The 57,671-nt window shown below is 52.9% G+C and carries 55 protein-coding genes and 3 pseudogenes (2 of these 58 only partly in view); 45 read left to right on the forward strand and 13 right to left on the reverse strand.

The features are described 5' to 3' along the window. The 19 genes and pseudogenes from U9M73_RS03995 to U9M73_RS04095 all read left to right on the forward strand — a co-directional run. Positions 1-203 carry the final stretch of an alpha/beta hydrolase gene (locus U9M73_RS03995; RefSeq protein WP_009222893.1) on the forward strand. The gene continues 442 nt to the left of window position 1, outside the view, so only the last 203 of its 645 coding nucleotides appear in the window; its start codon lies off the left edge, out of view; the stop codon is at positions 201-203. A 38-nt stretch (positions 204-241) separates the two neighbouring features. Then, positions 242-874, forward strand: coding sequence for an NUDIX hydrolase (locus U9M73_RS04000; RefSeq protein WP_009222894.1), 633 nt, complete (start codon positions 242-244; stop codon positions 872-874). Positions 875-978: 104 nt separating this feature from the next. After that, a complete protein-coding gene (locus U9M73_RS04005; RefSeq protein ID WP_009222895.1) occupies positions 979-1,233 on the forward strand; it encodes a hypothetical protein in 255 nt (84 codons plus the stop codon). 27 nt (positions 1,234-1,260) lie between these two features. Next, a complete protein-coding gene (locus U9M73_RS04010; protein WP_260071420.1) occupies positions 1,261-1,725 on the forward strand; it encodes a putative immunity protein in 465 nt (154 codons plus the stop codon). A gap of 40 nt (positions 1,726-1,765) precedes the next feature. Further along, positions 1,766-2,395 (forward strand): annotated as a pseudogene (locus tag U9M73_RS04015) (DUF4085 family protein). A 42-nt stretch (positions 2,396-2,437) separates the two neighbouring features. Further along, positions 2,438-2,887, forward strand: a complete 450-nt coding sequence (locus U9M73_RS04020; protein WP_036643904.1) for a GNAT family N-acetyltransferase — start codon at positions 2,438-2,440, stop codon at positions 2,885-2,887. 13 nt (positions 2,888-2,900) lie between these two features. Further along, positions 2,901-3,394 (forward strand): annotated as a pseudogene (locus tag U9M73_RS04025) (response regulator transcription factor). Next, positions 3,391-4,846: pseudogene (locus tag U9M73_RS04035) on the forward strand (sensor histidine kinase). Before U9M73_RS04025 ends, U9M73_RS04035 begins: the two co-directional pseudogenes overlap by 4 nt. Before the next feature lie 614 nt (positions 4,847-5,460). Next, positions 5,461-5,805, forward strand: a complete 345-nt coding sequence (locus U9M73_RS04045; protein ID WP_323076390.1) for a hypothetical protein — start codon at positions 5,461-5,463, stop codon at positions 5,803-5,805. Continuing rightward, positions 5,802-5,990 (forward strand): hypothetical protein, encoded by a 189-nt coding sequence (locus U9M73_RS04050; RefSeq protein WP_036643716.1) that lies wholly within the window; start codon positions 5,802-5,804, stop codon positions 5,988-5,990. The genes U9M73_RS04045 and U9M73_RS04050 overlap by 4 nt, the downstream gene beginning before the upstream one ends. Before the next feature lie 42 nt (positions 5,991-6,032). Then, positions 6,033-6,743, forward strand: a complete 711-nt coding sequence (locus tag U9M73_RS04055; protein WP_009222901.1) for a stalk domain-containing protein — start codon at positions 6,033-6,035, stop codon at positions 6,741-6,743. 222 nt (positions 6,744-6,965) lie between these two features. Continuing rightward, positions 6,966-7,421, forward strand: a complete 456-nt coding sequence (locus U9M73_RS04060; RefSeq protein ID WP_260071967.1) for a DinB family protein — start codon at positions 6,966-6,968, stop codon at positions 7,419-7,421. A 74-nt stretch (positions 7,422-7,495) separates the two neighbouring features. Continuing rightward, the gene (locus U9M73_RS04065; RefSeq protein WP_323076391.1) at positions 7,496-8,389 is read left to right on the forward strand and encodes a pentapeptide repeat-containing protein; all 894 of its coding nucleotides are present in this window, start codon (positions 7,496-7,498) and stop codon (positions 8,387-8,389) included. Further along, a complete protein-coding gene (locus tag U9M73_RS04070; RefSeq protein WP_260071966.1) occupies positions 8,386-9,300 on the forward strand; it encodes an AraC family transcriptional regulator in 915 nt (304 codons plus the stop codon). Before U9M73_RS04065 ends, U9M73_RS04070 begins: the two co-directional genes overlap by 4 nt. A gap of 48 nt (positions 9,301-9,348) precedes the next feature. Beyond that, positions 9,349-10,074 carry a YjjG family noncanonical pyrimidine nucleotidase gene (locus tag U9M73_RS04075; protein ID WP_260071965.1) on the forward strand — a complete coding sequence of 242 codons (726 nt, stop codon included), beginning with the start codon at positions 9,349-9,351 and terminating at the stop codon, positions 10,072-10,074. Between the two features lie 46 nt (positions 10,075-10,120). Then, positions 10,121-10,282: a hypothetical protein gene (locus tag U9M73_RS04080; protein WP_009222906.1), complete on the forward strand. Its 162-nt coding sequence runs from the start codon at positions 10,121-10,123 to the stop codon at positions 10,280-10,282. 33 nt (positions 10,283-10,315) lie between these two features. After that, the gene (locus U9M73_RS04085; protein ID WP_009222907.1) at positions 10,316-10,819 is read left to right on the forward strand and encodes a GNAT family N-acetyltransferase; all 504 of its coding nucleotides are present in this window, start codon (positions 10,316-10,318) and stop codon (positions 10,817-10,819) included. Between the two features lie 118 nt (positions 10,820-10,937). Further along, positions 10,938-11,444, forward strand: coding sequence for a cupin domain-containing protein (locus tag U9M73_RS04090; RefSeq protein ID WP_323076392.1), 507 nt, complete (start codon positions 10,938-10,940; stop codon positions 11,442-11,444). Positions 11,445-11,461: 17 nt separating this feature from the next. After that, the gene (locus tag U9M73_RS04095) at positions 11,462-11,968 is read left to right on the forward strand and encodes a GNAT family N-acetyltransferase (RefSeq protein WP_323076394.1); all 507 of its coding nucleotides are present in this window, start codon (positions 11,462-11,464) and stop codon (positions 11,966-11,968) included. A gap of 175 nt (positions 11,969-12,143) precedes the next feature. Here U9M73_RS04095 and U9M73_RS04100 read toward each other — a convergent pair whose 3' ends face one another. Further along, entirely contained in the window at positions 12,144-13,388 is a 1,245-nt protein-coding gene (locus U9M73_RS04100; protein ID WP_016310842.1) for an IS110 family RNA-guided transposase, read from the reverse strand. 405 nt (positions 13,389-13,793) lie between these two features. Between U9M73_RS04100 and U9M73_RS04105 the strand changes: the two genes are divergently transcribed. After that, positions 13,794-14,189, forward strand: coding sequence for a zinc ribbon domain-containing protein (locus tag U9M73_RS04105; RefSeq protein ID WP_083791395.1), 396 nt, complete (start codon positions 13,794-13,796; stop codon positions 14,187-14,189). A 2-nt stretch (positions 14,190-14,191) separates the two neighbouring features. Next, a complete protein-coding gene (locus U9M73_RS04110; protein ID WP_009222911.1) occupies positions 14,192-14,614 on the forward strand; it encodes an NUDIX hydrolase in 423 nt (140 codons plus the stop codon). 62 nt (positions 14,615-14,676) lie between these two features. On the opposite strand, the gene U9M73_RS04115 is transcribed toward U9M73_RS04110, so the two are convergent. Beyond that, positions 14,677-15,957, reverse strand: coding sequence for an APC family permease (locus U9M73_RS04115; RefSeq protein WP_009222912.1), 1,281 nt, complete (start codon positions 15,955-15,957; stop codon positions 14,677-14,679). Between the two features lie 116 nt (positions 15,958-16,073). Here U9M73_RS04115 and U9M73_RS04120 point away from each other — a divergent pair, with 116 nt between their 5' ends. From U9M73_RS04120 to U9M73_RS04170, 11 genes are all read left to right on the forward strand, one after another. After that, the gene (locus U9M73_RS04120) at positions 16,074-16,982 is read left to right on the forward strand and encodes a LysR family transcriptional regulator (RefSeq protein WP_260071866.1); all 909 of its coding nucleotides are present in this window, start codon (positions 16,074-16,076) and stop codon (positions 16,980-16,982) included. Between the two features lie 87 nt (positions 16,983-17,069). Then, positions 17,070-18,542 (forward strand): amino acid permease, encoded by a 1,473-nt coding sequence (locus U9M73_RS04125; protein WP_323076397.1) that lies wholly within the window; start codon positions 17,070-17,072, stop codon positions 18,540-18,542. A 175-nt stretch (positions 18,543-18,717) separates the two neighbouring features. Then, the gene (locus U9M73_RS04130) at positions 18,718-19,455 is read left to right on the forward strand and encodes a sulfite exporter TauE/SafE family protein (protein WP_323076398.1); all 738 of its coding nucleotides are present in this window, start codon (positions 18,718-18,720) and stop codon (positions 19,453-19,455) included. Between the two features lie 39 nt (positions 19,456-19,494). Next, positions 19,495-20,004 carry a GNAT family N-acetyltransferase gene (locus tag U9M73_RS04135; RefSeq protein ID WP_009222916.1) on the forward strand — a complete coding sequence of 170 codons (510 nt, stop codon included), beginning with the start codon at positions 19,495-19,497 and terminating at the stop codon, positions 20,002-20,004. Between the two features lie 12 nt (positions 20,005-20,016). Further along, the gene (locus tag U9M73_RS04140; protein WP_323076399.1) at positions 20,017-20,538 is read left to right on the forward strand and encodes an HXXEE domain-containing protein; all 522 of its coding nucleotides are present in this window, start codon (positions 20,017-20,019) and stop codon (positions 20,536-20,538) included. A gap of 594 nt (positions 20,539-21,132) precedes the next feature. Beyond that, positions 21,133-21,639 (forward strand): GNAT family N-acetyltransferase, encoded by a 507-nt coding sequence (locus tag U9M73_RS04145; RefSeq protein WP_009222918.1) that lies wholly within the window; start codon positions 21,133-21,135, stop codon positions 21,637-21,639. Between the two features lie 21 nt (positions 21,640-21,660). Next, a complete protein-coding gene (locus U9M73_RS04150) occupies positions 21,661-21,888 on the forward strand; it encodes a hypothetical protein (protein ID WP_323076400.1) in 228 nt (75 codons plus the stop codon). 27 nt (positions 21,889-21,915) lie between these two features. Beyond that, positions 21,916-22,707, forward strand: coding sequence for a lipid II flippase Amj family protein (locus U9M73_RS04155; protein WP_323076401.1), 792 nt, complete (start codon positions 21,916-21,918; stop codon positions 22,705-22,707). Between the two features lie 26 nt (positions 22,708-22,733). After that, a complete protein-coding gene (locus tag U9M73_RS04160; RefSeq protein ID WP_323076402.1) occupies positions 22,734-23,360 on the forward strand; it encodes an NUDIX hydrolase in 627 nt (208 codons plus the stop codon). A gap of 38 nt (positions 23,361-23,398) precedes the next feature. Beyond that, a complete protein-coding gene (locus U9M73_RS04165; RefSeq protein ID WP_009222922.1) occupies positions 23,399-23,713 on the forward strand; it encodes a hypothetical protein in 315 nt (104 codons plus the stop codon). A 124-nt stretch (positions 23,714-23,837) separates the two neighbouring features. After that, positions 23,838-26,636, forward strand: a complete 2,799-nt coding sequence (locus U9M73_RS04170) for a glycoside hydrolase family 3 N-terminal domain-containing protein (protein ID WP_323076403.1) — start codon at positions 23,838-23,840, stop codon at positions 26,634-26,636. 72 nt (positions 26,637-26,708) lie between these two features. Here the strand turns inward: U9M73_RS04170 and U9M73_RS04175 are convergent, their stop codons facing one another. From U9M73_RS04175 to U9M73_RS04185, 3 genes are all read right to left on the reverse strand, one after another. Continuing rightward, a complete protein-coding gene (locus U9M73_RS04175; RefSeq protein ID WP_009222924.1) occupies positions 26,709-27,674 on the reverse strand; it encodes an iron-hydroxamate ABC transporter substrate-binding protein in 966 nt (321 codons plus the stop codon). An 84-nt stretch (positions 27,675-27,758) separates the two neighbouring features. After that, entirely contained in the window at positions 27,759-28,610 is an 852-nt protein-coding gene (locus tag U9M73_RS04180; protein WP_323076404.1) for a helix-turn-helix transcriptional regulator, read from the reverse strand. A gap of 302 nt (positions 28,611-28,912) precedes the next feature. Further along, positions 28,913-30,157: an IS110 family RNA-guided transposase gene (locus tag U9M73_RS04185; protein WP_016310842.1), complete on the reverse strand. Its 1,245-nt coding sequence runs from the start codon at positions 30,155-30,157 to the stop codon at positions 28,913-28,915. A 405-nt stretch (positions 30,158-30,562) separates the two neighbouring features. Here U9M73_RS04185 and fabF point away from each other — a divergent pair, with 405 nt between their 5' ends. Both fabF and U9M73_RS04195 read left to right on the forward strand, forming a co-directional pair. Beyond that, positions 30,563-31,801: a beta-ketoacyl-ACP synthase II gene (gene fabF / locus U9M73_RS04190; protein WP_323076405.1), complete on the forward strand. Its 1,239-nt coding sequence runs from the start codon at positions 30,563-30,565 to the stop codon at positions 31,799-31,801. A 186-nt stretch (positions 31,802-31,987) separates the two neighbouring features. Continuing rightward, entirely contained in the window at positions 31,988-33,115 is a 1,128-nt protein-coding gene (locus U9M73_RS04195; protein WP_323076406.1) for a DUF4349 domain-containing protein, read from the forward strand. A gap of 297 nt (positions 33,116-33,412) precedes the next feature. Here the strand turns inward: U9M73_RS04195 and U9M73_RS04200 are convergent, their stop codons facing one another. After that, on the reverse strand, positions 33,413-34,294 hold the full coding sequence (locus U9M73_RS04200) for a LysR family transcriptional regulator (protein ID WP_260071719.1): 882 nt from the start codon (positions 34,292-34,294) through the stop codon (positions 33,413-33,415). A gap of 135 nt (positions 34,295-34,429) precedes the next feature. On the opposite strand from U9M73_RS04200, the gene U9M73_RS04205 reads away from it, so the two are divergent. Then, positions 34,430-35,842 carry an MFS transporter gene (locus tag U9M73_RS04205; protein ID WP_323076408.1) on the forward strand — a complete coding sequence of 471 codons (1,413 nt, stop codon included), beginning with the start codon at positions 34,430-34,432 and terminating at the stop codon, positions 35,840-35,842. 120 nt (positions 35,843-35,962) lie between these two features. Then, positions 35,963-38,155: an alpha-galactosidase gene (locus tag U9M73_RS04210; RefSeq protein WP_323076409.1), complete on the forward strand. Its 2,193-nt coding sequence runs from the start codon at positions 35,963-35,965 to the stop codon at positions 38,153-38,155. A gap of 255 nt (positions 38,156-38,410) precedes the next feature. Here the strand turns inward: U9M73_RS04210 and U9M73_RS04215 are convergent, their stop codons facing one another. Continuing rightward, positions 38,411-39,661 carry a methyl-accepting chemotaxis protein gene (locus U9M73_RS04215; RefSeq protein WP_036643720.1) on the reverse strand — a complete coding sequence of 417 codons (1,251 nt, stop codon included), beginning with the start codon at positions 39,659-39,661 and terminating at the stop codon, positions 38,411-38,413. Between the two features lie 249 nt (positions 39,662-39,910). Here U9M73_RS04215 and U9M73_RS04220 point away from each other — a divergent pair, with 249 nt between their 5' ends. Together U9M73_RS04220 and U9M73_RS04225 are read left to right on the forward strand one after the other, a co-directional pair. Next, entirely contained in the window at positions 39,911-40,363 is a 453-nt protein-coding gene (locus U9M73_RS04220) for a MarR family winged helix-turn-helix transcriptional regulator (RefSeq protein WP_260071716.1), read from the forward strand. Further along, on the forward strand, positions 40,353-41,873 hold the full coding sequence (locus U9M73_RS04225) for a DHA2 family efflux MFS transporter permease subunit (protein ID WP_009222933.1): 1,521 nt from the start codon (positions 40,353-40,355) through the stop codon (positions 41,871-41,873). Before U9M73_RS04220 ends, U9M73_RS04225 begins: the two co-directional genes overlap by 11 nt. 88 nt (positions 41,874-41,961) lie before the next feature. Here U9M73_RS04225 and U9M73_RS04230 read toward each other — a convergent pair whose 3' ends face one another. The 4 genes from U9M73_RS04230 to U9M73_RS04245 all read right to left on the reverse strand — a co-directional run bounded on the left by U9M73_RS04230 (position 41,962) and on the right by U9M73_RS04245 (position 47,640). Then, entirely contained in the window at positions 41,962-44,403 is a 2,442-nt protein-coding gene (locus tag U9M73_RS04230; protein WP_260071715.1) for a glycoside hydrolase family 94 protein, read from the reverse strand. Positions 44,404-44,505: 102 nt separating this feature from the next. After that, positions 44,506-45,558 carry a LacI family DNA-binding transcriptional regulator gene (locus tag U9M73_RS04235; RefSeq protein ID WP_323076410.1) on the reverse strand — a complete coding sequence of 351 codons (1,053 nt, stop codon included), beginning with the start codon at positions 45,556-45,558 and terminating at the stop codon, positions 44,506-44,508. A 100-nt stretch (positions 45,559-45,658) separates the two neighbouring features. Next, entirely contained in the window at positions 45,659-46,576 is a 918-nt protein-coding gene (locus U9M73_RS04240) for a type 2 periplasmic-binding domain-containing protein (RefSeq protein WP_323076411.1), read from the reverse strand. 176 nt (positions 46,577-46,752) lie between these two features. Next, on the reverse strand, positions 46,753-47,640 hold the full coding sequence (locus tag U9M73_RS04245; RefSeq protein ID WP_009222937.1) for a C40 family peptidase: 888 nt from the start codon (positions 47,638-47,640) through the stop codon (positions 46,753-46,755). Positions 47,641-47,745: 105 nt separating this feature from the next. Here U9M73_RS04245 and U9M73_RS04250 point away from each other — a divergent pair, with 105 nt between their 5' ends. Both U9M73_RS04250 and U9M73_RS04255 read left to right on the forward strand, forming a co-directional pair. Then, positions 47,746-49,008 carry an MFS transporter gene (locus U9M73_RS04250; RefSeq protein ID WP_260071712.1) on the forward strand — a complete coding sequence of 421 codons (1,263 nt, stop codon included), beginning with the start codon at positions 47,746-47,748 and terminating at the stop codon, positions 49,006-49,008. Between the two features lie 130 nt (positions 49,009-49,138). Next, complete coding sequence (locus tag U9M73_RS04255; protein WP_009222939.1) at positions 49,139-50,131, forward strand: aldose 1-epimerase; 993 nt, start codon at positions 49,139-49,141, stop codon at positions 50,129-50,131. Positions 50,132-50,230: 99 nt separating this feature from the next. Here the strand turns inward: U9M73_RS04255 and U9M73_RS04260 are convergent, their stop codons facing one another. Further along, the gene (locus U9M73_RS04260; protein ID WP_009222940.1) at positions 50,231-50,587 is read right to left on the reverse strand and encodes a LytTR family transcriptional regulator DNA-binding domain-containing protein; all 357 of its coding nucleotides are present in this window, start codon (positions 50,585-50,587) and stop codon (positions 50,231-50,233) included. A gap of 173 nt (positions 50,588-50,760) precedes the next feature. Here U9M73_RS04260 and U9M73_RS04265 point away from each other — a divergent pair, with 173 nt between their 5' ends. Then, positions 50,761-51,855 carry a lactonase family protein gene (locus U9M73_RS04265; protein ID WP_009222941.1) on the forward strand — a complete coding sequence of 365 codons (1,095 nt, stop codon included), beginning with the start codon at positions 50,761-50,763 and terminating at the stop codon, positions 51,853-51,855. Positions 51,856-51,943: 88 nt separating this feature from the next. Then, positions 51,944-53,020 carry an AI-2E family transporter gene (locus tag U9M73_RS04270; RefSeq protein ID WP_009222942.1) on the forward strand — a complete coding sequence of 359 codons (1,077 nt, stop codon included), beginning with the start codon at positions 51,944-51,946 and terminating at the stop codon, positions 53,018-53,020. A gap of 85 nt (positions 53,021-53,105) precedes the next feature. On the opposite strand, the gene U9M73_RS04275 is transcribed toward U9M73_RS04270, so the two are convergent. Further along, positions 53,106-53,648, reverse strand: a complete 543-nt coding sequence (locus tag U9M73_RS04275) for a hypothetical protein (RefSeq protein ID WP_009222943.1) — start codon at positions 53,646-53,648, stop codon at positions 53,106-53,108. A gap of 141 nt (positions 53,649-53,789) precedes the next feature. On the opposite strand from U9M73_RS04275, the gene U9M73_RS04280 reads away from it, so the two are divergent. From U9M73_RS04280 to bcbE, 3 genes are all read left to right on the forward strand, one after another. After that, positions 53,790-54,818: an FUSC family protein gene (locus tag U9M73_RS04280; protein ID WP_036643723.1), complete on the forward strand. Its 1,029-nt coding sequence runs from the start codon at positions 53,790-53,792 to the stop codon at positions 54,816-54,818. Between the two features lie 221 nt (positions 54,819-55,039). Continuing rightward, complete coding sequence (gene helD / locus U9M73_RS04285; protein ID WP_323076413.1) at positions 55,040-57,385, forward strand: RNA polymerase recycling motor HelD; 2,346 nt, start codon at positions 55,040-55,042, stop codon at positions 57,383-57,385. A gap of 81 nt (positions 57,386-57,466) precedes the next feature. Then, positions 57,467-57,671 carry the beginning of a bacillibactin exporter BcbE gene (bcbE, locus tag U9M73_RS04290; protein ID WP_323076414.1) on the forward strand. Its footprint extends 1,061 nt past the window's final position, so only the first 205 of its 1,266 coding nucleotides appear in the window; the start codon lies at positions 57,467-57,469; the stop codon falls past the right edge of the window.

The following is a 57,671-nucleotide window of genomic DNA, read 5'->3' on the forward strand; positions in this document are numbered from 1 at the left end:
TCGTATACGGTACGAAGGATGATGTGTTTCCACCCGGATTGGCAAGCCGTCTGAAGGCATCCGAACGGCTGAAGATTGTGCCGATCCCCGGCGCTAACCATGTCTTGGAAACGGAACGGGTGGAGGAAAGCTTGGAAATTTTACGAAAGCTCACCGTTTTATATAAGGAAGTACTGCTTGGTGGAGCGGAGGATCAGGACTAAAGAAGAACGGCTGACAACGAACCCACTTGGAGGACAGCATGAGCGAAACTGAAATGTTTGACATCTACACGAAGGATATGAAGAAGCTGGGTACAGCCTCTAGAGAAGAGGTCCATGCAAAAGGGTGGTGGCACCAAACCTTTCATTGCTGGATCATTAAACGGGATGCCCAGGGTGAGATTTATCTGTTATTTCAACGGCGTCATCCCAACAAAGACGTATTCCCGTTGCTATTGGATACTTCCTGCGCAGGTCATCTCCAAGCCGGAGAAGACGCAAAGGACGGTATCCGTGAATTGGAGGAGGAGCTTGGGTTAGCGGTGCCGGTCGAGGATCTGACTTATCTCGGCAGGGTAGCTCAAGAGCATTTTCCTTCACCCGATTTGATCGACCGTGAGGTCAACCATGTCTTTATCTACGAAAATGAAAAGCCCTTGCTCGATTACCGCATCCAGACCGAGGAACTGACCGGGTTGTATTGGGTGGGCATGCTGGCTTTTCAGGAGCTGCGCCGCGGGGAACGCGACGAGCTGACGTCAACGGGAGTTTACGTGGATGAAGCCAACGGGGTTCTGAAGGAAAAACAGGCCACGTGGCGGCTCACGGATTTTACGCCCAATTCGGACGAGTATTATCAAATGTTATTTGACCGGATTACCGCCTTATTCTGAACGCGGCGGGTTTTCTGCTGGGCGTCAGCATATATAAATGGTATAGAAGTGTGCGGCATGAGCTACAAGCAAGGAGGTGACTTCCGCTGAGCAAGGAAAAGAGCTTGCTATACGCTTTTCTGGTCGGCGTTGGTTTTTGTCTGGTTCCTTTTCCGGCGATGGATTTCTTTCTGCTTCGTCCCATCTTCGGGTTTATACGCGCTCTTGGCATGATTGTAACGATCTTCGCCGGGTTATTACTCTTAACGGAATGCTATACACACCTCAAAAGCTATTACGGAAATTTGATCCCAAACCTGGCCATTACCGCCGCTGTGATTCTTGCGCTCTTGCTTATTTTCTATTGGGGATTGTTCTAACTAGCTTCGTATCGGGGAAAGGGGAAAATCCACTTGGAATCCAGGAAGTTTGTTGATGTGAAAATCAAACGGGCCATCGCAGACCAAGCGGAGCAGATGGACCAGCGAACGCTGGCGTTATGGGCGGCGGAATGCGCGGAACGCGTGCTGCCTTGCTTCGAGGCGGCACGGCCGAAGGACCTGCGGCCGCGGCAGGCGATCGAAGCGGCGCGCGCTTGGGTGCGCGGCGAAGTCAGCATGGCCGCGGCGCGCGCGGCGGCGGTTGCGGCGCATAACGCGGCGCATGATGCCGGCCATGCCTCCGCCGGCGCTGCGGCGCGAGCCGCCGGCCACGCGGCGGCTACCGCGCATGTGGCGGGGCACGCGGCGCACAGCGCCACCTACGCCGCCAAGGCGATCGCCTATGCTGCGGACAACGCGGAAGCGGCCAAAGCAAGGGCCGAGCAGGAGCGGCAGTGGCAGCTCCGTCGGTTGCTGGAATTGGGGACATAAGCAATGACGGGGGCGTTGAGTTGAAGTATTTTATGAGCAAATGCAAATCCGGGGGTACCTGGTTTATCCGGAATCTGAGCAAGAGCTGGAGGCAGACAAAGCCTGGTATGTCGAGCAAGGCAGGGACTATGATAAAGAAGCCAAGGAGATGTATAAATGGTTCATTCAACCTCTGATGTTAAAGCATTTCCCTTCCAGCATTCATCCTCAGGTTCTTGATGGGAGCTTCATGAAGACAAGATGACCCAGTCCTGAATTGGCTGCCTGGATCAGGGAGTGGAAAGGCAACTGGGATGCAGAATGGAAACGGCGTTGCGACGAATACAGGGATAGATATGAACAGATCATGCAGAACCTTCCTGCAGACGCTCGGCAACTTTGGGAGAATGTCCGATTTCATGATGCCCGAATCCAGGTATTCACTCCGCGCGATGATGGTTCCGTTGAGATTGTACTTGATGAGGTTGGTAAAGAACAATTCACGCGTCTTATTTTTCAGAACGTGAAATCACTTCGTGTGGAAAAGCCTGAGCTTCTGCAGGGCAGCATGTGCTTGTATGAGGAAATCGATTGGACCGAACCCCATTGGTTTGAGTTCCGGCTGCTGCTCGAAGCTCCGAGGGAAATGCACGAGCTTTCGCTGGTTGCCGGCGGCGTGAACATAGAGTAGTTTATCATTTACGAAGGAGCTAAACCGATGAATCCTACATCATTGATCGTCCGTGAAGCGGAATCCGGTGACCTGGAGACCTTGGTACGGCTGTTTGACGAGTATCGCCAATTTTATGAACAAGCCTCGGATCTCGAAGGAGCCCGTAGTTTTCTGGCGGAAAGGGTAAGCCGGCGCGAATCCGTCGTCTTTCTGGCCATCGATTCGGTCAGCGGGAACGCGATTGGGTTTACGCAGCTGTACCCGTCTTTTTCCTCGATCTCGATGAAACGGGTGTGGATATTAAATGATTTGTACGTGCGGGAGGAATATCGGAACCAAGGTGCGGCGAAGCTGCTCTTGGAAGCAGCAAAATCCCACGCTCAGCGGACGGACGCAAAAGGCCTAGAGCTGTCAACAGCGATCACGAACGTCCGGGCTCAGCGATTGTATGAAACAAGCGGGTATGATCGGGATACGGAGTTTTATCATTATTTTTTGAGCTTGAAGTAAAGGGAGTTATCGCATGACCAAAGTGCTTGTAGTGGATGACGAGGCGAGTATTTCCGGAGCCGTGTCGTATGCGCTTCGGCGGGAAGGGTATACGGTGGAGATGGCAGCGTACGGGCAAGAGGCTTTGGACCAAGTTGAGGTGTTCAAACCGGACGTGATGGTGCTGGACGTGATGATGCAAGCTAAGCGGATACGAGGTTTGCCGCAAGCTGGAGGGGCGGCCATTGCGGCCAGCGATCCTTACGATCCATCTGCTCAACCGGACGGTTCATGCCGGAGATACCCTGATCGATTTGACGCCAAAGGAATTTGATTTGCTGGCGCTCTTGGCCGGTCATCCGGGACGGGTGTTTCTCGGGAAGCGCTGTTGGAGCAGGTGTGGGACATGGATTTCGCGGGCGGCACGACATGCACGTGCAACGGCTGCGCAAGAAGCTGGGCCAGTGGAACGATTGCATACAAACCGTATACGGCATCGGCTATAAAAGCGTGGAGCCTTCGCCATGAAACAGCGGGGCCTAGGGTTTGGTTTGAAATGTAGAGCTGCGCTGCTGCTGGCTTTCCTGCTTGCTGCTGTGATCGCTGTGCTTAGCCTGTTGGTATTGGCCGGGATCCGGGAGGACCAGCGCAAGCGCTTGGAGCAAATGCTGGCCGCAGAGGCGGAAACCGCGAATCTCCGGGTCCGTCAAGAAGCGCTGACGAGCGTATCACCGGCTCCGGACGCGTTTATGGAACTCAGCGGACAAGGCCTTGCCGTCAATTTAGGTGCCGAAAGCGGACTCCCGGTCACATGATATAAGTTGGACGGGACGCTTGCTGGCACCTCGTTGCCGTTTCAGCCGAAGGTGGACGTCCAGGACGCGCTGGTTTATACGGCCAAAGGACAGTCGGCGTATATCACGCAAGGGGATCAGCTATTGTATCTAGCACCGCTATATACGATGGATCAGCAGCCGGTAGGGACGGTCCAATTTCATGTGTCTCTTGCGGAGCAGCACGCTTTTTACGAAAGGATTCGGCGGCTGTTCTGGCTTGTAGGCGCGGCCGTACTGGTTGGGGGATTTCTGCTCGGCTACCTCTATGTCTGGCGGCAGGCCAATGTGATTACGCGGCTAAACCGCGCCGCCATGCGCATCGGGGAAGGGGAGTACCTTCGTGAGCCAACAGTTCGCCGGAAGGACGAGCTTGGCGAATTGGCGTTGGGGATTTTTGAAATGAGCGGAAAAATTGCCACGACCCACGCCCAGTTAACCGATGAGAAAAGCAAGCTGATCGAGGCCGTGACCCGATTGCAGGAGCTGGAGCAGCAGCAGAAGCTGTTTATCGGGAACATCAGCCATGAGCTGAAGACGCCGCTGACCTCGATCCTCGCCTATACGGATCTGTTGGACATGTATCGGGACGACCCGGCGCTGCTCGATGAGGCGTGCCGCCAGATCGGCATGGAGGCGGAACGATTGTACGCGCTGGTTGAGAAATCGCTGAAGCTCTCCTCCATGGACGTCTATGAATTCGAGACGCATGCGGCCTCGGTGGACCTGAAGCCCTTGCTGGAGGAGGCGGCGGCACGCCTGCAGGCGAGGGCAGAGCAGCAAGGCATCCAGATCGTCACCGACCTGCAGGACGGCAAGGTATGGGCCGATGCAGATAATGTGATGCATATGGTGATGGATCTGTTGGATAACGCGGTGAAATATAACCGGCCGGATGCAAATCACGGTCAGGGATACCGGTATCGGCATTCCGCCGGAGGCACAGGCCTGCATCTTTGATCCGTTCTACACCGTCAGCAGCGACCGGTCCAGAGCCCACGGCGGGACGGGCCTTGGGCTGTCGCTGGTGCGCAGCCTTGCGCAGAAGCAGCACGGCTCGGTGAACCTGGCGGCTTCCGGTCCCGAAGGATCCACGTTTGTGATCGAGCTGCCGCTTGAACGTCCGCAGCCTGAGAACGGTGGCTAAGCTGGCTCATTTCAGCCCAGACTTGAATAAGTCGGGGCTTTTTTTGCATCCAAATGCAAAAGTGCAGTTGATTTCTAGGATAACCGCTGGTTTTGAGCCGGTGAAATGCAAAAGTGCATTTGAAATGGGGCGATTTCGCTCCCAAAGGGCGTTTTGGGCCGAAATGAACTGCACTTTTACATCTAGAGGGGCATTTTTCCGTCTACAGCGGGAAATGAACTGCACTTTTGCAGTTGCGGGTGACGTTACAATGACAACCGACGATGCAATCGCAGGAGAGATACATTTACAACCGACATTGCAACCGCAGCCAACGGTACACTCGCAGTAGCCTACATTACAATCGCAACAGACGTTACAATCGCAGTCGATGTTACAAGAACGTTACAAGTCGGATATTTTTATGTGAAAGGTCTTCCCTATACTGAAGTCAACAGGGGGAACCGAATCAGCCGCCCCGAAACAACGGGGGTGAGCGGTATGGACGGCGACTCCTGTGGCAAAACGCAGGAGGTACCTGGAATGAAGCCCCCTATTGGCACCTATGCACTTCAACTTATGGCAGCAGCGCTTGTGTTGGTTATCGTGACGGCTTGCCAGAGGACGAGGTGAAGGTGGAAAAGACCCGACTGGTCAAACCCGGGACAGCGACGGAGGAAGCGCAATTCGCGTATGAGGTCTCGATCGTGAACCTGGTGACTGGCCAGACACGCCAGCCTGCGGGAGAGGAGAAACAGCAGATGGACGGCTACATGCTTGTGAAGGAGACCCCGTCTCCCGATGGCCAGTACCGTTTCATTCAGAAATGGAAGAATAAGTACACGGCCGACAACTTTGTAGAGAATCGCCAAACCGGGGAGATCATTCAAATTCAGGGGGATAACTACCTGGAGCTGGGCGGGTGGCTAAACGATGAAACGTACATTTTAGCTGCCGGATCGATGGAAGGCCGGGGATGAATGGCGTGTATATTTTTGACACCGGCTCCGGGCAAGTGTCCCCGCTCGCTCCTTATTACGCATCGGTCGATCCGCCTCCTCATGCGATCTATCCGTTCAGCTGGAGCCCATCGGGCAAACGGCTGGGCATTACGGTGGACGATCCGAAATCGCTGCTGGTCACTCAAGTGATCGATTTTAAGTAGAAAATTCAAATTCAAATTTATTAAGGGAGAGGAACTAACGATATGAACAACAACATGAAAAAATCAATTCTGGCTTTCGCCGTAGTAGGTATGACCTTATCCGGAGCTGCCGGAGTTTATGCCGGTACGAAATTGCAGAAAATCAACGCCTATCTGAACAACCAAATCAGCATCCAGGTCGATGGCAAAACCTATGCTCCAGTTGACGGGCAAGGCCGTCATTTAGCGCCGATTACCTATAACGGTATGACGTATTTGCCCGTTCGGGCGTTGGCAGACGTGCTGAAGGTCCCGGTAAATTATGATGCGAACAAACAACTGGTGCAGATCGGCAGCGAAACTTCGGAAACCCCAGGATCTGAGACCGGTTTAACTCCAGTGAAGTATACGAATGCCCAATTGGAAAAAATCAAAAAGGCGTTCGCCAAATTCGAATCCTTTGAAACGCCTTACGCGCCCCAGCAAATGGCCCAAGGAGATGCCTTCAAGATGGTGGGCGATTCGGATGACGGCGTGAATCTGATCTTTAATCATATGACGATTACAATTTCCCCGCGGGATTACGCCTATGGATATGAAGGGGAAACGGTCACCTTGTCCAACGGCACGAAAGCCAAATGGTACACACCATCCGACACGCCGATGCTGTCCTTCCAACTGGACGACCGGTTCGTTACATTGAGATCACCGGACGGGAAGTTAAGTTCGTCGCAACTGGAGGAGGTCGCCGTTACCGTTGCGAAGTTGAAATAAAGAGAGAGTAGTCAGAGAGAAGCGAAACAACGATAAACGATATGAAAAAGGTTAACCCATAAGGAATCACGGGAGGTCTGTCGGAGCAGGAATCTGTGTTGCTTCGGCAGGCTTTTTTATATTAGGCAAAAGTTAGGAAATCGGCATTTACTTCCAGTCTTGTTCTAGACTAAGATAGGATTATTGGGCAAATTGAAGGTGATCTGAGGAGGGGAAGCGTAGATGAGTAAAAGAATCGAACAGCTGGAGCTCTTGCTGGAGAAGCTTTCAACAACGGTTAACAGTATCGATGAGGCACCATTTCAGAAGAAACCGTTGCCGGAGAAGTGGTCGAAGCTGGAAATCCTCGGACACTTGTGTGATTCCGCAGCCAATAACCATGTGCGGTTTATGAGGATCCTGACCACGGATGAGCCGGTCACATTCGAAGGATACGTACAGGATGAATGGGTGAGACGTCACGGGTATCAGCATCATTATGGGCGTGAGGAGCTTCTCTTGGTGTGGAACCAACTCAACGGGTTAATCCTGAATGCGCTGCGCAGTTCTGCCGAGACGGATTGGGAGAAACGGTGTTTTTTTACGGATGGCATCTCGATGACTCTTGAGGAATTGCTTGAAGATTATATTCGGCATGCGCGTCATCATCTGGGGCAAATCAGCGATCCTAAGCGTTAAGAAATCCTATGATTTTCCCGGTTCCTTGTTTATATTAGAGACACAACGATGGCAAAAAGAGAGGGAATCTTACGATGTCTGAGAATTTATCGACCAAGGAACCAGCATATGGCCGACGTCGCTTCACGCTGCAGGCGGACTGTGAGCAATGCTTTGGCTTGTGTTGTGCGGCCCTGCCTTTTGCGGCTTCGGTGGACTTCGCTGCGGACAAAGCGGCTGGACAGCCCTGCGGCCATTTGCGGGATGACTTCCGCTGCGGGATTCACGGCAGTCTGCGGGAGCAGGGGTACCGGGGGTGTTCCGTTTATGACTGCTTTGGCGCAGGGCAACGAGTGTCTCAGGTGACTTTCGCCGGGTTAAGTTGGCGTCAGGTGCCCGGATCGGCAAAGCCGATGTTTGATGTGTTCCCGGTCATGTGGCAGCTGCATGAATTGCTCTGGTACTTGGATGAAGCGTTAAGTCTACCTCAGGTCAGTCATTTACATGAACGTTTGCGGATTCGTTATGACGAGACGGAACGGTTGACCTCCGCCAAGCTGGACGACTTGCTCAGCTATGATGTGGCAGCGCATCGCGCGAAGGTCAACGAGCTGCTGCTGGAGGTGAGCAAGCGCGTCCGCGCTGAAGCGCTGCGGAAGGCCGGAACTGCATCCGGACGCCGCAGAAGCTTTGGGCGTGGTGCCGACTTGATCAGCGCCAAGCTGCGGGGCGCCGATTTGCGCGGCATATATTTAAGAGGTGCTTACCTGATCGCCGCGGATCTGCGGGGAGCGGACCTTCGCGGCGCCGACATGATTGGCGCAGACCTGCGGGATGCCGATGTAAGGGGAGCTGATCTATCAGAGAGCCTGTTCCTGACGCAAGCTCAGATCAATGCCGCCAAAGGAGACGCGGCTACCAAGCTGCCTCCCCTCCTCAAACGGCCCTTCTATTGGGAAGGAGCTTCGGGGAGGAAAGAAGCGAGATGAACGATTACCAGGAAAGGGTCGACCAGGTCTGCAAATATATCGATGCGCATTTGCATCACAAGCTCAATTTGGATCAATTGGCAGAATTGTCCCACTTCTCCAAGTATCATTTCTCGCGGATTTTTGCCTCGGTGACGGGGGAGACGCCGTTTGCGTACATCACCAAGCAGCGCTTAGCCCGGGCCGCGGCTTACTTGCGGGAGACCAACCAATCCGTGCTGGAAATTGCGTTGGGATGCGGGTTTGAGTCTGCTTCGAGCTTTAATGCGGCGTTCAAGAAGCACTTTGGTCGTACACCAACCGAGATGCGAGAGCAAGCCCGGCAAGATCGCAATATTTCGCAAGCGGACCGCAATCGGCAGGAAGCCGGTGCCGCGCCAAACCCTTATCATCAAACTGTAAAAAACAATTTATTGAGGAGGGTTTGGCAAATGCAAGCCACGATTGTAGAGCTTCCTTTGATGGAAGTCGCGTATGTGAGACATGTCGGAAGTTATCTGGAAACCTATCAGGCATGGGCAAAGTTAGGCATGTGGGCGGCGCAGCATCAGCTGTTTCCGCCGGAGCAATCTTTTATCGGGATATCTCTGGATGATCCGGCGGTAACCGAAGAGGAGGAATGCCGATACGATGCCTGCGTCACCGTACCGGATACGCTAAGCCGTGCGGATGCGCCGCCGGAGATCGGCTTCCAAACGCTGCCGGGAGGGCTTTATGCCAAGTTTTATTTTTATGATACACCGGATAAGCTTGCGCTGCTGTACCAGAGCATATTCGGAAATTGGCTGCCGGACAGCGAATACGATCCGGATGATCGATACTGCCTGGAGTTTAGCATGAACGATCCGGCGCAGGACCCGCAAGGCAAGGCGAAGGTCGATTTATACATTCCGATCAAAGCAAGGGCATAAGACAAAGAGATATTTTAAGGTGATAGAGAACACAACAGGAGGAGCCCCATGTCTTATACGCATATTTTATTCGACGCGGATGATACGTTATTTGATTACCCGAAGGCGGAAAACCACGCCTTGAGCCGGACGCTCACGGAGGCGGGAATCCCTTGCACCGACGAAGTGATGAAGGCGTACCAGACCATTAACCAGCAACTGTGGCGCGATTTGGAGCAAGGACTGGTGAAGCAGGCCGCTTTGCGGACAGAACGGTTCGCCAGACTGGTGCAGGAGCTCGGATTAACTCCCTGGACCCAGGTAGAGGAGATCAGTGAGCGTTATTTGGAACTGCTAGGGGAGGGAACCTTCCTGCTCGAAGGCGCTTATGAGCTCTGCCGCGATTTAAACGAAGCCGGGTTTCATCTGGCGATTATCACCAACGGCATCAAAAAGGTGCAGGCAAACCGAATTGCCGGATCGGCATTGGCGAAGATGTTCGAGGCCGTCATCGTTTCTGAAGACACGGGGTATTCGAAGCCGCATCCGGGGATTTTTGACTATGCGTTTGAAGCATTGGGGCTTCGGCCATCGGACAAAAGCCGGGTCTTAATCGTCGGTGATTCGTTGACTTCTGACATGAAGGGCGGTTTGAATTACGGGATCGATACTTGCTGGTATAACCCGTATCACCGCCCGAATACGCTTAATTTGCGGCCAACTTACGAGATTCGCCGCTTGGCCGAAGTCAAGACGTTGGTCGGAGTTGGGGGAAGTCCTTCGGTGGACCACTGAAAACAACCATCTGATCGTTTATCATTAGGGTGAGGAGTTGATAGGTATGGCCAGTGCAGGGATCATTGGGGTGCTTCCCGCCCTCCTATTCTTGTTCTATCTCGTTATCGCCGGCTTAGGTTTATATGCCTTGATTCTGTTTATTAAACTGGCCCGTCGGGGGATCGAAGCCCTGGATATTTATCTCCGGGACAACAGAGGAAGGTAACTCGAAATCGCGAAACCAAGGAGGGGCTAGTGCGTGGACGTTCGAATCGCACCCATTTTACCGTCTCAAAGCTCGCTGTTTTTTAATTTATTTCAGCTGTACTTGCATGATTTATCGGCGTTTACCGGCGAGGAACCGGGGGAAGACGGGCGATTTGATCTGGCGAACACTTACCTTTACTTGGAGCGGGAAGAACTGCATCCTTATTTCATCTATTGTTCGGGGAAAGTAGCCGGCTTCATTCTGGTTTGCGCCCCACCGTTTGTGCCCGAGGAGATCGACTTTACGGTGCAGGAGATGTTCGTGCTTCATAAATATCGCGGAGGAAAAACGGCGGAGACGGCCGCCTTCGAAATTTTGCGGCGCTTGAAGGGCCAAATCCGGGTGGAGCAGCTGCAGAATAACGCCATTGCCGTAGCTTTCTGGAAGAAGATTTACCGGAAACAAGGCATCTCTTTCGTCGAGACGATCGAACGCGTGGAAATCGAGGGGTTGCCCGGCCTCCACGAGGTTCTAGCTCAAACTTTCTCGTTGTAAACGAACGCGAATACTCGAATCGGTCTGAAATTATGTATAATGAGAAGACCAACGTATGACCCGGCCCCAGGAAGCAATGATCGGCGGCCGGGCATTTTTGTATTAAGGGGGGATCATCATGCATCTTTTTTCTGCGGACCGCGTGAAGTTCCATCAGAAGCAATCGCCCGTTCCAGAGTTCGCTTGGCATACGAGCGAGCGCTTGGCGGAGCTGGCTGGTTCCAAGCATTTGACGTTTGATATCCGTTCGCTGGATCCGGGGAAGTACTCCTTTCCTTATCATTTTCATCGCAATGCGGAGGAACTCTTCGTCATTCTGGAAGGCAGTGCGATGCTTCGGATGCCGGAAGGGCATCAGGAAGTACATGCCGGGGATATCTTGTTCTTCGAAATGGGGCCCTCGGGGGCGCACCAGCTGTTTAACCATACGGAGAAGCCGTGCAAGTACCTGGATATCCGAACGAACATGGGGCTGGACGTTTGTGAATATCCTGATTCAGGGAAGATCAATATTTTACCCTACCAGGAAGTTTACGAGAGCGCCGGCCAAGTCGATTATTTCAAAGGCGAGGATCAGGTAGCCGCCAAGTGGGGAGCGAAGGAGAACGGGAAAGAGAATGAGTAACCAATGGAGAGATCTAGATGATTGAGATTAGAGAAATTCGAGTGGATGACGCTGAGCGTTTTTTGAAACTATGCCTGCAACTGGACCAAGAAACGAAATTTATGCTCTATGAACCGGGAGAACGTACCACGACGGCTGAGGAACAGCGGGAGCGGATTCAATCGATCCTGTCCGAGGTTGGCTCCACGATTCTGGTAGCGGAGGATCAAGGCCAGTTGGTGGGTTATTTGGCCGTGTTTGGCGGGCAGGCAAACCGAACGAAGCATGTGGGTTACATCGTGGTTGGCATCACTCAAGCCTACTCGGGCAAAGGGATAGGAACACGCTTATTCCAGGCAGCTGAGGCATGGCGTGCGCAGACGGAGCTCACCAAGTTCGAGTTAACGGTGATGATCCCTAATGAACGGGCCGTTGCCCTGTACAAGAAAATGGGATTTGAAGTCGAGGGCGTCAAACGAAATTCGATTCGAGTGGATGGAAACTACGTTGATGAGTATTATATGGGCAAAATATTTGAGGCCTAATCCTTAAGTCCAGCGGTATGATGTCAAGCTGTTGATTTAATCGAATTGGAAATTTCCCGTGCCTGTTGAGCGCGGAGTCACGAAAAAAGGGCGCATCAAACCAAACCCAGCCAAAAACCATGTCAGATACCAGATTTTTACTGGGAATTCGTGAAGGACTAAGGCAAAGGAGGCGTTAATCCTTGGCGCTATTCACCTTCCTTCGAGGCGTGTAGAGTTGGCCGCTGCGTAGCAGCACATCGACCAGACGCACGAGTTTTCTTGCCGTTAAGACGAGGGCGCGTTTGTGTTGATTCTTGGGCACTTCGTGATACTTCTTCCGGTAATATTCACCGAATTCTTCATCGCGCATCCTAACCGAGTTGGCAGCTTCAACGAGGTAGTAGCGCAGGAATCGGTTGCCGGATTTGATGCGGGCGGTGTCCTCCGCCTCGAAGACGCCGGACTGGTGCCTGCGCCACGTCAGACCCGCGTACTTGGCGACGGCGGCTTGATCCTTGAACCGTTCAATATCGCCGAGTTCGCCGAGCAGACCGGCTGCATAGACTTTGCCGATGCCGGGCACTGACAGCAAGCACTGAGCGCCTTGAATGCCGTCGAGGACCCGCTCGATCGCTTTGTCGAGATCCTTGAGCTGCTTCTGGATGCTGCGGATGGATTCGATGGAGGTGCCGAGCACCAGGTCAATCGAATCCTCCACGACCTTGGACAGCCGATAGGAGGCGCGGGCAGCTTGCTGAATGCAGCGGGCGACCCGCTCGGGATCGGGGAAACGATTGCGTCCCTTGTCCCGCAGATAGTCGGCCAGATCGGCCACGTCCATCTCGGCGATGTCATCGAGGCTGAACTTCTCGGAGAGCATCTCCATGAGCGCATGGCCAAACACGGAGCTGTCGACCTCGGTTGTAAACGCATTGCACTTGTAGAACAGGTTCTGCAAGAAGTACTGCTTCTCGCGAGCCAAGTTATGGACCAAGTGGAAACGCATGCGCGTGAGGCGTTGAAGGGCGACATACTGCTCCTGCATGACGATGGTGGTCGTCAGGCGGCCGAAGCGCAGGCGATCCGCAATGACCCAGGCGTCGAGCCGGTCGGTCTTGTCCATATCCGCATAGGCTTCTCTGAACTTGCTGATGAGCTTGGGGTTCAAGGTGAACACCTTGGCCTTGCGCTCTCGAAGCGCTGGATCCTGATGCAGGTACATGGCAGGGTGCCAGCTGTAGACGGAAGTGGCTTCCAAGCCGATGTGAATCTCGGTGACGGCCAACTTGTCCGCTGCAGCGACGATTTGGTCACGCAAGTGCGAGGCGCCATTCAAATTGTTTTTGACGGTGAGTGTCTCAAGCTTGTCACCGTCAGCGTTCATGAAACACGCTTCGAGCTCTTGCGAGCTCACGTCAATACCGACAAAAAGCTTCAAGTGAAATTCCTCCTTTCGCTAGGGATTCAGGGAATGGACGCTCCGGGATGCCTCCGGCGCACGCGCAGATCTATCACCCTCGCGTATGAGGACACACTTCGGGCCATGAGCTGCCCCGGATCTGCTAAAACCGGGCATGGGATGCCGAAGGGAACAGCCAGCGGGTAAGAAGCTCAGACGCGTACCGGAGAAACAGACTTAAGGAGTAGACGATGCTACTGGAGGCAGAAGGATTTCCCCGAATGGACCCTACGTTCCATTGTCCAGAGGCATACCGGAAAGTCCAGTCCCTGATGGAATTTTCAAAGAACAAGCTGGAAATTTGGAGGCTGTTTTCCATCCCCCGGGGGGATGGAAATGAACCTAAAAGAGCTTTTTAAAGATACTATACGAGGAGGCGAAAGCATGATTCAGTGTCCTTGGTGCGGAGAACAGGTCATATTGGTTGGTGACGTCTGTCCTGAATGCAAACATGAGGTGCTGCCTGAGCATCTGGAAGGATTCCCCGGACCGGTATCGGGCGATCCTGTTGACCCTCCTCGGGTTGGGGATTACTTCGATTTGGAAGAGGTGCTGAAGCGTCGGTTCAAATGCAGCAAGTGTGGAAACCAGGAAGCTGCGGTGAAAGAAGTGGCCATGACCGGTACCGGCTTAAGTAAACTGATGGACATTCAGCATAACCATTATTTATTCGTCTCCTGCCTGAACTGCGGTCATGTGGAAATCTACGATCCGGATGTGCTTCGGGGACAGCCATCGGGTAAATTTTCGACGATATTGGACTTATTATTTGGAGGCTAACGATGAAACGAACGGATGTCGTATATCTGTTAATTCCCGATGAGACGAGAACCAAGGTGCTCATGGTGCAAAATGAAAATGAAGCCTGGACGCTGCCTGGAGGGGCGGTTGAGCCTGGCGAAACGCTGCAGATGGCGGCGATCCGCGAAGGGAAAGAGGAGACAGGGCTGGATGTCGAGGTGCACGGGATCGTGGCCGTCAATGAATTCGTACATATGGACAACGAGGAGCATGTCATCCTGCTGACGTTCCGGGCGGAAATTACGGGTGGCGAGCTTGAGATCACCCGTCCGGACGAGATTTTGGACATCGCATGGGTCGACGTGGAGCGCGCGGACGAACTGATGCCATATTATCCGAAAGGGATTAGCTCCATCGTGGCAAAAGGGGTGGAAGTCACCTATTTCGATGAGGGGCGGATATGAGCAAGGCTGCGATGGACAGACAGGATGCTGTCCTGCCGCAGCCTCGTCCCGACCGTCTCAAATTAGGCATCCAGTGAAGTTGCCTTCCGCCGGCTGAAGCGCAGCTGGATCACGAGAAACAGCAGCGCAATAAGTAGCGGGTAGAGCATGGCCCAACCGGTGAACGGAAATACGACGGCTGTAGCCGCAAACGAAATCCAGCTGAGAACAACGCCGGTTCGGCTGCCTTTGAGGAGACGAATTCCCGCAGCGCAGCCGCCCATGTACGTCAGAATAAAAGTCGCGTTCGGAAACTGGATCAGCGTGCTTAGAGAGACCGTCCCGGTACCGTAAAGCAGCATGACTGCCGTAAAGCAGAACATCAGAAACAAGAGCGAACCCGTTGGCGTATGAAACCGAGGAGACAACGAGTTCCACCATTTCGGGGCGTTTCCTTCGCGGGACATCGCGTAAGCCACCCGAGCAGCGGCTCCGGTATAAGCGATGATTCCGGCCATGCAAATGAACAACCCGGTGACCCCCGCGACAATGCCGCCCCAGGAGCCCAGCGGCTGGCTGATGATCCAGACCATCGAAGACTCCGAGCCGCCTTTCAGGTAGCTTTGCGTGCCAACCGTGGCCAGCGCAGATAGAAAATATAAGATCCCTACGATAATCGCAGCGGCGGTCACTCCTTTGATCGCCGCTTTTTGCGGATCCTTAAACTCCTCGGACAAGTGCGATACCGCCTCCCAGCCAATAAAGCACCAGAACAGCATGGAAGCCGCCTGACCCACGCTGAGCCAACCATTTGGCATAAACGGGGTGAAATGGTTGCTTTCCATCCTTGGCAGCGCGGCTCCGAAAGCAAAGATTAATACAGCGGCGATGGCGATGACGACCGCGATCTGGATTTTGCCGGCAAGCTGCATGCCGATCCAGTTCATCAACAGGCCGGCAGCCAGCATCGCCGCAGCAACGGCCAGCTTGGCTCCTTCTCCCCAACCCAGCGCAGCGGTTAAATACCCGGCACCAGTTAATGCGGCGACCGGGGCACCAATCGGCACCGACATGAGGAAAAACCAGCCGACCAGTGTCCCCGCCTTATCTCCATAAGCCAATGTGACGAAGTGAGACACGCCCCCGGCATTTGGATATTTGGCTGACAGGAGGCCCATCGACAATGCCATCGGTAAGATTAGCAATGTCATGAATCCCCATGCGAGCAGGGAGGCCGGTCCGGCCATCTCCGCCGCCAGGCCCGGTACGATGAGCACACCAGAGCCCAGTACAGCGCCGATGTATAAAGCGATAGCCTGCGGCAGGCCAATTCCTTTTTGGAGTTTGCTGCTTGTTTGTTTCATGAAGCGATTCCTGCTTTCGTTGTGTTTTTTTCTAGCGTATCAGATAATAGATCAATAGAAAAAACAGAATTATCGAATTTAATCCATTCGAATTTCCGATGGGAGAGGATGAACGTATGGAATCGCGTCATTTGTTTACATTTTTGGTGGTGGTTGAGGCCGGCAGCTTTACCCGGGCTGCCCAGCAGCTGGATTATGCGCAGTCCAGTGTGACGGCGCAGATTCAGGCTTTGGAGGCAGAAATCGGCTTGCCGTTGTTCGATCGAATCGGCAGAAAAATCGTCTTGACTGATGCGGGCCGGCGGCTGCTTCCTTACGCGCAGGAGATCGCCAAAATCCACGAAATGGCCAAAAATGCGCTGCACCCCGCGGCCGAAATGGCAGGATCTCTTAAAATCGGCGCACCGGAATCCCTGGCCGCGTTCCGATTGCCGGAGGTGATTCGTCATTACCGGCAACGTTACCCCCTGGTGCAGATCGTGCTTAAGCCCGGTCAATGCTGGGAATTAAGGGATTTGGTGCGTTCGGGGGAACTGGACGTGGCCTTCCTGCTGCAACCGGAGGTGGAAGATCGGGATTTGCAGATCGAAACGCTGGTTCATGAACCGATGGCGTTGGTAGCTCCGGCCGACCATCCGTTAAGCCATGAAGCAGAGGTTGTGCCGGATCAACTGAAGGATCAGACGATCCTGCACACCGAAAGCGGCTGCTCTTATCGAACTTTATTTGAGCGTTACTTGAACAGCCATGGTGTTTTTCCCGACCCGAATTTGGAGTTCTGGAGCATCGAAGCGATCAAACAGTGCGTGATGTCCGGGCTGGGAGTCTCCTTCTTACCGCTGGTCACCGTGCGCAGTGAGCTTGCGGAAGGCAAGCTGGTGAAGCTGAATTGGAATGACGAATCGCAGCGGGTGGCGACGCAGTTGGCATTACACCGGAAGAAGTGGCGATCCCCTGCGTTGGAGCAATTCGTCTTGATGATTCGGGAACAAGCGGAGCGATGGCGGGAAGAAGCCGCTTTGTAGTCCTGACATAAGGTTATACAACATAATTTCGTTAATTTTCGCCAATACTCCCTATAGTTTACTAAGAGCTTGAGGGAGGCTTGGCTTATGGGCAATGGCAAGGCTGGCGAAAAAGGAATCTCGACGTTTCACTTAACGATGCTGGGGCTGGGGACGATTGTCGGAGGTTCGTTTTTTCTCGGTTCCAGCGTGGCGATTAAAGCAGCGGGTCCCAGCATTTTGATATCGTTTATTCTGGGCGGATTGCTGGTATACATCATTCTCTATGCCCTCTCGGAAATGACGGCGGCTGACCCGGTGCCGGGCTCGTTCCGGACGTATGCGGAGCGGAGCTTTGGCCGTGGGATTGGCTTTATTACCGGTTGGGTATATTGGGTGGGCTTGATTCTGGCGATGTCCAGTGAATCGATCGCGGCGTCCACCTTTCTCAGGGAATGGTTTCCGAACTTTCCGGAGGTCGCGATGGGCATGCTCATCATCGTGGGGATCACGCTGCTTAATTTGCTTGGGGCCGATTATCTGAGCAAGCTTGAGAGCGGTCTGGCGGCGGTGAAGCTGCTGGCCATCGTCGGGTTCATCGTCATTGGCCTGGCCTTGATTGCGGGCTGGATTCCGGGGACTCCGGCCGCTGGGTTAGGCGAGCTGCGAAGCGAAGCGTGGTTTCCCGGCGGGATTGCAGGGATTGCAGGCAGTATGCTTATCGTGATGTTCAGCTATTCGGGATTTGAGGTGATCGGCTTAGCCGCTTCCGAGGTGGAGAACCCGAAAAAGACGATTCCCCGGGCGATTAATATGACCCTGATCAGTTTGCTCGCCCTCTATATCGCCGCGATCGCCGTGATTCTGATGTTGTATCCGACACAGGGAATGGTTGCGGACCAAAGCCCGTTAGTTTTAGCCTTAACCCGCTGGGGAATGGGATGGGCCGGGACACTGATTAATATCGTGATGATTACGGCGATTCTGTCCACCATGCTGGCTTCGACGTTTGGGCTTGCCCGGATGCTGCGTTCGCTGGCCGCGGAAGGCCACGCCCCCGCATGGCTTAAAGACCGACATGATATCCCGTACAAGGGCATCCTGTTCTCGGGAGCCGCCATGCTGCTCGGCTTGGCGATGGGGTACCTGCTGCCTCAGCAGGTGTACCTCTTTCTAGTCAGCTGCGGCGGATTTTCGCTGTTGTTCTCCTACTTTATCATTTTGGCCTCCCACTATCGCTGGCGGCGTGTAACGCCTTGCTCTCCGGAAGCTGCATGTCAGCTTCCGGGTTTCCCGTATACGTCCTGGGTTGGTCTTATCGGCATGGTCGCTATCATTGTGAGCATGCCCTTTATTTCCGGACAAGGAACTGGTTTGGTGGTTGGATTAGGATTAACTGCGCTGCTCGCCGGGATATACTGGGTGAAAGAGAGACGGAATCGAGTACCGGCTGCGTCCGGTCAACGCCCGATTCCTGCGCCGCTGATGGAAGCGGCCGAGGAGATCACCGGTAATCGCGATGTTCGGGAGATGGCGGATGAAGCATCGGACTCGACGACCGTGACGAAAAAGAAAAATTAACAGCATAGGCCGCTTATGATCCAAGACCTGCTCCGATTCTTTTCGGGGGAGGTCTTTTTTTGGGGAGTGATTCGACCGAATCCAGAGATGGAGCATAGAAAGAAATGGTCGATGGTGGTAAAGTAGACGAAGCATAACTAGTGAAAGTTTTTTACCCCAAAAGGAGCCTGTGATCATGGAGTTGTCCGTTCTTATCTTGCTTGGAGTCATCGTTATCTTTGTTGCTGGATTTACCCAAGGGCTGACGAGCTTTGGATTTGCGCTGATTGCGACGCCGATTCTGGGTCAGATCATCCCGCTGCAGCAAACCGTACCCATCATCGTGATATTGAGTCTTTGCACCAATGGGATCGTATTTGCCGGTTGCTACAAACACGCTGATATTCGCAAGATATGGCTCCTGATCCTCTCCAGTCTGCTGGCGGCTCCGCTGGGGACGTATCTCTTGCTGTTTCTGAGTGCGGACATCTTAAAGCTGGCAACGGGTGTAGTCATCGTCCTTGTAGCTGCACTGCAGCTGGCAGGCAAGACGTTTCCGATCAAGCGGGACCGATTGGCCTACCTGCCCGTCGGTGCAGCGAGCGGGCTGCTGAACGGCAGCATCTCGATGAGCGGCCCGCCGGTTGCTTTGTTTTTATCCAATCAGGGCGTAGGCAAGGAGACGTTTCGGGCCAATATTTCGGTGTACGGCATTTTCCTGAACATTATGACGATCTTAACCTATCTGTATGGGGGATTGCTGACCCCGGAGACGCTTCATTATACGGCGTGGTTCGTGCCCAGTATGCTGGTTGGCGTATTCGTTGGCATACGTGCGCTGAAGAAGCTCAACGAGCAGCGGTTTAAGCGCATCGCCCTGTGGCTGATCGCCGCTTCCGGCGTCTGGACGATCATCGGTGTTTTGATGGGGTGAGTTAGTTGGATTATGGTTTATGAAAAGGGGGGATAGACCGTGATTAGGCTGGAGCAGGCGGTAGAGCGGGACATCGAAGGTATTGCACACGTTCATATTGAAAGCTGGAAAACCACATACCGAGGGTTAATTGCTGATGAATTTCTCGACCCAATCACCCAAGAACGTCGAGTCAAGCTATGGTTAGACATCTTCGCCTCACTTCAGGATGACGATAGAATCGTAGTAGGCAAAGATGGAGATTGCGTTGTTGCCTTTGCCCACGGTGGGAAATGTCGGGAAGCTGAATTAGGTTATGAAGGGGAACTTTACTCCATCTATATTCTCAAAGAATACCAAGGAATGGGTCTAGGACAGCAACTGCTGAACCATATCATCAATCACCTGCGCAGCAAAGGTAATACATCGATGATGGCTTGGGTTTTGGAGGGTAACCCATCAATTGACTTTTACCTTCGCATGGGGGGCAAACCCTTTAGCAGCAAAGAGATCCAGATCGGCAACGAGGTGAAACGCGAAATTGCAATCGGTTGGAGTCTTGTTGAATAGGAGGTGCCACAAATGAGCCATATCAGCCTTTCGTCTCTGGTTTGGCTGTTTCTCGTGGTGTTTGTGATTCACGACATGGAGGAGATTATCTGGGTAGGACCTTGGGCGAAGCGGAATCGCCAGAAGGTGGTGGCCGCCGTCCCGGCGAGCCTGAAGCGCTCGTTAACCCAGATGCTGGACATCACTAGCAGTCAATTCGCCGTAGCCGTGCTCCTGGAATTTATCGTTTTTGTTCCGTTTACGCTGATAGCGGCGGAGCAGGGGAGGTACTTTATTTTTCTGGCGTTTAATACGTTATTCTTCTTGCATGTGTTTACCCATGTCGCCCAATCGTTGTATCTGAAAATGTACACCCCGGGCGTCGTCACTGCTGTCCTTATTGTGCTGCCTTATTCGTTACTGCTGTTTAACCGCTTACTTTCGGAAAAAGTAGTGACTTGTGGAGAAATCCTGCTCAGCCTCCCGGTAGGCCTGCTGGTTGTGCCCATGGTGCTGGCCGGGCATGAGTTGGGGAAGCGCTGGGTAAAATCCTAGACTCTCTCTCACCAAGAAGGGCCACCCCCCCTTCCCGACACGCTCCCCGTCCACCATCAACATTCGCTTGAACGAAGGAGACGGCCCGCTTTCCGTCAGCACCGTAACACCAACCCGAATGGGACGGAACGGCTCATGTTCATCATGAGCATACGCGGGATACGATGAAAGGCTATTCCCGCCAATTCACGCTGTTCACCAGCAAGTTGATCGCCTCCTATTTTTGTTCATGGGAATCATCACTTAAGCGTAGTACGTGTTCTTCATACCTGTGTTAAGTCTAGAAACCAGCTTTTCTTCAAGTTCAGTCCTTTGTTCTTATATATATGGTTTGTGAAACTGACAACATTCGTCTATTCCTTGGCGATGAAATTTAGCTTGGAAACGCATCAGACAAGGCTTTGCCGATTACATTGGTAATAAAGAAAGCGATTTCATGAATAGGGGTAGCTTTCTCGGTTGAGGTCAGTGTATCATAGTTTTTGTAAGAAGTAATTTTTATAGTGAAGCGTTTTTGATATACGACCCGGCTGGAGATAGGTCCATATCCGAAGCTGGGTCCCGTTATTTACGAAACAGAAAGGATTGAAGCTGATGGATTCACTGCTGATCCGTCCGGCAACACTGAACGACATCGACGGCATTCGCGAGGTAGCTGTGGAAACCTGGAACAGTACCTATGAAACGATTTATCCGGAGCATTTTATCGCCACGTATTTAACCCACGCCTATGCGAAAAGCAGCTTGGAGCAAAGCATTACGCTGGACGAAGCGCAAGCCGCGCGGAAGTTTCTGGTCGCGGAATGGGAAGGGGAGATCGTCGGGTTCGGCCAACTAACGGAAGCGGATGATGAAGGGGTTAGTGAACTGACTCGACTTTATATCTTAAAAGAGCATCAGCGCAAGGGCATCGGCAAGAAATTGCTTAATGAGTTGATTCGTCTGAACCCGTTAATTAAAGAAATTTACGCCTGGTGTGAACGTGAGAACGACATCGGCACGCTCTTTTATAAATCCAATGGATTTGTATATACCGAAGAAAAAGAAGAAGTTCTGTTCGATTATCGTACGTTGATGGCCAAGTATGTGAAAAAAATTTAACTTTAATTTGGAGGCCCTGGTTTGGGAAACGTAGATAAACGCAATCGTTTGGATGAAGAGACTTTTTCTTATGAGATGACGAAAAACCGAAAAGTGTTCATTTCTTGGAATGGGTGCAGGGTCACCACACTCTCGGGGAAAGAAGCGGAGAAGTTTATCACGCGTATCCAGAGCGCGGCGACTCCTAAAGAAGTCCAACTGATCATGGCGAAAGCCACGGGGCATTTTAAACACGGCAACGAAAAATAGTGGAAGTTAGTTGGAGAGGGAAGTAAAGTGACCACCTATCTGGTAATCGTGTGCGTCCTAACCATGATTATTCATGCGGCGGAGACGCTGTCGTATTCTATACGCTATGCCGGTGTGAAACTGAACAAAATTGCCGTGGCGCTGTCCTTGACAGGCATTGTTGTGCTCGTCTCCAGAACGGCCAATCTGATTCAGTCGCCGATGACCGCCAAATTCATTGATTATTCCAAGCTGCACCCGGATTTCCAAGTCATGAACTACTTGCGGATCATTCTGCTCGCTGGTTCTGTCGGAACTCTATTGGCGATGCTTCTGTTTCCGACTTGTGTGAATCTGTTTGGACGTGTGATCGCGAAGCTGGAGGTCACCGGGTCCTTGCCCAAGCTCGTAACGAGCGTGACAATCACCCAGCTCAAAAACGTCAGGCATCATTTTCGTAAACCAACCCTTCGCCTCCGTTCGTATCGTTTGCTGGGGGTTCCGAAACGGTTTATTTTGCTGAATATCGCGGTGACTGCCTTCTATACTGTTGGCGTGTTGGCTTCTTTGTATGCTGCTTATCTGGTGCCGGAGCTGAGTACAACCGCTTCGCAGGCTTCCGGCATCATTAACGGTATCGCTACGATTCTGCTGACGATCTTCATCGATCCGCAATTGGGGCTCATTACCGATCGGGCGATGCATGAGGAGGAGTCCCGACAGCAGCTGGGGAGGATCTATATTATGTTGATGGGCGCCAGATTTCTCGGAACATTAGCGGCACAACTCATCATCTTCCCTGCTGCATATATGATTGCTATGGTGGTGCAGTGGATTTAGACTTCTACCCGAAAGGTTGCGATAGGATGTCGGACTCGATTCCGAAGCTGCAATGGCTGGAGTGGGCAAAGCAAATTCAGGCCATCAGTCAGGCCGGGCTGGCTTATTCCAAAGATATGTACGATCTTGAACGCTTTGAGATGTTGCGTGGGCTTAGCGTGGAAATTCTCAGCCGTTATACCGAAGTCGAGACGGAGAAGGTTAAAACGCTGTTCGCAGGCGAAACCGGCTATGCCACCCCAAAGGTTGATGTGCGCGGCGTAGTGTTCCAGGATGACCGGATTCTACTCGTCCGGGAACGGGTTGACGGGGCGTGGGCATTGCCTGGAGGTTGGGCCGATATCGGTCTTTCGCCCAAAGAAGTCGCGGTTAAGGAAGTGAAGGAGGAGGCCGGTCTCACCGTCGTTCCTGTGCGGTTGCTGGCGGTGTTGGACAAGAAATTCCACGATCATCCTCCGGAGGCGTACCATATCTACAAAATATTTATTTTGTGCGAGAGGGTCGGAGGTCAAGCGGAAGCCGGAATGGAGACGTTGGAGGTCGGATTTTTCGGTCGTGACGAGCTTCCGTCTTTATCGCTTGAACGAAATACGCCCAAACAGATTCAACGCCTGTTTGATTTGCGGCACAGCACCGAAGTATGGTTTGACTAACGTTAGGCGATTCCTGAACGGAAGGCGGGTTTCACCCCATGACTCCTAAACGAAAAACCTTAATCTTTCTGATTGTGTCGCAGCTCATTTATGCGATGTTCTCCGTGGCATGGTTGATTGTGCTTGGCATTTCCGCGTATCTCTTTCATGATTCCGGTGAGGTTCACCTAGGAATGCGAGCATTATTCGCTTATCTTCAGGCTTATCCTGGTGGTCTGCTGCTCGCGCTGATCCTGGGCTGGACTTATTTCGCCAAGGGCAAGTACAAACAGGCAGTTTGGTGGAATCTGCTGCCGTTATTATGGGTGATTCCTTATCTCGGAATATTTATTTATGCGAATCTTTTTGCTTAATTTTGCATGGCAAGATGTACGTTTTCCTATCCAACCTCACGTTGGTTTTGGTATAGTAGAAGCTAGGACTACTATTGATGCATCCCGGGTTGGGATCTACTAACGGATAGGAGAGAGCAGAGAGATGAGCAAATCGGTGTTAGGCGTTCCTTTGGAAGGATTTGCCGAGTATAGCAGAATCGCGGCAGCTGAAGGCGGCGTCCTGCTAAAAAATGAAAACGCTATGCTTCCGATTCGAGAGCATGAAATTGTATCCGTTTTCGGAAGATGCCAAATTGATTACTATCGCAGCGGGACAGGCTCTGGCGGTGCGGTGAACGTCCCTTATGTCGTCAGCATTTTGGACGGACTCCGGGCGAATCCTCGCATCCAAGTGAATGAACAGCTGGCGAAGCAATATGAGCAATGGATTTCCGAGAATCCGTTTGATAACGGCGGCGGCGGTTGGGCTGCGGAGCCTTGGTGCCAGAAGGAAATGCCGCTAACCGACGAAATCGTAGCGCAAGCGAAGCAAGCTTCAAACAAGGCGATCGTCATCATCGGCCGGACGGCCGGCGAGGATAAGGATAACGCCGATACCGAAGGAAGCTATCGGTTAACGGAACAGGAGCGGCTGAATCTGGAAACGGTTACCCGGCATTTCGATCAGGTGGCTGTGTTGATGAATGTGGCCAATGTCATCGATATGAGCTGGATCAACGATCCGATTCACCAAGGCCGGATTCGGGCAGTGATGTTCGTATGGCAGGGCGGGATGATTGGCGGTCATGCCGTGGCTGACCTGCTCTCGGGGGATGTCACGCCAAGCGGTAAACTGCCGGACACGATCGCTTATCACATTGAGGATTATCCGTCCACAGCCAACTTCGGCAGTGAAGAACGGAACCTCTATGAGGAAGATATTTATGTCGGTTATCGTTACTTTGAAACGTTTTGTCCGGACAAGGTCCTGTTTCCGTTTGGATACGGGCTCTCCTATACCTCCTTTGCCTGGAAGGTGCAAGGCGTGAAGCTCGAAGGAGCGGGTACAGATGCCCGGCTGGAGGTCCAAGTGGCGGTAACGAATACCGGATCGGATTTTAGCGGGAAAGAAGTAATTCAGTTGTATTATGAAGCACCGCAAGGCGTATTGGGCAAACCGGCCCGGGCGCTTGGAGCGTTCGCGAAAACGAAGCTGCTTCAGCCTGGCGAGACCGATGTGCTGACCCTGCAACTGCCGGTACGGCGGATGGCGTCCTATGACGATGGCGGCTATACCGGGCATAAATCCTGTTACGTGCTGGAAGCTGGCAATTATGAGCTTCATGTAGGCAACAGCATCCGAAATACGGAGCGGGTAACGGTGGACGGGAAAGCTGCCTACCATTTGGCTGAACTGGTGGTTGTGGAGCAGTTGGAGGAAGCTGCGGCTCCTACGGAACGTTTTTCCCGGATTAAACCAGGAAGCCGGAAATCGGATGGGACGTATGAGATCGTCCGGGAGGCAGTGCCGCAGCGCACCATTTCGCTGAAGGAACGCATCGAAAGCAGACTGCCGGAAGCCTATCCGCAAACGGGGAACCGCGGAATTAAATTAAAGGACGTTCAAGCCGGCAAAGCGAGCTTGGAGGAGTTTGTCGCCCAACTGAGCGATGCGGACCTGGCTACGATTGTACGCGGCGAAGGCATGAGCAGTCCGAAGGTTACACCTGGAACGGCTTCCGCTTTTGGCGGGGTGGGGGAGAACTTGTTGGAATACGGAATCCCGGTGGCTTGTAGCGCCGACGGTCCTTCCGGCATCCGCATGGACAGCGGCTTGAAGGCGACTCAGCTGCCAATCGGAACGTTGCTTGCATCCAGCTGGGATGTTGACCTCGTAGAGTCGTTATATGTGCTGGAGGGCCAAGAGCTGCTGCAAAATGAAATCGACACCTTGCTGGGCCCGGGGATTAACATCCATCGCCATCCGTTAAATGGGCGAAACTTCGAGTATTTTTCCGAGGACCCTTATTTGACGGGCTGCTTTGCGTCGGCGGTGACGCGGGGCATCAAGAAGGGCGGTTCGTCCGCAACCGTGAAGCATTTTGCCGGCAATAACCAGGAGAAGGCGCGTTCGAAAGTGGATACGGTCGTTTCGGAACGGGCGTTGCGCGAGATTTATCTCAAAGGCTTCGAAATGGCGGTCAAAGAAGGGGAAGCCTCGTCGATCATGACTTCCTATAACCCGGTGAACGGGCATTGGGCGGCATCCAACTATGATCTGAATACGACCATTCTCCGGAATGAATGGGGATATCAGGGCATTGTCATGACGGACTGGTGGGCGGTTATGAACGACTGCGTTGAAGGCGGTCCGGCCGACGCGAAGAACACGTCCTTTATGGTACGCGCGCAAAACGATCTATATATGGTCGTTAACAACAATGGTGCGGAAATCAATTCGCTGGGGGATAATACGCTGGAAGCCTTGGCTAACGGCACCTTGACGGTTGGCGAACTGCAACGGTGTGCCATGAACATTTGCCGATTTTTACTGAATGTGCCTGCATTAGCGCGGGAACCGAAACCGGTTGACGAAGTCCGCCTGATCAAGGCTGTTCAAGGTGATCTGCCGGTTGCTGGCGAAGGAACGGACGTATATACGCTGTCCCATTCGCAAAGCGCTAAGGTTATGGCGGATGCCGGAACTGCGGTGGTGAAGGTTCAGGAAGCTGGGGTGTACACTGTTACAGCGCATATCCGTTACGAAGCGATGAACCTGTCGCAGTCGGCCTGCAATCTGCTGCTGAACGGAGAACTGCTGACCACGGTACAGACGAACGGTACGTTTGGCAAGTGGGTCACGCAGAAGCAGCTCCGGATCGAGCTGACGGAAGGCGATTACGAGCTGAAGTTTGATTATATCAAGCCGGGGCTGGAGATCGGCTGGATCGAGTTTATTTAACCCATAAAAAAGGGATGTGCCCTTCTGCATCACAGCGGGGCACATCCTTTTTAATTTTGGTCCAGTTAAGCTTTAAGGCATCGAGAGGAATCCGTCCTTAAAGATTTCCAGCAAATACTCCAGCGTAATCGGATCGCTGTAGGTAGAAGCTGCGGTATCGATTTCGATTACGTGACCGTTCTTGACGGCCGGGATATTTTTCCACGTATTGGATTGCAAGAACTCGTTTTGGGCTTCTTTGTTCTGGCTCAGTACGATGTAATCTCCAGCATACTCAGGAATGATTTCGTTTGATAAGGTGTAGTAGCCCGGACCCAACGCATCTTGTTTGGCTTTTTCCGGCATGTTCAGCTCCATCATCTGATACAGCAGTTCCGTTCCGCGGGCCCAGTTGTCCCCAAATACATAGAAGTTCTTCGTATCATATTCAAACACAGACACGGTGGCGTCTTTGCCGATCTTGGCTTTGATCTCTTCGCCTACGGCTTTGGCCCGCTTCGTAAAATCTTCAACCCAAGCTTGGGCTTCTGCCTCCTTGTTGAGCACTTTCCCGATTTCTACTTGCTGGGCTAAATAGTCCAGCTTGCCCCATGTATAAATGATCGTTGGAGCGATTTCGCTTAGTTTATCGAGATTCTTCATATGCGATCCGGCAATGATCAGGTCCGGCTCCAAAGCGAAGATTTGCTCCGGATTGTCTTCGGACACGACGGCGACGTCCTTTAATTTCTCGGTAAACAGCGGGTTATTCATCGTCCAGGTATCAACGCCAACCAGCGATCCTCCCAGGGCCACGACGTTTGGAGCGTACGTCAGAGCCACGATGCGCTTTGGATTGGCAGGAATTTCGATCGGACCGTTCTCCGATTGATATGTAACCGTACCGGAAGCCGTCTCCGCCCCCGCGGAGTCGTTTCCGCTCGTCTGATTGGTCTCTGATGAGTTGTTTGCCGCAGAATTCTGCTGTGCTGTCTCATTGCCGCAAGCACCAGCCAAAACCGTGAAGGCTAAAATAAGGGGAATAAACAGCTTCTTCATGAGTGATTCTCCTTGTTCACATATTTATGATAATGATTCTCACTATCACACTATGAACCACAATACGAATTTCTTCACGGTTTGTCAATACTCATTCTTAAAGGTATCTTCTAGCAATTTCTTAAGCTTCGATTCGGTTGCGGTTCCTTCGATTGGGGTATACACGCTGCAGCGCAAATCGGCATCCCCCTGAACCTGAAGTGAGGTTAAATTAAACAGCATTTTTCCGGCTTTGGCATGGCGGAATTCGATCATGACCTCCGGAGCCGCGCTGACCTCACTCTGGTTCCATAGCTCTTGGAAATCCGGGTATTGCCGTGACATCCGGTCGATAAATTGTGAATACCAAGGGTCGGCAACGTATTGTCCGTAATACGCGCGAAAGATAGCCAGGAACCCCCTGACGAAATGAGGCCAGTTCACGGCCAGGCTGCGCAGTTCTTTCTTGGCGAACAGCAGGTAGATCAAGTTGCGATCCTGCTCTGGGATTTGCTCGAAGTCCACAAACACCTGGGCAGCGGCAGGATTCCAGCCTACGATATGGCAGTGGCGGTCGGAGATGATCGTCGGGCAATATTTCAGCTCTTGCAAAATTTTATGGAGCGACGGGGGAATTACCGGCTCCTTCTCAACCCAATCGGGATGAAAGCCGCTGTCGGACGCCAAGTCAAACAGGTACTTGCGTTCGTCGGCGTTTAGTCTAAGCGCTCCGGCGACCGCGTCCAGAACGGAGGAGGATACCTTGATATCCCGGCCTTGTTCCAGCCAGGTATACCATGTCGTGCTCACCCCGGCGAGCTGGGCGACCTCCTCGCGGCGCAGGCCGGGCGTTCGCCGGCGGGAGCCTGCCGGAAGGCCTACGGTATGGGGATGCAGCTTGGCGCGTTGCGTTTTTAAAAATTTCGATAAGGCTTCTAATCTCGGTTCCGTGCTCATCCGCGGAGATCCTCCCTGAATCATGGCTTAATATGTTACCCATTATACTAGGATAACTAAAAACTTGTAATAGGATAATCTGCAGCTACAATAGATTACGACAGATTGTACTTCCTGCATATGAAATGCCTAAAGTCCAGCGGTATGATGTCAAGCTGTTGATTTAATCGAATTGGAAATTTCCCGTGCCTGTTGAGCGCGGAGTCACGAAAAAAGGGCGCATCAAACCAAACCCAGCCAAAAACCATGTCAGATACCAGATTTTTACTGGGAATTCGTGAAGGACTAAGGCAAAGGAGGCGTTAATCCTTGGCGCTATTCACCTTCCTTCGAGGCGTGTAGAGTTGGCCGCTGCGTAGCAGCACATCGACCAGACGCACGAGTTTTCTTGCCGTTAAGACGAGGGCGCGTTTGTGTTGATTCTTGGGCACTTCGTGATACTTCTTCCGGTAATATTCACCGAATTCTTCATCGCGCATCCTAACCGAGTTGGCAGCTTCAACGAGGTAGTAGCGCAGGAATCGGTTGCCGGATTTGATGCGGGCGGTGTCCTCCGCCTCGAAGACGCCGGACTGGTGCCTGCGCCACGTCAGACCCGCGTACTTGGCGACGGCGGCTTGATCCTTGAACCGTTCAATATCGCCGAGTTCGCCGAGCAGACCGGCTGCATAGACTTTGCCGATGCCGGGCACTGACAGCAAGCACTGAGCGCCTTGAATGCCGTCGAGGACCCGCTCGATCGCTTTGTCGAGATCCTTGAGCTGCTTCTGGATGCTGCGGATGGATTCGATGGAGGTGCCGAGCACCAGGTCAATCGAATCCTCCACGACCTTGGACAGCCGATAGGAGGCGCGGGCAGCTTGCTGAATGCAGCGGGCGACCCGCTCGGGATCGGGGAAACGATTGCGTCCCTTGTCCCGCAGATAGTCGGCCAGATCGGCCACGTCCATCTCGGCGATGTCATCGAGGCTGAACTTCTCGGAGAGCATCTCCATGAGCGCATGGCCAAACACGGAGCTGTCGACCTCGGTTGTAAACGCATTGCACTTGTAGAACAGGTTCTGCAAGAAGTACTGCTTCTCGCGAGCCAAGTTATGGACCAAGTGGAAACGCATGCGCGTGAGGCGTTGAAGGGCGACATACTGCTCCTGCATGACGATGGTGGTCGTCAGGCGGCCGAAGCGCAGGCGATCCGCAATGACCCAGGCGTCGAGCCGGTCGGTCTTGTCCATATCCGCATAGGCTTCTCTGAACTTGCTGATGAGCTTGGGGTTCAAGGTGAACACCTTGGCCTTGCGCTCTCGAAGCGCTGGATCCTGATGCAGGTACATGGCAGGGTGCCAGCTGTAGACGGAAGTGGCTTCCAAGCCGATGTGAATCTCGGTGACGGCCAACTTGTCCGCTGCAGCGACGATTTGGTCACGCAAGTGCGAGGCGCCATTCAAATTGTTTTTGACGGTGAGTGTCTCAAGCTTGTCACCGTCAGCGTTCATGAAACACGCTTCGAGCTCTTGCGAGCTCACGTCAATACCGACAAAAAGCTTCAAGTGAAATTCCTCCTTTCGCTAGGGATTCAGGGAATGGACGCTCCGGGATGCCTCCGGCGCACGCGCAGATCTATCACCCTCGCGTATGAGGACACACTTCGGGCCATGAGCTGCCCCGGATCTGCTAAAACCGGGCATGGGATGCCGAAGGGAACAGCCAGCGGGTAAGAAGCTCAGACGCGTACCGGAGAAACAGACTTAAGGAGTAGACGATGCTACTGGAGGCAGAAGGATTTCCCCGAATGGACCCTACGTTCCATTGTCCAGAGGCATACCGGAAAGTCCAGTCCCTGATGGAATTTTCAAAGAACAAGCTGGAAATTTGGAGGCTGTTTTCCATCCCCCGGGGGGATGGAAATGAACCTAAAAGAGCTTTTTAAAGATACTATACGAGGAGGATGTTTTATGGAACGAGTGGTTATTACCGGAATGGGTATTGTATCCCCGCTGGGCAATGATGTAGATACATTTTGGCAAGGGTTAAAAGAAGGACGCTCCGGGATATCGCAGATCGAACGTTTTGACGTTACGGATTTTAGCACCAAGATCGCCGGGCAGGTTCGAGGGTTTGACGGCGAGGCAATCTTCGGGCGAAAGGAAGCCCGCAAAATGGATCTCTTCTGCCAATACGCGTTGTTCGCCGCAGAACAGGCAGTTCAGGACGCCGATCTCAATCCGGAGCTGATCGACCGCGAGCGCTTTGGCGTGTATGTCGGCTCGGGCATCGGCGGGATTGAAACGTTGGCGGAAAACGTTAAAGTGCTCGAAAATCGCGGACCTAACCGGGTGAGCCCGAGTCTGGTGCCGATGATGATCTCCAATATGGCGGCTGCTCAGATCAGCATCCGTTTCGGCGCGTTAGGCGAGACGCTGTCTCCGGTTACGGCTTGCTCGATCGGCAATTCGTCGATCGGCGAGGCGTTCCGGCTGATCCGCAGCGGCGAAGCCGATGTGATGATCGCCGGCGGAACCGAAGCGGCGGTGCATCCGCTTGCGCTGGCCAGCTTTGGCAATGCAACCGCGCTCTCCAAGCGGAACGAAGCTCCGGAGCAAGCCAGCCGGCCGTTTGACGCGGACCGCGATGGCTTCGTGATGGGCGAAGGCGCCGGGATCGTGGTACTCGAGTCGCTGTCGCACGCATTACGCCGGGGAGCACGCATTCACGGCGAGTTGATCGGCTACGTTGCAAGCTCCGATGCCTACCACGTGGTCGCTTCGCATCCCGAAGGCGCAGGCGCCTATCTGGCGATGAGACGAGCGCTCACCTCGGCGGGGATCACGCCGGAGCAGGTTGATGTGATCAGCGCCCATGCGACAAGCACCCCGGTCGGCGATCTTGGGGAGACGAAGGGGATCAAAAAGGCGTTTGGCAAATACGCCCATCGCATTCCGATTACGGCTAACAAATCGATGACCGGCCATATGTTTGGTGCGGCTGGCGGCGCGGAAGCTATCGCCCTGGTCCAAACGCTGAAGGAAGGCATCATCCCGCCGACGATCAATCTGATGAACCCCGATCCGGAATGTGATCTCGATTACGTGCCCAATGAGGCGCGCCGGGCCGAGCTTAAGATCGGGTTATCCAACTCATTTGGATTCGGCGGACATAACGCCGTGATCGTCGTGCGTAAATATGAGGAATAAGTTCAACCCAACCAACCGTCCCGTCGATGCGGGACGGTTTATTTTTATTTCACAGGTCAGGCAACATTAGGTAGCCCTTACGCGTTAGGATAGGTAAGGGACGCCGCAGGATGAAATACAGATGAATCCGACAAAGCCGGCATCGTGCGGAAGTCTTGAAATCTGAAACCACAGGGGGGCATATTGATGGGGAAAAGGGGAAAAAAGATAACGGTTTGGGGCGTTATCATTATGCTTCTGCCTCTGCTGCTTAGCGGTTGCGGGAGTGCAAGCAATGACGTTGCCTCGAATTCGTCGGCTTCTAAAGAAGCGATGAATCAAGCAAGCAGCTGGGCGGAAACCGAAATGGATGGAGCAGGCGCTGCTGAGACTGCAACTGATGTGGCCACAGCACCCGCGACCGGCTCTGTCGCACCGGATTCAGCGGCGGCTGGGAATGTGGGGAACGACAGCGAGGCGGTGAACTCCACGTCGGGATTTCAGCAAGCTAGTACCGATGCCGGGCTCAACCGCAAGCTGATCTACCGGGCACACGTCGTGATGGAAGTGAAGGACTACGCCAAGGCACAATCGGAGATCCGCAATCTGGTGACGCTGGCGGGCGGCTACATCGTAGAATTTTCCGAGAACCAATCGCAGCACGAGCTTGGCGGCAACTTTGTACTCAAAGTACCGGCGGCTGGCTTCTCCTCGTTCCTGGACCGGCTGGAGGGATTAAAGCCCGAGTCGTTGCAGCGGAACATCCAAGGACAGGATGTCTCGGAGGAGTATGTTGATCTGGAATCCCGATTAAAGGTCAAACAAGCGATGGAAGCACGGTACCTGAAATTCGTCGAGGAAGCGACCCAGACCAAGCAACTGGTTGAATACGTTAATGAGCTGGAGCGGATTCAAACGGAGATCGAGCAAATTAAAGGGAGAATGCGGTACCTCGACAGCAATGTGTCCTATTCAACGATTGATATCCGCGTCTTCCAGCCGGATCCGTCGAAGCTGACAGCGGCATCCAGCGATGATACGCCCTTGCTGGAACGGATGAAAAAAGCCTTGACCGGCAGCATCGACGTCTTGTCGCTCTTCTTCCAGTGGCTTGTCGTATTCGCAGCAGGGGCGCTGCCGCCGCTTGTCATTGCCGCCCTTATCGTCATCCCGATCTGGATCAAGCGCCGGAAGAACCGGGAGCAGCGCGAACGCCGCCGTGCTGAGCTTAAGGCTTCCAAAGCGACCTCGCCGCAACGGGAAACGATGCCTACCTCCAGTACAGAGGAAAAACAAGAGGATGTGGGTCATGTGGATCACCCGGAGGAACATTAAATTCAAGAAACGAATAAAAAAGTAAGCCCAAGGAAAAAAAAAGTCCTTAGCGCTTATTTTTTTGTGTGGGACTGGATCCAATTTACTTCATCTTAAACTAAACTTAAACGAATTCAATTTCGTTCTATGTTAAGATAACGGAACAAAACGCGGAAGTGAAAGGTTTGAAGATGGATGCTGAGAGATTATCTATAACTCCTGAGAGACATCAAGTATTTGCCGCTAGCAACCGTGGCGTTGGCCGGCGCCTATATGCTGAAGCGGACGCCGCTCAGCAGCAACCGGTAATCACAAGATTTAAGCCTCACTGAAGTATTCGCTTAAAAACTCACGGAAGCGCCGCGCCGCTTCAGACAAATAACGGCGTTCCAGCCAAGCAACGGAGTAGACCCGCCGGCAATCCGGGCTTTCGATTCGCAGCATCGGGTAGGCTGGGCGTTCATCCTTCCGGCAGGCCGGCATGAAGGCAACGCCTAATCCGGCTTGAACGAGGCTGCCCAACGCGCTGGGTTCATCGACCTCGCACACGATGCGCGGACGGAAGCCGGCGGCATGGCAAAACGACTCGTTGATTTTGTGAAACGGATGCCCCGTTTTATATTCAATGAAAGATTCGTCCGCCACGTCTTCGAGGCGGATGTTTTCTCTATCTGCCAGCCGGTGGCCGGGCGGTACAGCTAAGAAGACTTCGGCATTCAGCACCGGCTGTTCACACACCCCGGGATAATCCAGTGAGGAAGCGGTGAAGCACAGATCCACCTCGCCGGACTCCAGCAGCTGAATCATCTCCGCAGCGGATGCGGGGGACGTCTGGAGAATCCGGAAGTTGACCTCCGGATAGACTTCGCGAAAAGCCCTCAGTGCGGACGTAATCCGCCCCAGCGTATTGGTGGCCAAATGAATGCTGCCGCGCTCCATTCCCGCCAGATCCGCCACCTCACGGCGCCCCTCCTCCAGGACATCCAGCGCGGCCTCTACTTTTTTCAAGAAGGCTTTGCCAAAGGCGTTGAGCCGAATTTGACGATTTTGCCGATCAAACAGCGGGACCCCCAGGTCCTCCTCAAGCCTGGAGATCGTCTTGCTGAGCGCAGGCTGGGCAATATGCAGCTCTTGGGCAGCACGGGTCATATGCTCCAAACGAGCGACAGTGCGAAAATATTCCAATTGCAGCATCTCCATGTCGATGCCAACTCCTTTAGATTTACTCTGAATCGATAACCTTAAGTTTATGAATCTATAATTTAATATATATTTTTCATTATTATTATTCAATCATACAATAACTTGTGAGGAGATCGATAGGAGGAGATTGCGATGAAAAATGCTGTTTCTACCGGTACGTCTGCTGCGAGTGAGAAGCTGATCCGCATTTTGGCGTTTACGATGACTTTGTCATCCATGGGCGCCACGCTTTTTAATATCGTACTTCCGGATATGAAAGAGGAATTTGGCTTGTCCGTGACTCAGGTCAGCTGGGTAACAACGATTTATGGACTGATTTATGCCATCGGTGCGGTGATCTATGGGAAATTGGCCGATGCTTTTTCGTTGAAAAAGCTGCTGACGTTTGGATTTCTTCTGTTCTGCGTAGGTTCGCTCATTGGACTTTCGGCGCAGGCGTATTGGATGGTCTTGCTGGGCCGTACGCTGCAATCTGCGGGAGCCTCTGTAGTGCCTGCTGCGGCGATGATTATTCCGGTGCGGTATTTCCCGGCCGGACGTCGCGGATACGCGCTCGGAATTACCGCTACAGGACTTGCGATCGGCGGTGTGCTTGGGCCTGTCGTCTCCGCGCTGCTAGTGAGTGTGGTCGACTGGAGATGGTTATTCTGCGTGCCGATGCTGATGCTGGTGATGTTGCCGTTTTATCGGAAGTACCTCAGCGATGAACCGCTTCAATCCGTCCAAATCGACTGGCTTGGCGGAGGCTTGCTTGCCGGTACAGTTACCCTGTTGTTGCTTGGGGTGACCTATGGGGGATGGGAGTTGTATTTGGGCAGCTTCATCGGGTTTCTCCTGTTTGTTTGGCGCATTCTCCGTGCCCAGCAGCCGTTTGTGAATCCGCGGCTTTTTCGGAATAAAAGCTATTCGTTTGGTCTCCTGCTGTCGGCGCTGGTTATGGGGATCGGGTATGCGCTGCCGTTTCTCACGCCGCAGCTGCTGGCTGAGGTGAACCGGCTTCCTGCTGGCTGGATTGGATTTGCGATGGTGCCGGGAGCTGCCGCATCGGCCATCCTTGGCCGCAAAGGAGGCAGGCTGGCGGACACCAAGGGCAATGCCTTTGTGTTTTATCTGGCGTCGTCGTTGCTCATTAGTTGCTTCTTTCTCTACTCCGGGGTGTCCGGGGCATCGGCGGGTTGGGTTGCCGCGATTCTGATTCTTGGGAATGTGGGACAGATGTTCATGCAGTTAGCGTTGTCGAACACGATATCCCGCACCTTGCCGAAGGAGCAGACAGGGGTAGGCATGGGGATGCTGTCCATGCTGAGCTTTTTGTCCGGTACGGTCGCGATCAGCCTTTACGGCAAAGCTGTGGATTTCGGAGCGACGTCACATTGGAATCCGCTAAATCCATTTGAGGGTTCCGCCGTGTATTCCAATGTCGCTCTGGTTTTGGCGCTGCTGCATATCGGCATCCTGCTGTTCTACCGTTATTATGCTCGGCAATTTGGAGGTGCGACGAAGTCTTTGCTGAGTGACGGAATCCGTGTGGCAAAGCATGAATAAATCACAAATATCCATATAGAAGATCACTTTATTCTCGTTACTCCTCCTGGGGTTGATAGTAGAATGGAAGAAGATGAACGCTAGTCCAATTTAGATGAGAACCTACCAGGAGGATCGAGAATGCCTATCTTTTTCGATGAAGCGAAAGGCCTTTTCCATTTGCAGTCCCGCAATACAAGTTACTTGATTCAATTGGTTCACGGGTATCCTGCCCATGCTTATTTCGGGGCCAAGCTGCGCCATGGCAGCAACCTCGATCAGCTGCTGACCTTCCAGGAACGCGCTTCGTTTAGTCCGAACCCGATCCCGGAGGATAAGTCGATTTCGCTGGATTCTCTCCCACAGGAATATCCGCAATACGGAACAAGTGACTTCCGGAGCCCGGCATATCAGGTGCGGCTTGCGAACGGTACCCGGGCAACCGAGCTGACGTATCGCTCCCACCGGATCGTTCCGGGTAAGCCGGTGCTGAAGGGGCTTCCTGCTGTATATGTTGAGCAAGACCATGAGGCAGAAACGCTGGAGCTGGAGCTGGAAGATCGCGTTTCCGGACTGGTCGTCGTCCTGAGCTATACAGTGTTTGCTGATTTTGACGCCATCGCCAGATCCGCCCGGCTCACGAACGGAAGCAGCGAGTCGATCCAACTGGAGCGGGCGCTCAGCGCCTCGGTGGATTTCCCGGACGCGGCTTACGACGCCTTGTATTTATCCGGCGCTTGGGCTCGTGAACGCCATGTGCAGCGCAGACGGCTCGCACCGGGGGTGACCGGGATCAGCAGCCGCCGCGGGTCGAGCTCCCACCAGCAGAATCCGTTCCTGGCGCTGCTGCGGCCGGATGCGACGGAGCAGCATGGTGAGGTTTATGGCTTCAGCTTGGTTTACAGCGGCAGCTTTACCGCTGAAGCCGAGGTTGAGCAGTTTGGGACAACCCGGGTTCAGATCGGGATCAACCCTTTTGACTTTACGTGGAAGCTGGAGCCGGGCGAGAGCTTTCAAACCCCGGAGGCGGTGCTTGTGTATTCTGCTGATGGGCTGGGAGGCATGTCCCGAACCTATCACCGGTTGTATCGGACTCGGCTCTGCCGCGGGCAATTCCGCGATCAGGAGCGGCCAATTCTCGTTAATAACTGGGAAGCGACGTATTTTGATTTCAACGCGGACAAGATCGAGGCGATTGCCCAAGCGGGCAGCGAGCTGGGCATCGAGCTGTTCGTGCTCGACGACGGTTGGTTTGGCCGGCGCGACCGGGATAACAGCTCGTTAGGCGACTGGTTCGAGGACCGCCGCAAGCTGCCTGACGGGCTCAAGGACCTGGCCCGCCGCGTGAAGGACACCGGGCTGCAGTTCGGCCTTTGGTTCGAGCCGGAAATGGTCTCCCCGGACAGCGATCTGTACCGGGCGCATCCCGACTGGTGTCTGCACGTTCCGGGGCGGCGGCGGACAGAAGCCCGCGACCAGCTGGTGCTGGATATGTCGCGCAGCGATGTGCGTCAGTATCTGTATGAGCGCTTAAGTGCCATTTTCTCGACGGTGCCGATTACGTACGTGAAATGGGACATGAACCGGAACATGACGGAGATTGGTTCAGCGGTCAGCCCGGCGGAGCGGCAGGGGGAAGTCGCCCACCGTTATATGTTGGGGCTGTACGAGCTCTTGGAGCGTCTGACGAGCGAGTTCCCGCATATTTTGTTCGAAAGCTGCTCCGGCGGCGGCGGGCGGTTTGATCCGGGCATGCTGTACTACATGCCGCAGACTTGGACGAGCGATGACACGGATGCGGCGGAGCGTTTGAAAATTCAATACGGCACCAGCATCGTATATCCGGTGTCGACGATGGGCGCGCACGTCTCGGCGGTGCCAAACCACCAAGTAGAGCGGACGACCCCGCTGACGTTCCGAGGGGATGTGGCCATGTCCGGCAATTTTGGCTACGAATTAGATCTTACCCGGTTTACGGAAGAAGAGAAGGAGACGGCCAAACGCCAGATCGCACTCTACAAAAAAATCCGCGGATTGGTGCAGCAAGGGGATCTGTACCGTCTGCAAAGCCCGTTCGAAGGAAATGAGACGGCGTGGATGTTCGTTAGCCCGGATCAGAGCGAAGCGTTGCTGTTCTATTTCCGCGTCCTTGCGGAACCTAATGGCCCGCTGCGCAGCGTCAAGCTGCAAGGACTTGACCCGGCCAAAGATTACGAGGTGGTCGGAAGCGGCGAAGTGTATGGCGGCGACCGTTTGATGAACGCCGGCTTGTCCATGGCTTCGGTGCGCGGCGATTTCAGCAGCAAGATGGTTCACTTGAAAGCGAAGCTATAAATAACGCAAAGACCTGAGGGAGGTTAACTCCATCAGGTCTTTTTTTGATGATGCTTACGCAGGTTTCACTATATCATGGCAGCCGGGGAACATCCCCGTGGAAATGGCGATGCGGTTCCAGCAGTTGATAACTTTCATCCCAAATCCCTCCATTGGATAATGATTTGTGCTTACGCTAGACTCCTCATATCTTATCGAAAAAAAGAAAAATAACCCAGCCCCTATGCAAAAGGGACTGGGCGGTGGGTGGTTCGATTAAAACTTGAAGATATGTATCGTCTTCTGCAGCTGGAACACGGCATTTTTCATCGCTTCGGCCTCTTCGGCCATCGCGCGGATCGAGGTAATCTGCTCGTTCATGGATGCCGAGACTTGTTCCGTGCCTGCCGCGGATTCCTCGGTGATGGCGGAAATGTTCTGAATCGCCGATGAGATGTTCTGCGCACTCTCCAGCATCTCCTCGCTCTCTCTGGCGAATGCGGCGATTTCCTCACTAATATACTGCACGCTTTGCACGATCTCTTGGAAGATTTGCTCTGCTTCCCGGATCATTTCGCTTTGCTGCCGGACAACTTCTTCATTGATTTTAATGTTCTGTCCAGCTTGCTTCACGTCTTGTTCGATGCTGCGAACCAGATTAAATACCTCTTTGGTTGAGGCGGTGGATTCTTCAGCCAGCTTGCGAACCTCGTGGGCAACCACGGCAAACCCGGCTCCATGTTCGCCCGCCCGCGCCGCTTCAATCGAAGCGTTCAGCGACAGCAGATTGGTCTGTTCAGCAATTTCAGAGATGGTTGCCGTAATTTTGGTGATCCCCTGCGCGTTTTTCGCCAAAGCCTCGATGGACTCAGCCACTTTCTCAGTTGCTTCGATGTTCTTGCGCATCCCGCTCGCTTGACGGGAGACGGACTCACGTCCACGCTCTACCAATTGAATCATTTCTTCGGAACGCTGATTCATCTCACGGGAGGCTTCGGTGTAATTGCTCACCTTCTGCTCAATCTCGCCAATCGCGTCCTTCATGCCGCTGACATCTTCGGAGATGGCGTTGGCACCAAGAGCCAGCTCGTTGGAGGAGTGGGTGACTTGGGTCATGACTTCAATCAGCTCCTGGTTGCGGTCGGAAATCTTCCGGCTGGAATCCATTACCTTGCGGGTGATATCCGACGTTTCCTGGAGGATCTTGCGCAGCTTGTCCACCATGCTGTTGAAGGAGCGGCTGAGATCATCCATGCCTCCGGATTCCGAAATTCGACTGGTAAAATCCCCTTTGGCGATTTTGGCCGAAGCGCTGGTGATATCATCGAATGAATCCGTAAGCGCTTTCTGGAGGTAACGCGAAAGCGGGAAGGTAAGCGCTGCCAACACGACGATCAGCAAGATACCGATGACGATATGTCCCAGCAGGATGAAGGCGAGCAGCGATGGTACGGCAAAGAGCGCGGCCACAAGATAACAGGCAGCGGAGATCTTTCCGGATAAGGGAAGTCGGTTGAACCATGTCATGGGATTCATGTCCTCCTTAAGTAATAGGTGAATTCTACCATGATTATATCATTCAACACGTCAGGGGTATAGAATGAAATCTTCCGCGAAATGCTATCCGAAGGTTGAAAATCATCCAATTTTGTCTATTGATAATATTTGTGATACCCATATTGACAATAAACTTGATGCTCTGTTAAATATAGTAATGGATTGTTTCGCATACGAAATATTAAAGAGTAGAACTAAGTGTTAAAGGATGAGCACCGTTTGGACCAGAAGCAACGCATGCATGAGATCGTGGAATCCTTCCGCGAGGTGAAGAGAGCCTTTTACCAATTGCTATCCAAACAAGCCGAGCCCTTCGGCATCACCGGCATCCAGTTCATGGCCTTAAAGCGAATTCATCATCATCCGCAAATCGGGGTGACGGAGCTTGCCGAACAGATGCGGATGGGGAACAGCACGGTCAGCGGCGTGATTGATCGTCTGGTCAAAGCGGGGCTCGTGGAGCGCGGACGGGTGGACAGCGATCGGAGGTCCGTGTTCTTGCAAATCACCGACAAGGGAATGGAGGTATATCGGAAGACGGACCTCGAATATACCCGGGCGTTCTCGGCGGTCCTGGAGGCAGCGGGGGAAGACATCGACCAGATGCTGCAAACCCACCGCAAAATTATCGCATCCTTAGAGAAAGTGAGAGAGGAAACCTATGAACAGTAATACTGCTGCTGTACCGGCCGTTAACTTCAAGAGATGGCCGATTGTAATGGCGCTATTAATCGGGGCATTTGTGTCCCTCCTGAACCAAACCTTGATGAACGTTGCCCTGCCGAAAATGATGGACGACTTGGGCGTTGGAGCGACGACGATCCAATGGTTAACGACTGGATTTATGCTGGTGAACGGCGTTTTGATTCCGATCAGCGCCTTTTTGATGGAACGATTTACGACACGGATGCTGTTTATTTCCGCCATGGTTTTGTTCTCGGCGGGCACATTCATTTGCGGAATCGGTTCTAACTTTGAAATGGTGCTCATCGGGAGACTGGTGCAGGCGGCCGGCGCCGGTGTGCTGATGCCGCTGATGACCGTCGTCTTCCTGACGATCTTTCCGATTGAGAAGCGCGGGCAAGCGATGGGGATGATGGGGATCGCCATGATCTTCGCCCCTGCGGTTGGACCAACGCTCTCCGGCTGGATCATTGAGCATCACCCATGGAATGTTTTGTTCTGGATTATTTTCCCGTTTGCGGTTCTTTCGATTATTCTTGGCGTAATCTTTATGAAAAATGTAACCCAGGTTGGCCGTCCAAACCTGGACGTCTTGTCGATCATCTTGTCGACAATCGGCTTTGGCGGTATCTTGTATGGGTTTAGTGAAGCTGGCAGCACCAGCTGGGGCGAGACAGATGTTGTCGTCAGCCTGATTGTCGGCGTTATCACCTTGGGCTTGTTCCTGTGGCGTCAACTGATATCAGATAAGCCGCTGCTGGAGTTCCGCGTATTCCGTTACGATATGTTTTCGCTGACTACGATCATCAATGTGGTGATCACCATGGCGCTGTATGCGGCGATGATCTTGCTGCCGATTTACCTGCAGAACATCCGCGGCTTCTCCCCCGTGGAATCCGGGCTGCTGTTGATGCCGGGGGCAATTTTGATGGGGATTATGTCGCCGATTACCGGGATGATCTTTGACCGGATTGGCGCTCGCTGGCTGGCGGTTATCGGGTTGACCATCACCACCGTAACGACCTGGGAATTCAGCAATTTGACCGTAGATACGACGTATACTCATCTCATCTTGATGTACACCGCACGGATGTTTGGGATGTCGATGTTAATGATGCCGATTCAGACGGCCGGTCTCAACCAACTGCCGGCGCGGCTGAATGCCCATGGCACCGCGATGTCCAACACGCTGCGGACCATCTCGGGAGCATTGGGGACCGCACTTCTCGTGACGATCATGTCCTCGCGTGCCAAGGATAAGGCGGCCGAAATGATTCTCGCGGCCGGAATTAATCCGAAAGACCCGGCTAACGCCCAACAAGTCGCCTTGATCACTCGGGATGCGACGATCAACGGGATTGATTTTGCCTTTGTCGTGGCGACGGGGATTACGCTGGTGGCTCTCATCTTATCGTTCTTTATCCGCAAAGTGCAGGTAAATAAAGAAGGTCAGGGAACTGGGAAAGAGGAAACCGGCATGAAACCTGCGAAGGCTTAGTGAGTTCTCCCATAATTAGAAAAGGTACAACCACTCGATTGGAGCAGTTGTACCTTTTTCATTTTCGCACCTTATTGAGAACAGGGGCTTACCCAAGCTCAACCTCGACTTGGTGAACGCCGCCGTCGCCAACCGGCGGAATGATGTTGCCTTGAATTGGCTGGCCGTCCACCGTGATGCTGGCCACGCCTTTTTCCACATGATTCGGGTTGCTCACGCGGATGACGTACGTGTCCCCCCGGAAGACGCGGGTGATTTCGTATCCGTCCCATGCCGACGGAATGCAAGGATCCACTTTCAGCCCTTTAAAGTCAGCTTGCACGCCAAGAATAGCTTGCGTGATTGCTACGTAGTTCCAGGCTGCCGTCCCGGTGAGCCAGGAGTTCTTCGCTTCGCCGTGACGTACGGCGTCTTTGCCGGCAATCATCTGCGAGTAGACGTACGGCTCCATCCGATGGATTTCGCTGATGTCCTCCAGGTAAGCCGGGGCGATTTTTTTGTATACTTCAAACGCCCGATCGCCGTGGCCCAATACGGTTTCCGCGATCATGATCCAAGGGTTGTTATGGCAGAAGATCCCGGCGTTCTCTTTGTACCCCGGCGGGTAGCTGGAGATTTCGCCCAGGTTCAGATAATACTTCGAATACGGCGGCTGTTGCAGCACGATCCCGTATTTCGTATCAAGGCGCTTCTCAACGGAAGTGAGCGCTTTGGCTGCCAAGCCTTCCTTGACGCCGATGCCTGCCATGACGCACATGCCTTGCGGCTCGATGAAGATTTGGCCTTCGGCGTTTTCCTTGCTGCCGACCTTCTCACCGTAATGATCGTAAGCGCGCAGGAACCAGTCGCCGTCAAAGCCGTGCTCCAGCGTCGTTTTGCGCATTTTCTCCGTCCACTCCAGCGCTTCCTTCGCCTCGGATTCCAACCCGCGGATCCGGCAGATTTCAGCGAAGTCTGGGCCTACGAAGACGAACAAGCCGGCGATAAATACGGACTCAGCTACGCGGCCTTCGATGTTCGCCGTAGTTTGGAACGACTCACCCGGCTCCTTGGAGAAGCAGTTCAGGTTGAGGCAATCGTTCCAGTCTGCGCGGCCGATCAACGGCAGACCATGCGGTCCCAGGTTGTGCACGACGTGGTAGAAGGAGCGTTTCAAATGCTCGAACAGCGTTGCGGTATTGTCCGGATTGTTATCAAACGGCACTTGTTCATCCAGAATGCTGATGTCGCCGGTCTCCTTGATGTAAGCCGCTGTACCCAGCACAAGCCACAACGGGTCATCGTTAAAGCCGCTGCCGATCTCGTTATTGCCTTTCTTGGTGAGCGGTTGATATTGGTGATATGCGCTGCCGTCCTCAAATTGCGTAGCGGCGATGTCGAGAATCCGCTCGCGGGCCCGTTCCGGGATTTGATGCACAAAGCCAAGCAAATCCTGGTTGGAATCGCGGAAGCCCATGCCGCGGCCGATCCCGGATTCGAAATACGAAGCCGAACGGGACATATTAAACGTCACCATACATTGATACGGATTCCAGATGTTTACCATGCGATTCAGCTTGTCGTCGCCGCTTTGGATTTGGTATTTGGACAACAGGCCGTCCCAATACGCAGCAAGATCTGCCAAAGCGCGGTCAACGTCGGCGTCCGTAGCGAATTTCTCGATCATCTCGAGCGCTGGTTTTTTGTTGATGACACCTGGGGATTCCCATTTCTCTTCTTCCGGCACTTCAACGTAACCGAGGATAAAGATCAGGCTTTGCGTTTCGCCTGGGGCAAGCTTCAGCGTCACTTCATGCGAGCCGATCGGGGACCAGCCGCTGGCTACGGAGTTGGAAGCTCTGCCGGCTACAACGACCTGCGGTTCGTGCAAGCCGTTATACAGCCCTACAAACGATTCGCGGTCCGTATCAAAGCCGTCGATGTCGCGGTTCACGGAATAGAAGGCATAGTGATTGCGACGCTCACGGTATTCCGTTTTATGATAGATGACGGAATCCAGCACTTCCACTTCGCCGGTGCTCAAGTTGCGTTGGAAGTTGGTCATGTCGTCCTGAGCGTTCCACAGGCAGAACTCGGCAAAAGAGAAGAGAGAGACCTTCTTCGTCTGGGAACTCGTATTCTTCACTGTCAGGCGATGCACTTCGCCGTTGTAGCCCAGCGGAATAAACGCCAATTGAGTGACCGAAATGCCGCCGCGTTCCCCGGTGATCGACGTATATCCCAAACCGTGCCGGCATTCGTAGAAATCCAGCTCGCGTTTGACCGGCATCCAGCCCGGCGTCCAGAAATCGCCGTTGTCGTGGTCGCGGAGATAGTAGTAACGTCCGCCGGTATCCAGCGGAATATTGTTGTAGCGATAGCGGGTCAACCGGCGCAGGCGCGCATCGCGATAGAATGTATAACCGCCGGCGGTATTGGAGATGAGTCCGAAAAATTGCTCATTGCCAAGGTAGTTAATCCAAGGGTAAGGGGTTTGCGGCGTATGAATCACATACTCTTTACGCTGATCGTCAAATGCTCCAAATTTCATGAACAGGAACTCTCCCTTCGTTTGTGAACGCGCGTTTATTTTGATGAGAAAAGGTTCCTCCGGCGATCGTTAAAAGATCGGGGAGGAGGGTAGGGTGTTTGGTTATTTCGCCGGGGGTTGACAGGAATCCCGGATCACCAGACGAGTTGGGAAGCTGACTGTGCTGAAGGTAGGTTGCTCCGCTTCGCAAAGCTCAATCACTTTGAATACGGCAGCCTTGGCCATCTCATCGATGGGCAGCCGGACGGTCGTCAGCTTCGGCGTAACCCGGGAAGCTAACTCGACATCGTCAAAGCCGATGATCGACACTTGCTCCGGTACGCTGATCCCTTTTCTTGCAAACGCTTCCATCGCAGCGATGGCCATATCGTCGTTGGCGCAAAATAAGGCCGTTGGCCAGTTTCCTTGCTCGATCAGCCGCTGAGCCTCGCGGTAGGCGCTTTCCTTCAGGAATTCGCCCTCAAGGATATACGCTTCATGCAGCGGCAATCCGTGCTTCTGCAGCGTGTGCTCATAAGCTAAGTATCGCTCACGACCCGAGTACGTATTCATGCTGCCTTTCAAAATGCCGATGTCGCGATGCCCAAGTTCAATCAAATATTCGATCGCCTGGACCGTGCCTTCATAGTCATTGGAGTTGATAACCGCCAGATGATTTTTGTTCAGGCGCTCGGTCATGATTTCCGCGATGTCATAATCGATGAGCACTAACGGCGCTTCCTGATCCACCATTTCCCGAACCAGCTCGATGTCCTTCTGCGTGCCCACCAGAATTCCGCCATCAATCCGCTTCTGCAGGAAGGCTTGCTTCACCTTCTGGAAATCGCCCGGCGAATAAACGGTATGAATCAGTACATAAAATCCGCGGGCATTGGCCGTATCGACGACCATGTCGACGATCGGGGCAAAGTAGCTGTTCTGGTAGATGCGGCTTGTGTCTTCTTTCTCTGTCATGCTGATGGCGAACAGGCCGATCGTATCCGTCCGTTTGCCGGCGAGCGCCCGGGCGAAGCTATTCGGCTCGTAATGGTGCTGCTCAATGACGCGGAGCACCTTGGCCCTGGTCGCTTCCGGAACGTTCGGATAGTTGTTGATCACCCGTGATACGGTGCTGCGGGACACCCCGGCCAGTTTGGCGATGTCTTCACTGCGCATAAAGGTTTGTCCCCACTTTCGTAAACGCGCGTTTATAGGGTTATTTTATAGCATCCCCTGAAATTAATCAATTATGAAAAAACGCACGAAAAAATGGCGGCTATTCCGCCGCCTTCGGGAGATTCTCCAAGTAGGTCTTTATCATCGTGATCGCTTTGTCTTTGTTCTTCGCGTCGACACGGAGCGAAATAATCAAGTCTGTATAACCCAGCGGCAGCTCCTTGACGAGAGTGCTGTTGGTGACTTTAATGCCGTACACATGCTCGGTATTGTCCTCGTCGGATACATCCTTGACAAGGTTGTTTTCCGTCAGAAAATCCTTTAATTCACCGTTAACCAAATCATCGAGGCTGAGAAAAGCGCCGCCATTCGATAACCACTCAAAGGTAGGCGCATCGGTTATATAAATATCCGGACTTGTCGAAGCGATCACGGCCATCGCTTTTTGCTGATAAGCGATATCCGCGGTACTCAAGGCTTCTCCTTGCGGCGGTAAGTACAGCATTTCAATTTCCACTCTTTGGAATCCGGGAATTTGCGCTGTCATCGTTTGCTCCAGAGCGTCGACACCGCCGTTCTGGTCGTCAGTCAAATAATTGCCGGCCATGATGATCGACAGATCGATGGGAGGCAGGGCGGCCAGTCGTTTTTGTTCTTCAAGATGGTTAAGATAAGCATTCGTCCCCCAAATAATAGCTGCGATGGCAATGATTCCGATGATCACATAATTGCGATAAAGCCGAAAAAAATCGTCAACCTTCTCAGCGGTCCCGGCAAATTTGCCCCACTTCGCATAACGCCTGCGGGTTAACTCCGCGAGCTTGCGCTGTTCCTCCGTCTCCACGATCCGCTTGTAAGCCTGGATCTTACGCTCGATTTCCTCGGCTTCGCCGGGATCAAGGTTGCGTGAGCGGGATTTGCGCAGCAAAATGTCGAATTCTCTCTCCAGTTCTTCGCGGGAAGCGTTTTCGGGCAGTCCAAGCACCTCATAAGCCTGTTTCAGATTGTCGTTGTCCATCGTCTTTCTCCTCTAAATCCATCAAGGTTTTAATGTATAAATATTATATGGAAAGTGATGCCTACATTCATTATACTTTGTATTTGTATCGAAGGGAAATCGCTGATCGGCAGGAAAAAAGCCGGGTGAACCTTGCGGTTCCCCGGCCTTTACTTTAAGCCTTGGGGTGGTTGAAACTAACGGACCCGGCGCATGGAAAGGATCACTGTGCTCCAATACCCGCTGTCCAGCGGGCTGATTTGAACTCCGGGAGCACCCCAGGTATGAATAAATTTGCCGTCGCCGATATAGATGCCGACATGGCCGGGAATTTTGTCGGATTGAAACCGGCCGGGGACCGTGAAGAAGATCAAATCTCCCACTTGCAGTTGATCCCGCGTCACCGGCACGCCTTCTTTGGCTTGATCCCGGGCCAGCCGCGGCAGGTCTTGACCAAACTTCTTAAAGACATGACGGGTGAAGGACGAACAATCAAATTTTTTGGACTGTTCGTAAGGTGCGGCGCCAAATTCATAAGGTACGCCTAAAAACTGCTTGGCATAGGCGACCATCTCATCCTGATGTTCGGCAACGCCTAGAACTCCGTACCGGCTCGTTCCTGTCTGCGGTGGAATATTGCCGCCCGCCGGGGTAATGCGGTCAAAGCTAAGCTTTCCCGTGCGGGAATCGATCTTCGCTTTGGTTTGCAGCAGGGCGGATACGGCATCCATCGTCATATAGAGCTGACCGTTCTCACGCACCGGCGCCTGAGGCAGAGCGATCGGCTGCCCAAAGGAAATCGCATGTCTCTGGCTAGGCTGGACGGTAAACATCACATCGGTATAACCGAGATTGGCGCTGTCACTGTTCTCCTGCAATCGCAGGCCAAGGCTCTGAGCCACTTGCGTTAACGGCACCCAGGTTGTGCCGTTGGATTCGGTGATGGCTTCTGTTCTCACCGGGGAATTGCCGGATGGAGGGACAGCATTCGAGCGGAGCCGATCCTGCTGGCCGCAGGAAGTGATCATGGTCAGCGGCAGGGTCAAACAAACAAGGAACATCCCAAACCTCAAGGAAATCCGCATAAGATCATTAGCACTCCATTCATTTAGATTAGCGAATCACTTGAAGTATGTAAAAAAAGAGACAGAACTATTCGGAGAGAGAAATCAAAGGAGCATCCATCAACAATGAAGAGCAATATTATGCAAAAATCGTTTGTATCGAGAAAGCCGTCCCGCCAGCGCCGCAACTTGGCGATCGCGACCTGGGAGGGCGTGCCCTCCACGATCTTCCAAACGTTGCTTGGCGGTCAGTTCCTGACGGGATTTCTGCTGTATCTCGGGGCGAATTCAGCGCAAATCGGCTTTGTCCTGGCGATAACGACTTTCGTGAATATTGCTCAAATCGCCGTTGCTTTTCTCATTCAGCGATTAACCAGCCGCAAATGGGCGCTGGTGCTGTTCGTTGGGCTGCATCGCATTCTGTGGGGGGCAACGGGCCTTGTTCCGTTTGTTTTACCGCGCCATTATTGGGTTGCCGGATTTATCGCTCTATATATCGCGGCGTTTATATTTAATACGGTTGGAGCGATGCTGTGGAACTCGCTGATTAGCGATATTGTGCCGGCCCGCGTACGGGGAAGATATTTTGGAATCCGTAATACGTTTCTTAATGCGCTGAACACGTTGGTGATGTTTTTGGGTGGGATGGTGCTGGACCATTATCCGGCGGCGCAGGGGTTCTTTTACTTATATATCGTGATCTGGATTTGCGCGATCGCCAACATCATCGTGTTTATGTTCTATCCCGATGCGGCTTTCGAGCGCTCAGCGGAAAGCAAGTTTATGCCGATGCTGCGTAAACCGCTCCAGGACGGAGCCTTTATGAAAGCAACGTTGTTTCTGGCCGGCTTCCTGCTGCTGCAGAACCTTGTCGTGCCGCTGTACTCGTACGTGATGTTGGAGCTGCTGCACATCAATTATCAGACGATCTCGCTTTTAAATGTGACCCAGACGGTCTTTATGATGGGAAGCTTTTACGTGTGGGGGAATCTGAATGCGCGTTACAGCAATCGTCGCTTGCTGTTCTGGACGCTACCGATCATTGCGCTGGCGATTCTATGCTGGGGCGGACTGTCCGTGTTGCCTGTGCTGCCTGTGCTCTTCCTGGCCCATATGATATTTGGGGTTGGCGTCGGCGGATTTAACCAACTGGCCTTTAACTTTATGATTGGCGACACGCCCAAATCGGAGCGTCCGATGTATATGGCGATGTATTCGGCGATCACGGGGGTGGCCTCTTTCTTTGGTCCGCTGCTCGGCGGGCAGGTGTTGGAATGGATTGAATCGTGGCCGATGTGGACGCAAATCTTTGGCATGCAACTGTTCGTTGGGGCGTCCATGATCGTCTTGGCTGCAAGCTTGGGTCGCAAAATCTTGCGCGATGCATGATGTAAAGCGGATGGAGACAACATGATAATTTGCGACCCTAAAGCTGTTGTGATGGACAGGGGTGACTTTTGGAGGCGCTTTAAGGTATATTACAAGATGAGCGCTAAGCAATGAAGGGAGATTACCATCCATGGCACAAAGAACGGCTTATGAAGGCACTTATCAAGGAGAAAAAGCAGTTTGGCTCAAATCCGGGCGTTATGAGGCGGTGATGCTGCCGGAAATCGGCGGCAATCTGATCGCTTTCCGCGATGTCGAAAGCGGTTACCGTTTCTTGCGTGAGCCCGGTGAACAGGAGATGGAGGCGTTCAAAAGCAATCCCGGCGTCCACGGGATCCCGGTGCTGTTCCCGCCCAACCGTTATGAAGACGGACAATTCCCGTGGAAAGATGAAGTTCTTCAATTCCCGGTGAACGAGGCCGCAACTCACAACCATTTGCACGGATTTCTACATACGACGGCCTGGGAGGTTGAGGATTTCGGACAGACCCCGTTGGAAAGTTACGTTTCTGTCAAAGTGTCGGTTGACGAGAACCACGAGGTGTATCGGTACCTTCCCTTTAAATTTACAATGCGGCTGAGATATTCGTTGAGCGATGATGGCTTGGCTCAGCAGGTGTTCATCCGCAATGACGGCGACAAAGAGATGCCATGTCTGCTAGCCTTCCATACCGCGGTGAATGCACCGTTTGCGCCTGAAAGTACGGCAAAGGATTACAAGGTCAAGCTCACGATCGGGCAGCGTTGGCAAATGAGCGAGCGGATGCTCCCAACCGGATCCTTCCAGCCGCTGACAGATGAAGAAGAGCAGATGAAAGGGGAAGGCGTCTATCCGTTCTTCGCTTCGATGGATAACCATTACACGGCGGTACCGCAAAACGGCAGAAACCGGATGGAGCTGACCGATACGAAGCTCGGCAAGACGCTCGTGTATGACGTAGGGACCTCCTACAAGCAATGGATGATTTGGAATAACGGGGCGACGGAAGGCTTCTTCTGTCCGGAGCCGCAGATCAATCTGGTGAACGCACCAAAGTCGAATTTACCGGCAGAGGAAATTGGTCTGTTTAGCCTGCTTCCCGGCGAGATTTGGGAGGAACGCGCCCGTCTATACGTGAAATAAGAGGGACAACGGAAAAAGCAGCCGACCCGGCCGTCTACGACGGTGCGAGTCAGGCTGCTTTTTGCCTTTGGCCGCTTGGCAGGTCAGTTCAGCGGAGGGTTAGTTCACTCCGGCAGTGACTTTGCCGCGTTGAGACGGGATCAGCCGTTTCAATTGCTCCAGATTACGTCTGGGGACCGAAATCGTCTTGATCCCATGCCGTTCATCCCGGAACCAAACAACGTTATCGCGAATTTCCGAGACTTGGGTCAGGTTCACATAGCAGTTCGTGCTGATGCGGTAAAAGCGAGGGTCTGAGATCAACTTCGAGGTCTGTTCGGCGGATAATCTCTGTTTAATACTGTAATTCCGTCCATGGAAGCAAACCAGTCCGTGAGCTCCGATCTTGAAGAAATACGTCTCGTAAGGATTAAGATCCTCGTAGACGCCTCTTTCTTCGAGTCCGACGTTCATCATTCCAAATCCCCCTTTAGAAGATGCTTTCGGAAGCGCTTACAGTATATCATATTTTATCTGGTTTGGGTAGCTGGCCTCATTTCAGTTTCAAATTTAACTTTATCCCGGGCGAGACTGGACTTTTTGGGTGAATTACGGAAAAATATGGGGGACATCATTTAAACAAGCTTCATATGAAGGAGGAATTTCACTTGTCAGTCTCACAACAACGATTGCTGATATTTGTGGGATCGTATGCTGAAGCGAGCGATCCCGGAGTTTACACATATGAAATGGATTTGGACGCAGGGGAGCTCCGTCTCCTGGATCAAGCGTCCGGGTTAAAGAACCCCACATTCCTGGGCATCCATCAAGATTCCCGCAAGGTGTACGCGATTTCCGAAACGACCTTGGGAGGGGAGCGGATCGGGGAAGTTGTTGCGTTTGATGTGGATGCGGGCGGCAAGCTTCGTGAATTGAACCGGGAAGTGACGATTCGCCCTTCCTCCTCGCATATTCAACTTGACCGCAGCGGTCGATTTGCCGCCGTATCGGGGTATCACGGAGGGAACGTTGGCCTTGTGGCACTTCAAGCAGACGGAACCGTGGGCAAGTTGGTTGACGAGCGCCAGCATGAAGGGCAAGGGGCTGATCCGGTGCGCCAAGATCGTCCGCATCCCCATTCTGTTACTTTCAGCCCGGATAACCGATACGCGTTGGTGGCCGACTTGGGGTTGGACCGCATTTTCGTCTATTCGTTTGAACCTGAATCCGGACAGCTGGTTTACCGAAGCGAAGCGTCTACGCCGCCGGGGGCTGGTCCGCGACATCTTGCATTCCATCCGAACGGGCAGTGGCTTTATTCCATCAATGAAGTGAATTCCTCGATTTCTCTTTTTTCTTATGATGCAACAACCGGAGAGCTGGCCTTGCAGGACACCGTACCCACGTTGCCTGCTGATTATACCGGGGAGAACACCACGGCAGAGGTAGCCATTTCGGCAGACGGCCGTTATCTGTACGGTTCCAATCGCGGCCATGACAGCTTAGTGCAGTTTGCAATCGATCCGGAGAGCGGACGGCTTACCTTGGTTGAACATGTCTCCAGCGAAGGCGGTCATCCGCGGCATTTTGCGCTTACCCCGGACGGTAAACATCTGATTGCGGCGAACCGGGATAACAACTTGCTGGCTGTCTTTACGGTTGATCCCGATAGCGGACGCTTAACGTTTACCGGCCGAACCGTATCCGTATCCAAGCCGGTTTGCGTAAAGCCGGTATGGTTCTAACTATTTTATTTGCAAAGTCTTAACGGCTCGCTTAAGATTAACGCAGGGGAATACCCTCCAGTAACTGTGAAGGAGCCGTTTGTGACTCATGACGTTTTTTAAGGAACTGTTTCAAATGGCGGGATTCCGCAGGGTGCTTGCCCTGCTGTTTGTCGTCCTCGTTTTGTATTTCGCCCGCAGTATGCTGAATATGCTGCTCATTACGTTTATTCTGACGTATTTAATCAATCGGCTGCACAATTTCATCAGCCGGAACGTAGCCAAGGTGATTCGCATCAATCGAACCGTCACCGTGCTGTTTATTTACGTCGTGCTAATTACCTTGCTTGGTTCCGCCATCTACTATTATATGCCGGTGCTGCTTACCGAGCTGACCGACTTGGTTAACCAGGTGATTTCGTTCTATTCGAACCCGCCGGTGCTCCCGGATAACCCGATTTTGAATTACATCGTGGAGTACTTGAAAGATATCGATCTATCGGCATATATTAACAACGGGTTTACGTTCTTGCTCAGCACGCTGACGGATATCGGCGAATGGAGCTTAAATCTGTTCATCGCGATCGTACTCAGCTTGTTCTTCCTGCTGGAGAAAGAGAAGGTCACGAACTTTGCCGTCCAGTTTCGGGAAAGCCGGATCGGAGGGTTGTTCAAGGAGCTGGAGTACTTCGGTCGCAAATTCGTTCAGTCCTTCGGCAAAGTGATTGAAGTGCAGTTTTTGATTGCAACGGTAAATGCGGTATTATCGACCATTTTCCTATGGATTTTAGGGTTTCCGAATCTGATCGCCCTGGCGATCATGATCTTCCTGCTAGGGCTTGTTCCAGTTATGGGGGTTATCATTTCGCTGATTCCGCTGTGTGCGATCGCTTTTAAAATTGGCGGATTGATCAAAATCGTCTATGTCCTCATCATGATCGCGCTTGTTCATGCAGTTGAAACGTACTTCTTAAACCCGAAATTCATGTCCAACAAAACGCATTTGCCGATTTTTTTCACCTTCCTCATTCTGCTGGTCTCTGAGCATTTCCTTGGGGTCTGGGGACTGATCGTTGGTGTACCGATCTTTATCTTCCTGTTGGATATCGTTGAGGTTCCCGTAGGAGGGACTCCACATAAAGCGGTAGGACCTGCAGTGGAGACGGGGGCGCCGGAAGAGAAATAAATCGTTAGATCATGCAAAACCGCTGAGCGTACCTTTTAGGCCGCCCAGCGGTTTTTTCACGGTTGTCCGTAGTTATTCACCTGGGTCAGTGAACCATATGGCTCCAGTTGACCTTGTTATTTTGGTAATCCGCTGCAGGCTGTCCCGGTATCCGGTCCTTCCAGTTGCGGTTGATGACCTTCTTCAACTTGTCCGGAAGCTTGGACTTCATTTTGTCCGCTTTTTCCTGGTCGATTTTGCCCTCAGCCAGCGCTTTGTCGATATTCCGGTTCGCGGACTCGGTCAGCTTCTTCAGATATTCCTCTTCGCTCCAGCCTTTCTCGGCCTGCACGACTTGCAGCAATGTCTTGCCTTGCTTCAGTTGGTCTACCAGGGCTTTGGGCTCGATTCCCAGCATTTCGGCCGTATCTTTGACGATGTGACCGCCGCGGAAATGGCCGTGCGGGTGATGCTTATGCGGCTTGGTTTCCGTCTGCGACGGACTTGGACTCACCTGCGGCGTTTGATCCGCCGGAGCGCCGGTTTCCGCATATGCGGTGCCCGCCGTAGCAGCCGAACCGGCAGCCAGCAGAAGTGCAAGGGTCAATTTGCCAGCCATCGGTTTCAAGTTCTCCATAAACATGGACATTTTTCACCTCTTCGTATAGAATTATTTGGTCCTTGCCTTTATCAGTTTTGACCAAAAACAGGCAGGATATCTGAGATGAACCTTAATATTTGTTAAAATTTTGCTTAAAATAAATGGAATGTGCTGGGGGACGTAGGGGGAATGGAAGTGACATTTGGCGCAAGAATGCTAAAAACGGGGGTTGCGGTTACACTGGCTTTATATGCCGGTACTTTACTGGGATTATCCTCGCCGGTGATCGCGGCGATCGCCGCGATTTTTGCCATGCAGCCGACCATTTATCGTTCCTGGCGTTACTTGATCGATCAGCTGCAGACGAATACGCTTGGGGCCGTGTTAGCGATGCTGGGCGGCATGGTCTTCTCCAATGAACCCATCGCCGTAGGGCTGGTTTGCATTCTAGTGATCATGATCTGTCTGCAGCTGAAAATGGGGGATACGATTGGCATTACACTGGTTACGGTCGTGTCCGTGATGGAGGCGTCAGGCCAGTGGGAATTTGCGTTAAACCGTTTTCTGTTGAGCTTAATTGGTATTTTTTCAGCTTTTATTATCAACATCGTCTTGTTCCCGCCCAAACCAAAGGTACAGTTCGAGCAACAGGTCCGGCAAACGTTTGATCGGCTGTCGCTGCTGCTAAGAACGGCGATTTCCGATGAGATTAAGGAAGCGGTGTTCCGGTCCGATAAGCGTAAACTTGAGGATACCATCAGCCAATTAGCAGATAAGTATAAGCTGATGGAGGAGGATCAGAAGAAAATCAAAGCACCGAAATTTAGCGACCATCGTCAACTTGTGGTGTATAAGCAAATGCTGCGCACGCTTCGCCAAGGGCTTGAGGTGCTGAACGCGGTGGAGCAGCATTATTTCCAGGCGGCTCGCACGCCGGAATTAAATCAAGAATTTGACGAGCATCTGGAGAAGCTGACCAAATTCCACGAGCATGTCATGCTGAAGTTTGATGACAAGCTGAAGCCGGGCTACTGCGAATCGATGCAGTTCGAAACGGAAAACGACGAATTCCTGCGGCGGATGCTGGACCGATATGCAGCCGAGCGCACAGGCGTGTTGCGCTTATCCATCGTGTCAGCCGAAATGTATGAATACGGTCACCAATTGGAGCGGCTCAACCGGTTGGCAGATCACTCCACAGCAGCGACCGGCGATTAATGGGAATAACAAAAAAGTCCTGCCTTTAAGGCAGGACTTTCATGTCATTCATCGTGTAAACATAGATTGATAAGTAAAGTTCATCTTGGTACAATAAAAGATAGACTATCAATCGTTGTTGCAGATCAGATTTCATCCAAATCAATTTTAACATGCTTTTTATCATTTGTCAAGATATCAGCTGTAGATAAAGTTAGATGTCATTCAAGGGAGCGATTTAATTGGACCATACAGATCAGGCATGGCAGGAAGAACAGCGCCGCGTGGAGTACGTGGCCGACCAAATCGACGCCAGAATCCGCAAGCTGGAGCGGGAGGTTGGCAGCGTACGCGGCGATGTCGTTGAGATGCGGAAGAACTTTTGGGACGAAGTAACGGTGAACTTCAGCGAAGCGGATGATGTCGGTGAAACGTCAACTAGCTTACGGCAGCAGTCCCAGGTGCTCGCAGAGCGGGAGAAAAGCCACCAGCATGCCTCTATCGCGTTGGGGAAGCTGAAACGTCTAAAGCAGTCTCCTTATTTCGGGCGCATTGATTTCGCTGAAGACGGCGAACCGGTGGAAGCCATCTATCTTGGGATTGCTTCATTGCTCGAAGAGGGGGATGAAACGTTCCTCGTCTATGATTGGCGTGCCCCGATTTCCAATCTCTATTATGACAGCGTTCCGGGTCCGGCTTCCTATGAGACGCCGTCCGGTACGATCAAAGGGACGATGACGCTAAAACGTCAGTTCGTGATCAACGGGCGCCGCATCAAGGTGATGTTCGACACCGGCGTCACGATTGGCGACGAGCTGCTGCAGCAGGTGTTAAGCCGCAGCTCTGATGCGCAGATGAAGAGCATCGTGGCCACGATCCAGCGTGAGCAAAATAAAATCATCCGCAACGATCGCAGCCGGATGCTGATCGTGCAAGGGGCCGCCGGCAGCGGCAAGACATCGGCCGCCTTGCAGAGGGTCGCTTACTTGCTTTATAAGCACCGCGAGGTGCTGCAAGCGGATCAGATGATTTTGTTCTCGCCCAATCCGATGTTTAACAGCTATGTTTCAACGGTGCTTCCGGAGCTGGGCGAAGAAAATATGCTGCAAACGACGTTCCAGGAGTATCTGGAGCATCGGCTCGGAAGAGAATTCCAGCTCGAAGACCCGTTTGTACAAATCGAATTTGTCCTCTCTGCTCCTGAGGATAAGGCTTATCAAGCTCGGGTCAGCGGAATCCGTTTTAAATCGTCGGTACAGTTCCTGCATGCGATCACGCGGTATAAGGAACTGCTGGAGCAGAAAGGGATGATCTTTAAACCGCTCCGCTTTCAAGGCAAGGAAATTGTTGGCGTGGAGGAAATTGCCCGGCAATTTTATGCTTATGATCCCGCGATCCGGCTGGCCAACCGTTGTGAGCTGTTAAAAGATTGGCTGCTGAAGGCCATCGCGGCCTTTGGTAAGTCCGAGCTGGATCAGCCTTGGGTAGAGGAACAAATTCAGCTGCTGGATGCAGAGGACTACCAGCGGGCTTACCAGCGCATGCGGCGCAAGCAGCATGGTAAAAGTCCTTCATTCAGCGATTACGAGGATGAGAAGACGATTTTGGCCAAAATGGTTGTCAGCGATCGTCTTAAACCGCTCCGGAAATGGGTCAAATCGCTGCGGTTCGTTGATGTGACGCGTCTATATATGCAGCTGTTCAGCGACCTGACGATCTTCCGGGAAGTCCATCAAGAAGAGCTTCCAGATCAGTGGGAAGATATCTGTGAGCAAACGCTGCAGAAGATTGCGGGGGGCGAGCTGTTCTATGAAGATATTACGCCTTTCCTCTATTTAAAAGAGCTGCTGCTTGGCTTCCGGTCCAACACGTCGATCCGTCACGTCATTATCGACGAAGCGCAGGATTATTCGCCGTTCCAGCTGTTCTTCCTGAAGCGGCTGTTCCCGCGGGCCAAAATGACGGCGCTCGGCGACTTGAACCAGGCGATTTATGCTCACGCCTCGGTGCTTCAGCAGTCTTCTGTATTCAGCGATTTGTACGGTGCGGAGGAGAGCGAGTTGATTACGCTGGAGCAAAGCTACCGTTCCACCCGCCAAATTGTTGAGTTCACCCGCGAGATGATCCCTGGCGGGGAGGCGATCGTTCCGTTTAACCGGGAAGGCGAGATGCCGGAGGTTCACCTGGTTGACGATGCAGATAAGCTCCACGCTTCGCTGGAGGCAACGATCGGTCAGCTGCGCGCGGACGGATATGAATCGATTGCCGTCATCTGTAAAACGGCGGAGGAAAGCAAGCAAGCCTACGATCGGCTTAGCGCTAAGCTGCCGGCCAAGCTGATCAAGAAGACGACGTTATCCTTTGAGAAAGGGGTTCATGTCATTCCGGCGTATTTGGCCAAAGGTGTGGAGTTCGATGCGGTACTGATTTACGACGGTTCCGACCGGAAGTACACGAGAGAAGCCGAACGGAAGTTGTTTTATACGGCCTGCACAAGAGCGATGCACTTGCTGCGCATTTACTCCGTAGGCGAACCTAGCCGGTTTATCCGGGAAGCTTCGAAATCAACCTATATTCTGGTTCCTTGACAGCGGTATAATTTCGGCTAAATGTATCACACTAACCGGGTCTGTTTAAACTTCATTCGTGAAGGGTGGCCTGATGGTTAGATGCTCGGCAAAAAAGGCGATTTGATTGCATTGGCCTCCATACCGCTTATTATGACGCTGGGAAATTCCATGCTGATTCCGATATTGCCACAGATTGCCCGTGAGCTTCATGTCAACTCCTTTCAGGTCAGTATGCTGATCACCGTGTATGCGGTGGTTGCGATCTTGCTGATTCCGATTGCCGGCTATCTTTCCGATAAATTCG

Origin of the sequence: Paenibacillus phoenicis (assembly GCF_034718895.1) — a bacterium.
GTDB classification, from domain to species: Bacteria; Bacillota; Bacilli; order Paenibacillales; family Paenibacillaceae; genus Fontibacillus; species Fontibacillus phoenicis.

Excerpts from the sequence above, each read along its gene's own strand:
- U9M73_RS04000 (WP_009222894.1), top strand. The coding sequence starts at position 242 with ATGAGCGAAACTGAAATGTTTGACATCTACACGAAGGATATGAAGAAG.
- U9M73_RS04050 (WP_036643716.1), top strand. The coding sequence starts at position 5,802 with ATGAATGGCGTGTATATTTTTGACACCGGCTCCGGGCAAGTGTCCCCG.
- U9M73_RS04055 (WP_009222901.1), top strand. The coding sequence starts at position 6,033 with ATGAACAACAACATGAAAAAATCAATTCTGGCTTTCGCCGTAGTAGGT.
- U9M73_RS04060 (WP_260071967.1), top strand. The coding sequence starts at position 6,966 with ATGAGTAAAAGAATCGAACAGCTGGAGCTCTTGCTGGAGAAGCTTTCA.
- U9M73_RS04065 (WP_323076391.1), top strand. The coding sequence starts at position 7,496 with ATGTCTGAGAATTTATCGACCAAGGAACCAGCATATGGCCGACGTCGC.
- U9M73_RS04070 (WP_260071966.1), top strand. The coding sequence starts at position 8,386 with ATGAACGATTACCAGGAAAGGGTCGACCAGGTCTGCAAATATATCGAT.
- U9M73_RS04075 (WP_260071965.1), top strand. The coding sequence starts at position 9,349 with ATGTCTTATACGCATATTTTATTCGACGCGGATGATACGTTATTTGAT.
- U9M73_RS04080 (WP_009222906.1), top strand. The coding sequence starts at position 10,121 with ATGGCCAGTGCAGGGATCATTGGGGTGCTTCCCGCCCTCCTATTCTTG.
- U9M73_RS04090 (WP_323076392.1), top strand. The coding sequence starts at position 10,938 with ATGCATCTTTTTTCTGCGGACCGCGTGAAGTTCCATCAGAAGCAATCG.
- U9M73_RS04095 (WP_323076394.1), top strand. The coding sequence starts at position 11,462 with ATGATTGAGATTAGAGAAATTCGAGTGGATGACGCTGAGCGTTTTTTG.
- U9M73_RS04105 (WP_083791395.1), top strand. The coding sequence starts at position 13,794 with ATGATTCAGTGTCCTTGGTGCGGAGAACAGGTCATATTGGTTGGTGAC.
- U9M73_RS04110 (WP_009222911.1), top strand. The coding sequence starts at position 14,192 with ATGAAACGAACGGATGTCGTATATCTGTTAATTCCCGATGAGACGAGA.
- U9M73_RS04115 (WP_009222912.1), bottom strand. The coding sequence starts at position 15,957 with ATGAAACAAACAAGCAGCAAACTCCAAAAAGGAATTGGCCTGCCGCAG.
- U9M73_RS04120 (WP_260071866.1), top strand. The coding sequence starts at position 16,074 with ATGGAATCGCGTCATTTGTTTACATTTTTGGTGGTGGTTGAGGCCGGC.
- U9M73_RS04125 (WP_323076397.1), top strand. The coding sequence starts at position 17,070 with ATGGGCAATGGCAAGGCTGGCGAAAAAGGAATCTCGACGTTTCACTTA.
- U9M73_RS04130 (WP_323076398.1), top strand. The coding sequence starts at position 18,718 with ATGGAGTTGTCCGTTCTTATCTTGCTTGGAGTCATCGTTATCTTTGTT.
- U9M73_RS04140 (WP_323076399.1), top strand. The coding sequence starts at position 20,017 with ATGAGCCATATCAGCCTTTCGTCTCTGGTTTGGCTGTTTCTCGTGGTG.
- U9M73_RS04145 (WP_009222918.1), top strand. The coding sequence starts at position 21,133 with ATGGATTCACTGCTGATCCGTCCGGCAACACTGAACGACATCGACGGC.
- U9M73_RS04160 (WP_323076402.1), top strand. The coding sequence starts at position 22,734 with ATGTCGGACTCGATTCCGAAGCTGCAATGGCTGGAGTGGGCAAAGCAA.
- U9M73_RS04165 (WP_009222922.1), top strand. The coding sequence starts at position 23,399 with ATGACTCCTAAACGAAAAACCTTAATCTTTCTGATTGTGTCGCAGCTC.
- U9M73_RS04170 (WP_323076403.1), top strand. The coding sequence starts at position 23,838 with ATGAGCAAATCGGTGTTAGGCGTTCCTTTGGAAGGATTTGCCGAGTAT.
- U9M73_RS04175 (WP_009222924.1), bottom strand. The coding sequence starts at position 27,674 with ATGAAGAAGCTGTTTATTCCCCTTATTTTAGCCTTCACGGTTTTGGCT.
- U9M73_RS04180 (WP_323076404.1), bottom strand. The coding sequence starts at position 28,610 with ATGAGCACGGAACCGAGATTAGAAGCCTTATCGAAATTTTTAAAAACG.
- fabF (WP_323076405.1), top strand. The coding sequence starts at position 30,563 with ATGGAACGAGTGGTTATTACCGGAATGGGTATTGTATCCCCGCTGGGC.
- U9M73_RS04195 (WP_323076406.1), top strand. The coding sequence starts at position 31,988 with ATGGGGAAAAGGGGAAAAAAGATAACGGTTTGGGGCGTTATCATTATG.
- U9M73_RS04200 (WP_260071719.1), bottom strand. The coding sequence starts at position 34,294 with ATGGAGATGCTGCAATTGGAATATTTTCGCACTGTCGCTCGTTTGGAG.
- U9M73_RS04205 (WP_323076408.1), top strand. The coding sequence starts at position 34,430 with ATGAAAAATGCTGTTTCTACCGGTACGTCTGCTGCGAGTGAGAAGCTG.
- U9M73_RS04210 (WP_323076409.1), top strand. The coding sequence starts at position 35,963 with ATGCCTATCTTTTTCGATGAAGCGAAAGGCCTTTTCCATTTGCAGTCC.
- U9M73_RS04215 (WP_036643720.1), bottom strand. The coding sequence starts at position 39,661 with ATGACATGGTTCAACCGACTTCCCTTATCCGGAAAGATCTCCGCTGCC.
- U9M73_RS04225 (WP_009222933.1), top strand. The coding sequence starts at position 40,353 with ATGAACAGTAATACTGCTGCTGTACCGGCCGTTAACTTCAAGAGATGG.
- U9M73_RS04230 (WP_260071715.1), bottom strand. The coding sequence starts at position 44,403 with ATGAAATTTGGAGCATTTGACGATCAGCGTAAAGAGTATGTGATTCAT.
- U9M73_RS04235 (WP_323076410.1), bottom strand. The coding sequence starts at position 45,558 with ATGCGCAGTGAAGACATCGCCAAACTGGCCGGGGTGTCCCGCAGCACC.
- U9M73_RS04240 (WP_323076411.1), bottom strand. The coding sequence starts at position 46,576 with ATGGACAACGACAATCTGAAACAGGCTTATGAGGTGCTTGGACTGCCC.
- U9M73_RS04245 (WP_009222937.1), bottom strand. The coding sequence starts at position 47,640 with ATGCGGATTTCCTTGAGGTTTGGGATGTTCCTTGTTTGTTTGACCCTG.
- U9M73_RS04250 (WP_260071712.1), top strand. The coding sequence starts at position 47,746 with ATGAAGAGCAATATTATGCAAAAATCGTTTGTATCGAGAAAGCCGTCC.
- U9M73_RS04255 (WP_009222939.1), top strand. The coding sequence starts at position 49,139 with ATGGCACAAAGAACGGCTTATGAAGGCACTTATCAAGGAGAAAAAGCA.
- U9M73_RS04260 (WP_009222940.1), bottom strand. The coding sequence starts at position 50,587 with ATGATGAACGTCGGACTCGAAGAAAGAGGCGTCTACGAGGATCTTAAT.
- U9M73_RS04265 (WP_009222941.1), top strand. The coding sequence starts at position 50,761 with ATGAAGGAGGAATTTCACTTGTCAGTCTCACAACAACGATTGCTGATA.
- U9M73_RS04270 (WP_009222942.1), top strand. The coding sequence starts at position 51,944 with ATGACGTTTTTTAAGGAACTGTTTCAAATGGCGGGATTCCGCAGGGTG.
- U9M73_RS04275 (WP_009222943.1), bottom strand. The coding sequence starts at position 53,648 with ATGTCCATGTTTATGGAGAACTTGAAACCGATGGCTGGCAAATTGACC.
- U9M73_RS04280 (WP_036643723.1), top strand. The coding sequence starts at position 53,790 with ATGGAAGTGACATTTGGCGCAAGAATGCTAAAAACGGGGGTTGCGGTT.